This window comes from Rhodovarius lipocyclicus (assembly GCF_009900765.1).
GTDB classification, from domain to species: domain Bacteria; phylum Pseudomonadota; class Alphaproteobacteria; order Acetobacterales; family Acetobacteraceae; genus Rhodovarius; species Rhodovarius lipocyclicus.
The window spans coordinates 1-55,879 of record NZ_JAAABL010000006.1; the positions used below are offsets into that span (position 1 = coordinate 1).

The following is a 55,879-nucleotide window of genomic DNA, read 5'->3' on the forward strand; positions in this document are numbered from 1 at the left end:
TCAGGGCCACCAGCCAGGATGGAGTATGGCAGGTGTTCTTCTCGCGATTTCCTCTCGCCACACTCGACCTCAGGGACGAAACACCCCATCTCAAAACCGTCAGGGATGTCTCCGTACACCTGTCAAACATCTCTCCAGTCTGAACAGCCCCCGAACCCCCACCGAGGGGCTCTGCCCCCCCCCAAGGCGCAAAAGACCGAGGGGCTCTGCCCCTCGGCTCCCCGCCAAAGGCCGAAAGGCCCTTGGAACCCATCAGATTGGCACCTTACCTTGGCAGGCATAGCGCCATTTTCATTATAAAAATCAATAAGAAACACCTTCCAGGATCAGCACCAAACTGATCTAGGTCCAGGACCGAGCACGGTCCTGGCGGGGGTGTCGGGGGCGGAGCCCCTGACAGGCGACCTCGGGCGCGAAGCCCTTGAGTGTCCCACCCGCCCCGCGCAACTCCATTGCGCGAAACCCTCGGGCATTATAACAAATCCACAAGCGGTGGCCTTCATGGCCCAGCCGCACGCCCCCGCAGGCCAATATTCAGGAGGAAATCATGGCCCTCGCCCGGCGCACCCTGTTGGGTGCGGCTTTCGCTGCGCACACGCTTGCCACGCCGTCCATCGGCCGGGCCCAAGGCTGGGCACCCAGCCGCACCGTCACCATCCTGATCCCCTTCGCCGCTGGCGGCGCCACCGATGTGATGGGCCGGCTGATCGCCAACCCGATGAGCCAGAAGCTGGGCCAGACCGTGGTGGTCGAGAACATGGCGGGCGGCTCGGGCGGGGTTGCCGCGGCGCGGGTGCTGCGCACGGCGGCCGACGGGCACATGCTGTTCCTGGGCCATGTCGGTGTCTTCGCGCTGAACTATCACCTGTTCAACCGCCTGCCCTATGGCCAGGACGATTTCGCCGCGATCGGCATGGTCGCCACCAACCCGATGATCCTGCTGACCTCGCGCAATTCGGGCATCACCAACATGGCGCAGCTGCGCCAGGCGGCGGCCACGCGGCGGCTGTCGATCGGCAGTTCGGGCCTGGGTACCACGCTGCATATGGGCGGCGTGATGGCCAACCAGGCGCTGGGCGGCGGCGGCGACCTGATCCCGTATCGCGGCGGCGGGCCGGCCCTGAACGACCTGTATGCCGGGGTGCTGGACGTGGTGGTGGACCAGGCGCTGACAGCCCTGCCCGCGCTGGACAACGGCGCCAAGGCCATCGCGGTGACCGGCCCCTCGCGCCTGCCGCAGATCCCGGACGTGCCGACCACGACGGAAGCCGGGCTGCCGGGCCTGAGCCTGGAAGTCTGGAACATCCTGACCGCGCACAAGAACACGCCCGCGCCGATCATCGCGGCCTGCAACGAGGCGCTGAACGCCGCGCTGGACGACGCCCATGTGAAAACGCGCTTCGCCGCTGCCTCCGCCCGGGTTCCCAACGGGGCCGAACGCAGCCCAGAATACGCCGCGAACTTCATGCGGTCCGAGGCTGCATCCTGGGGCCGCTTCATCCGCGAGGCGAGGATCGAACGAGAATAATGAAGCCGGGAAAACCTCTGGAGGGGCTGCTGGTCGTCTCCATGGAGCAGGCGGTGGCTGCCCCCGTCTGCTCCGGCAAGCTGGCCGATGCCGGTGCGCGCGTCCTCAAGATCGAGCGCGCGGAAGGCGATTTCGCCCGCGGCTATGACGCCGCCTGCAACGGGCAATCCACCTATTTCGTCTGGCTGAACCGCGGCAAGGAATCCGTGGTGCTGGACATCAAGAACCCCGCCGACAAGGCGGTGCTGGCGAACCTGCTGGCCAAGGCGGATGTGTTCATCCAGAATCTGGCCCCGGGTGCGATGGGCCGCGCGGGCTTCGGCTCCGCCGAACTGCGAGCGAAGCACCCCAAGCTGATCACCGTCGATATCTCGGGCTATGGCGAGGAAGGCGAATACGCCTCCATGAAGGCCTATGACCTGCTGGTGCAGGCGGAATCGGGCCTGGCCAGCGTGACCGGCCGGCCCGAGGGCCCCGGGCGCGTGGGCTTTTCCGTCTGCGACATCGCTTGCGGCACCATGGCCCATGCGGCCGTGCTGGAGGCGCTGATCGAGCGCGGCATCACCGGCCAGGGCAAGGGCATCGGCATCAGCCTGTTCGACGGCATGGCGGATTGGATGAACGTGCCGCTGCTGTATTTCGAAGGCACCGGCAAGGCGCCGGGGCGCATCGGGCTCGCCCACCCCTCCATCTGCCCCTATGGCGCCTTCGAGACGAGCGACGGCGCGCTGGTGCTGATCTCGATCCAGAACGAGCGGGAATGGGCGAATTTCTGCGCCAACTTCCTGAAGGAACCGGAACTGCCGCAGCGCGAAGGCTTCCGCAGCAATGTGGAGCGCGTGGCGGCCCGGCCGATGGTGGACGCCCATGTGGGCGCGGGCTTCAAGCGGCTGACGCGCGCGGAATGCGCGGCCCGGCTGAACGAAGCCAATATCGCCTATGGCTTCGTGAACGGGGTGGACGGGCTGTCGAAACACCCGGCCCTGCGGCGCGTGGCGGTGGAAACCGAGGCAGGCGTGGTGCAGGTGGCGGCCCCGGCGGCACGGTTCTCGGACGGGGCGCGCAGCTTCGGGCCGGTGCCGAAGCTGGGCGAGCATACGGACAAGGTGAAGGCCGAGTTCGGGTGAGGTGGACTGGGGAAGGCGCCGCCTTCCCTAGCCCTCCGCGAACAGATTCATGTCATTGATATTATTATATAATTTACCAGAAAAACCCTCCCGGACCCAGGCCCGCCCCCAAACTCCCAAAAAGTAATGGGGGGTTCTCGGGGGGAAAGTCATTTCCCCCCGAGCGGGAGCGCGAGGGCAGCGCCCTCGCTCCCCCCTTGCCCCCGCCGCCCAACGCGCCAATCCTTCTCCCTGGCCGGGCCTCAAGCCCCGGAGGGAAGAAACATGTCCAATTCCATCACACGGCGTGCCTTGACGGGCACGCTGCTCGCCACCCCTGCCCTGGCTCAGGCGCCCTGGCCGCGCCGGCCCATCAGTTTCATCGTGCCGGCCGCGCCCGGGGGTGCCACGGATCTGTTGGGGCGTGTCATGGCCCAGGCCATGGGGCCGGTGCTGGGTGGCACGGTGGTGGTGGAAAACCGCAGCGGCGCCGCCGGTGTGGTGGGCACGGAGGCCCTGGCCCAGGCCGCCCCCGATGGCTACAGCATCGGCATCGGCATGATCAGCACGCTGGCGGTGAACCCACATGTCTATCCGCGGCTGCGCTATGACCCCATGCGGGATTTCGCGCCGGTCGGGCTGATCGCCAAGGTGCCCATGGTGCTGCTGGTGCGGCCGGAGCTGGCGGCGGGCGGGCTGCGGGGCTTCATCCAGCGCGTGCGGGAGGCACCGGACACCATCACCTATGGCTCGGCCGGGGCGGGGTCCAACGTGCATATCGGCATGGTGGGCTTCCTGGACGCGGCGGGGCTGAAGATGGTGCATGTGCCCTATCGCGGCTCCGGGCCCATGGTGCTGGACCTCGTGGCGGGCAACATCCAGTCCGGCATGACGGGCACGCCCACCGCCCTGCCGGTGGTGCGGGAGGGGCGGGTGGTGGCGCTCGGCGTCACCTCGCCCCAGCGCCTGCCGCAACTGCCCGATGTGCCGGCGATCGCGGAGGCGATCCCGGGCTTCGAGGCGATGCAATGGTACGGCATCGTGGCCCCGGCCCGCACCCCGCCCGAGATCCTGGCCCGGCTGCAGCAGGCCGCCGCCCATGCCTTGCAGGAACCGGAGGTGCTGGCCCGCCTGGCCGATGAGGGCGCGATCCCGGAACCGATGACGCCGGAGGGTTTTCGAAGCTTCGTGGCGGCGGAGCTGGCGCGCTGGGGCGAGGTGGTGCGGCGGACCGGCATGCGGCCCGAAAATTGACGTTTCGCCAGGCCGCGGGCAAAAAAAATGGCGGGCACAAGGCCCGCCAAGTTTAGGGAGGAAACGTCCAAGAAAGGCAAGCGAGGGATAACCCTCGGTTGCTGAAGACGGATATACGGCAGAGATCGTTCGTGTGCAAGCGAGTTTTCGCATTGCAGCAATTAAAAACCTGCAAGGCACCTCTCTAAAAACCATCCCGCGCCTCCTGGCACGGGGCTTGCGTGGGTGGGGGCATGCGGAACCTTTCCCCTATCCTGCTGGCTTTGCTGGGTTTTCTCTGGGCTGGGCCCGGCCGGGCCAATCCGATGGCGCAATGCCGCGCCGCGATCTCCGCCGCCGAGCGGGAGATCAACATCCCCGCCGGGCTGCTCCACGCCATCTCCCGCGTCGAATCCGGCAGGCGAGACCCGGAAACGGGGGAGGTCGGCCCCTGGCCCTGGGTCATCAATGCCGAGGGGCAGGGCAGATTCTTCCCGGACAAGCCGGCAGCGATTGCCGCCGTGCGGGAATTGCAGGCGCGCGGGGTGCGGATCATCGATGTGGGCTGCATGCAGGTGAATTTGTTCCACCACGCCACCGCCTTCGCCAACCTGGAGGACGCCTTCGACCCCGCGGCCAATGCCCGCTACGCCGCGCGCTTCCTGAACCGGCTGTATGAGCAGAGCGGCAATTGGGAGACAGCGGCGGGCCACTACCATTCCCAGACCCCCGACCGCGCGGAGGGCTATCGCGCCCGGGTGCTGGCGGCCTGGACCGGGGAGCAGACGCGCCTGGCCAACAGCCCCCCTGCCCCGGCCGCCCCCAGCATGCTGGCCAACCGCACGGAGCAGGCACAGGTGATCCCGTTGGCCACGCCCGGGCGCGGGCGGGGGCTGGATGCCTATCGGGCGGCGCCGGTCTATGCGATCCGGGCGACGCCGCCGGCGATGGCCATGGCGGTGGCCGCCGCCCAGCCGCGCCCCAGCGGGCCCATCTTCACCACCAACCGCTCGGCGGGGCCGCTGATCGCGGCGCCGATGGGCGCGCGCGGGGGGCTGTTCACCCGATAGCCCGCTGCGCGGGCGGGTCACACGGTGAGCAGCTTCTGGACCGCCGCGTCGTCCAACTCGCTGGCGACGCCGCCCAGGGCCACCTCGCCGCGCACCATCACGGCGATGCGGTCGGCCAGGCTTTTCGCGAACTCGTAGTATTGCTCGACCAGCACCACGGCCATGCCGCGATCCTTGGCCAGGTGGCGGATGACCTTGGCGATGTCCTTGATGACGTTGGGCTGAATGCCCTCGGTGGGTTCATCCAGGATCAGCAGGCGCGGGCGCGCGGTCAGGGCGCGGGCGATGGCCAGCTGCTGCTGCTGCCCGCCGGAAAGATCCCCGCCCCGGCGCCGCAGGAAGTCCCGCAGGATGGGGAACAGGTCGAACACGTCATTGGGCACGCCCGATCCGCGCGGGGCGGCGGCCAGCGCGGTCTCCAGGTTCTCCTTCACCGTCAGGAAGGGGAAGATCTCGCGCCCCTGCGGCACATAGCCGATGCCGGCGCGGGCGCGCTCGGCGGGGCCCATGGGGGCCACGTCGCGGCCCTCCCACATGATCTTGCCGGCCTGCACCCGCTCCAGCCCGATGATGGAGCGCATGAGCGAGGATTTGCCCACCCCGTTGCGGCCCAGCACGCAGGTGATGCTGCCCGGCTCCGCCAGCAGCGAGACGCCGGTCAGGCAGCGGCTGGCGCCGTAATACAGGTCGATGTTTTCGACGGAGAGGGTCATCGGCCGAGATACACCTCGATCACGCGGGCATCGTTCTGCACATGGTCGATGCTGCCCTCGGACAGCACGCTGCCCTCGCACATCACCGTCACCTTGCAGTTCAGGGCGCGCACGAATTCCAGGTCATGCTCCACCACCACCACGCTGCGTTGGCCCGCGATGCGGGCCAGCAGGGCGGCGGTGTGCTCGGTTTCCTGGTCGGTCATGCCGGCAACGGGTTCGTCCACCAGCAGCAGCTCGGGTTCCTGCATCAGCAGCATGCCGATCTCCAGCCATTGCCGCTGGCCGTGGCTGAGCAGCCCGGCCAGATCCTGCCCGCGCTCGGAAAGCCCGATCTCACGCAGCACGGCCTCGATCCGGTCGCGCTGCTCGGCGGCCAGCTTCCATTTCCAGCAGGCGATCGGGCCGCGCACGGCCTTCAAGGCCAGCTCCAGATTCTCGAACACCGTCAGCGCATCGAAGACCGTGGGTTTCTGGAACTTGCGGCCGATGCCCAGCGTGGCGATGCGGGGTTCGTCGAGGCGCGTCAGGTCCACATCGCCGAACTTCACGATGCCGGCGGTGGGCTTCGTCTTGCCGGTGATGACATCCATCATCGTCGTCTTGCCGGCGCCGTTGGGGCCGATCACGGCCCGCAACTCCCCGGGTTCGATGATGAAGGACAGGTTGTTCAGCGCCCGAAACCCGTCGAAGACGACCGAGACGCCATCCACATACAGCGCGCGCCCGCTCATCGGCGTTTCTCCAGCAGGCCGATCAAGCCGCGCGGCAGCAGCAGCGTGACGGCCACGAACACCGCGCCCAGCACGAACAGCCAAACATCGGGTGCCACCGAGGTCAGCCAGGTCTTCAGCGCATTCACCGTGAAGGCGCCCAACACCGCGCCCACCAGCGTGCCGCGCCCGCCGAAGGCCACCCACACCACCGCCTCCAGGCTGTTGCCCGGGCTGAATTCGCTGGGGTTGATGATGCCCACCTGCGGCACGTACAGCGCGCCCGCGATGCCCGCCATCATGGCCGACAGCACGAAGACGAACAGTTTATGCTGTAAGGTGTCGTAGCCGAGGAAGCGCAGCCGTGCCTCCCCATCGCGCACGCCCACCAGCACGCGGCCCAGCTTGCTGCGCGCGATGGAGGTGCCGAGCCAAAGGCATCCGCAGAGCGCCGCGAGGCTCGCCCAGAACAGCAGCGCGCGGGCCAGCGGCGTGTTCAGCGGCAGGCCCAGCAGCTCCTTGAAATCGGTGAAGCCGTTGTTGCCGCCGAGGCCCATGTCGTTGCGGAAGAAGGCCAGCATCAGCGCATAGGTCAGCGCCTGGGTCAGGATGGACAGGTAGACGCCGGTGATGCGGCTGCGGAAGGCGAGGTAGCCCACCAGGAAGGCCAGCGCGCCCGGGATCAGCAGCGCCATCAGCATGGCGAAGGGGAAGGACTGGAAGCCCCACCAGAACCAGGGCAGCTCCTGATAGCCTAGGAACACCATGAAATCCGGCAGCACCGGGTGGCCATAGGACCCGCGCGGCCCGATCAGCCGCATCAGATGCATGCCCATGGCGTAGCCGCCCAGCGCGAAGAACGCGCCATGGCCGAGCGAGAGAATGCCCGCATAGCCCCAGGCCAGGTCGATCGACAGGGCGAGAATGGCGTAGCACAGCCACTTGCCCACCACCGTCACCACGAAATCCGAGATACCGAGCCCCGTCAGGTTCAGGGCGGGCAGCAGCGCCAGCAGCAGCGCGATGCCCAGGATGATCAGGCGCCTCATTCCGCGGCACGCCCCTTCAGCGCGAACAGCCCCTTGGGCCGCCGCTGGATGAACAGCATGATGCCGACCAGCACCGCCACCTTGGCCAGCACCGCCCCGGCATAGGGTTCCAGCAGCTTGTTCACCAGGCCGAGCGTGAGCGCGCCCACCAGCGTGCCGACCAGACTGCCCACGCCACCGAACACCACCACCATGAAGCTGTCGATGATGTAGCCGGTGCCGAGATTGGGCGACACATTGTCGATCTGGCTGAGCGCCACCCCCGCCAGCCCCGCGAGGCCCGACCCGAAGGCGAAGGTCGCGGCATCCACCCAGCCGGTGCGGATGCCCATGGTGGCGGCGATGCGCCGGTTCTGCACCACGGCCCGCATTTCGAGGCCAAAGCGCGTGAAGCGGATGGCCAGCATGGTCACCGCCAGCACCGCCAGGCCAAAGACGATGATCCACAGCCGGTTGGCCGTGACCGGCAGCCCGCCCGGCAGCAGCAGCGTGCCCTGCATCCAGGCGGGGCTCAGCACCTCCCGATTCTGGGCGCCGAAGATGAGGCGCACGGCCTGCTGCAGCATCATGCCGATGCCGAAGGTCAGCAGCAGGGTCTCCAGCGGGCGGCCATACAAATGGCGGATCAGGCAGCGTTCCAGCACCACGCCCACCAGCGCGGTCACGATGAAGGCGGCGGGTACCGAGAGCGGCAGCGACCAGCCAGCCCAGGCGGTGTGGCGCAGCGCCTCCTGCACCATGAAGGTGGTGTAGGCGCCGATCATCACCATCTCGCCATGGGCCATGTTGATCACGCCCATCACCCCGAAGGTGATGGCCAGGCCCAGGGCCGCCAGCAGCAGCACGGAACCCAGCGACAGGCCCTGGAACACCGTCTCGAAGGCGCGGCGGATCGCCAGGCGCCGGTCGATGGTGGCCACCGCCGCGTCGATATCCGGGGCCAGTTCGGGCTTGGCGGCCCGAGCCTCCAGCAGCAGGGCGCGGGCCTCTGGCGTGCCGGCGCCGCCGAGCACGATGATGCCGGCGCGCTGCACCGTGACATCATCCACCAGCAGGCGGGACGCCCCCAGGGCCAGTTCCATCAGCGCCCGGATCTCGGGGATGCTTTCGTTCGAGAGCGCGTCCTCCAACAGCGGCACATTCTCGGCGCTGCGGGTGCGGAAGACGGCGTCGGCCGCGGCGCGGCGCTCGGCGGCATTGGGCGAGGACAGCGCGAGCCGCCCGATCGCGCCGCGCAGCACCACGCGCAGGCGGTTGTTCAGATTGATGCGGGAGGCACCCTCGGCGGGAATCGCCTCGCCGGTCGCGGCGTCGCGCCCGTCCAGGATCACCCGCCCCTCGGCATTGCGCAGCAGGCGCCCGTCGGACAGCGCGCGTAAGATTGGCAGCGCGCGGGGATCGCCCTGCGCCCCCAATGCCTGGACCGCCTCGGCGGCCGGGCCGAAACCCGCGCCGAGGCGGGGCACCAGTTCCTCGAAGCGCGTCTGCGCGCGGGCGGAGGCCGCCAGCGCGCAGAACAGCAGAACGGCGAGAAGACGCGCGATCAACGGCGGCGGTTCGCGTTCTCGGGGATGTAGCGGGACCAGTTTTCCGCGGGCACCGGGGCCGGGGTGCGCCACACGATGTTGAACTGCCCGTTCTCCTGGATCTCGCCGATCATCACCGGCTTGGTCAGGTGGTGGTTGGGCAGCATCTCCAGCGTGAAGCCGCAGGGGGCCGCGACCTTCTGGCCGATCACGGCGGTGCGCACCGCGTCCACCGCGGTGGTGCCGGCCTGCGCCACGGCCTGGGCCCACATCTTGAAGCCCACCAGCGTGGCCTCCATCGGGTCATTGGTCACGCGGCGCGGGTTGCGGATGAAGGTGTGCCAGTCGGAGATGAACTCGCGGTTCGCGGGCGCATCCACGCTCATGAAGTAGTTCCAGGCGGCGAGATGCCCCACCAGCGGCTTGGTGTCGATGCCCGCCAGTTCCTCCTCACCGACCGAGAAGGCGACGCAGGGGATGTCCTCGGCCTTGATGCCCTGGTTGCCGAGCTCCCGATAGAACGGAACGTTCGCGTCGCCATTGATGGTGGAGACGATGGCGGTCTTCTTGCCCTGACTCGCAAAAGTCTTCACGCGGCTGACGATGCCCTGCCAGTCGCTGTGACCGAAGGGGGTGTATTCCTCCATGATGTCGGCATCGGTGATGCCCTTGGAGTTCAGGAAGCCGCGCAGGATGCGGTTGGTGGTGCGGGGATACACATAGTCGGTGCCCAGCAGCACGATGCGCTTGGCCTCGCCGCCATCGGCGCCCATCAGGTATTCCACGGCCGGGATGGCCTGCTGGTTGGGGGCGGCGCCGGTGTAGAAGATGTTCCGGCTCTCTTCCTCGCCCTCATACTGCACGGGATAGAACAGCAGGCCGTTCAGCTCCTCGAACACCGGCAGCACCGATTTGCGGGAGACGGAGGTCCAGCAGCCGAAGGTGACATCCACCTTGTGCACGGCCAGCAGCTCACGCGCCTTCTCGGCGAACAGCGGCCAGTTGGAGGCGGGATCGACCACCACGGCTTCCACCCGACGGCCGGCGATGCCGCCCGCGCTGTTGGCCTTCTCCACCATCATCAGCACGGTGTCGCGCAGCGCGGTCTCGCTGATCGCCATGGTGCCGGTCAGGCTGTGCAGCACGCCGACCTTGATGGGCGCGCCTTGCGCGGATGCGGAATGAATGGCGGGCAGGGACAGGCTGCCGGCGAGGCCAGCCAGCGCCGTGCGGCGGGTGATGCGGGGGAGTGTCATGTCTCGCCTTCCTTGTGTCTCGGGGTCGGTCCTTCCCGGTGCTGCCAGTCTGTGCGGCAGCATCGCCCACAACAACGGCGACTGCTTGCATGCGGAGCGCAACGAACAACAGAATTGCGCGGCGTCAGCGCAAACAAGCACCTGACAGCACAATAAAAGCGCAGAAGTCGCGCATCCGCTTTATGGCGCTGAAACCGCCCTTCAGCGTCGCTGCACGATCCAGATGCCCGCGCTGACCAGCGCCAGCGCGGCCAGGAACAGCGGGCCCAACCGGTCGCCCAGCAGCACCCCGCCCGCCAGCGCGCCGAACAGGGGCGTGATGAAGGTGAAGGCCGACAGCCGCGCCGCCGAATGGTTCCGCACCAGCCAGAACCAGGCGGCGTAGCTGGCGAAGGCCACCACCACGGTCTGATAGGCCAGGCTCCACCACACCAGGGCAGTGGGGGATGTCACCCCGCCCTCCCCCAACAGCCAGGAGAAGGCGAGCAGCACCGGCACGCTGACCACCAGCTGGTACATCATCGTCTGGTCCGGCGGCGCCAGGGACAGGCGGCTCGCCTTCACCAGCACCGTGGTGCAGCCCCAGCCGAAGCCGCCCAGCAGGCACAGCGCATCGCCCAGCAGCGCCTGCGGCCCGGCGGGCTGCGCCAACCCATCCGCCATCGACAGCAACAATCCCAGAAAGGCCACGCCCAGCCCCAGCAGCACCCGCGGGCCCAGCACATCGCCGGGCAGGAACCAGCGCGACAGCAGCAGCACGAAGAACGGCGCCGTATAGACCATCAGCACCGCGCGGGAGGCGCTGGTGCGCGCGACGCCCAGGTAGAAGCAGCCGAACTCCACCCCGAAGATCACCCCCGCGGCGACGCCCGGCAGCAGCGTGCCGTCATGCAGGATGCGCGACAGCCTGACACCCCGCGCCCGGCACCACAGCAGCCCCAGCACCGCGGCCCCCGCCGAGCGCATCGCCCCCTGCAGCAGCGGCGGGATGCCCGCCGTGCCCAGCTTCATCGCCACCATGTTCAGCCCCCAGCACGCGCACAGCAGCAGCATGATGAGGCAGGCATGGGCGGGCAGCATGCGTGAGGAAGGCATGGGCCGCAGACTGGCACGCTTGCCGCCCCCCGCAAGCCGCCCCTAACCTGCCCGTAATGGGCACGTCGCCCGACGGGAGAGCTGATCGATGCGAGAAAAGACCGGAACCTTGTCCATGGGCCGCCGCGCCGCGCTGGCCGGCGGTGCGGCCCTGCCCCTGCTGGGCGGCCAGGCCGAGGCACAGCAGGCGCGCGACACGCTGCGCATCGTCTTCCGCGACGGGGTGCCCAATGTGGACCCGTACTTCAACAGCCAGCGCACCGGGCTGATCCTGGCGCATCAGGGCTGGGATTGCCTGGTGCACCGCGACCCCAGCGATTTCTCCATCAAGCCGCTGCTGGCCACCGCCTGGAACTGGCTGGATTCCAAGACCATCGACTTCACGCTGCGCCAGGGCGTGACCTTCCACAACGGTGACCCGTTCACCGCCGATGACGTGGTCTATACCTTCAACACCGTCTCGAACCCCGAGACCCGCACCGCGACCCCCAGCAACTATTCCTGGATCGACCGGGCGGAGAAGACCGGCGAACACGCCGTGCGCATCCACCTCAAGCGCCCCACCCCGGCGGCGCTGGACTATTTCGCCCTCGTCTATCCGATCTGGCCGAAGGCGTACCGGGAGCGCGTGGGCGCCGATGGCTATGCCCGTGCGCCCGTGGCCGCCGGCCCCTACAAGATCACGGCGAACAACCCCGGCGCCTCCATCGAGTACGAGCGCTATGACGGCTATTACGAGGGCAGCCCCAAGGGCAAACCCGCCATCCGCCGCCTGTCCATCCGCTTCGTGCCCGATGCGGCGACGGAGCTGACGGAGCTGCTCTCAGGCCGCACCGACTGGATCTGGAACATCAACCCCGACCAGTTGCCGAACCTGGAGCGCATCCCGAACTTCCGCGTGGCGCGGCAGGAAAGCATGCGCGTGGGCTACATGACGATGGACAGCGCGGGCCGCACCGGGGCGGGCAACCCGCTGACCAAGCTGCCGGTGCGCAAGGCGATCCTGCACGCCATCGACCGCCAGACCATCGCGACGCGCCTGGTGCAGGGCGGCAGCCGCGTGCCGCCCGCCCCTTGCTATCCCAGCCAGTTCGGCTGCGATGCGGAGGCCGCGGTGCAGTACGAATACGACCCCGCCAAGGCCCGCGCCCTGCTGGCCGAGGCCGGCTACCCCAACGGCTTCGATACCGAAATCGTCAGCTACATCCTGCCGCAATGGGGCTCAGCCGTGCAGAACTACCTGCAGGCGGTGGGCATCCGCGCGCGGCTGACGCAGTTGCAGGTGGCCGCCGCCATCCAGCGCAGCCAGGAAGGGCGCGCGCCGATGTATCTGGGCAGCTGGGGCAGCTATTCGATCAACGACGTCTCCTCCTTCATGCCGACCTGGTTCGGCGGAGGCGGCGACGATTACTTCCGCGACGCCGAGACCCAGCGCCTGCTGGAGGAAGGCGGCAGCACCAATGACGAGGCGGCGCGCCGCCGCGCCTATTCGGCCGCCATCCGCCGCGTGACGGAGCAGGCGGCCTTCGTGCCCGTCCACACCTACGTCAACGCCTATGGCTATGTGCGGAACCTGGAATTCCAGACCTGGGCCGACGAGCTGCCGCGCTTCTTCTGGGCGAAGTGGCGCTGATGGCCCTGAAAGGCGCGATCATCCCCGTCACCGCGTTCGAGCAGAACTGCGCGCTGCTGTGGGATGACCAGACGATGGAAGGCGTGGTGGTGGACCCGGGCGGCGATGTCCCCCGGATCCTCGCCGCGATCGAGGGCCAGGGGATCAAGGTGCAACGCATCCTGATCACCCACGGCCATATCGACCACGCGGGCGGCGCGGATGAGCTGCGCGCGGCGCTCGGCGTGCCGGTCGAGGGGCCGCAGCTGGCCGACAAGATGCTGCTGGACAATCTGGAGAAGCAGGGCGCGGCCTATGGCCTGGACGGCGCCCGCAACCTGGTGCCGGACCGCTGGCTGGAGGAAGGCGAAACGGTGCGCATCGGCGCGCTGGATTTCGCGGTGCTGCACTGCCCGGGCCACGCGCCCGGCCATGTGGTGTTCGTGAATACGGACGAGCGCTTCGCCATCGTGGGGGATGTGCTGTTCCGAGGCTCGATCGGGCGGACCGATTTCCCCTATGGCGACCACGCGGCGCTGCTGGCGGCCATCCATGGCAAGCTGCTGCCGCTGGGCGACGACATCCAGTTCATCTGCGGCCATGGGCCGGGCAGCAGCTTCGGGCATGAGCGCAAGCGCAACCCCTTCCTGGTGGAAGGGATGGGCTGAACCCCGGCCGGGCAAGCCCTAGCGTGGCCCATCCGCTTCCCGCAGCAGGGGCCAGGAAGATGTCCAGGCCTTGGCGCGCAGCCGCTCCTGGTAGAGAGAGCGCCTGTCGTGCACGAACAGTGGGGTCGGCCGGAGGATCAGGCCCATCAGATCCTCCAGGCCGAAAGGGGCCGCGATCTCGCACTCATCCCGGTCGTTCCGCCTGACGGCGACGGCTGTCGCCGTCTCGGGCCAATGCCGCATGGCATCGACGGCCGATCCATAAGGGGCGTCGCCGTTGCGCAGATGCATGCGGGCCTGGTTCTTCACCGACCACCGGATGGCGGGCTCCATGCGGCGGAGCCGGGCTTCCTGGGCCTTGTCCGCAGCGGGATCGGCCTGGCCGGGATCGAACCAGATCACGTCCACATCACCGGCCGGGGCCGAGGGGGGGCGATGATGGAAATGGTCCCAGACGGCGTTCCTGACGAAACCGGCACCGACCCAGCAATCCGGCAAGTCCAGGGCGCGCACCACGCCGAGAAGCGGCCAGCGGCGCGCGTCCGATCGGAGGAGAGTCCGCAAGCGGGCAGTGGCCTTCATGCCGGAACCCTCCGGAACGCAAAAGGGCCAGGGAGGCATGCCCCCTGGCCCGTGTCATTCAACCGGCAACGGCGCTTAGCTGCGCGGCGCGCTGGCGTTGGCGGCGCGGGCCGGCTGCTGCTGGCTGGCGGCACGCTGCGGCCGGGCCTGCTGGGCCGGGCGGGTGCTTGAGGCGGAACGCGTCGCGGGCGTGCCGCAGGCGGTCGGGCTGTAGACCTGCTGGATCTGGCGCTCCTGCGACAGGTGGGCCAGCTGGTCGCGGTTGTTGGTGGCCAGGGCGGCGGGGAACAGGCCGGCCTGGTTCTGGCAGAACAGGCTGCCCTGGCTGATACCGACCTGGCTGTGGCCGTTGGCGGTATTGGTGATGTATTCGTCCAGGCGACGCTGGCCGGCACCGCCGTACACGCGGCGGAAATGGCGCTGCACCTGGCCATAGACGCTGCCGAGCACGCCGCGATGCTGCGTGACGAAGCGGTTGTACTGTTCTTCCTGCTGGCACGTCAGGGCGACGACCATCAGCTGGCTCTGAAGAGCGCGGATATCGAGCGCGGAACGCTCCTCCGGCGTGGCGCAGGACTGTCCGGAAGCCAGGGCCGGGGTGGCGAGGCTGGCGGCCAGCAGGCCGGTCATCACGGTACGAATGGGCGACATGGGCGCCATTTCTCCGGTGTTGGAAGGTGTATTGAGCCGTTCTTTTAGACTCGAAAACGCCGCGCGCGAAGCCCCTATATAATTGTTACAATTCAAGCCCTTCGCGCATTCGGTGACGATATTGCTGTAAGTTCACGCGGCCACACGCCGTTTTTGCAACCGCGCCACACCCGCCAGCCGTCGGTCCAGGAAGGCCAGAACCGCCGGCATTCCCCCCGCTGGCGCCCCCAGCCAGTAGGCGAAAGTGGCGCCATACACCGCCGCCAGCGTGGCGCGCCGCGTGTGGCGGGACAGGTCGCTGGAGGTATCGCCGGCCGCGATCCACATGGCGTCCACCGTCTCCGCCAGCAGGCGGGCGGCCAGCGGCGCGTTCCAGGGCACGGCCAGCAGGGCCGCGGCCTGGCGCAGTGCCTCCCGGTGGCGTTCGGCCCGGGTCAGGCGCAGTTCGATCAGGCGGCGGATGCGGGCCGGGGTGCGCAAGGCGGACAGGTCGCCCGCTTCCTCCGCCATCAGGCGGTCGGCGCGGCGGCTGCAGGCGGCGATGGCATCGCGCGGGCCGCCCGGAAAGGCATTGCGGGCCAGCGCCGCATCCCCGGCCGCCGCCGTCAGCGCCGCCCGGGTCCAGCCCAGCCGGGGCACCAGGGGCAGCAGCGCGTCGAGCAGGGCGTCACTCACGGGGCTGGGCCCGGGCGAGTTCCTCGGTGAAACCCAGCTTCGTCAGGTCTGTCATGCGGCTGAGGTAGAGGATGCCGTCCAGATGGTCCGTCTCATGCTGCATCACCCGGGCGGCGAGGCCCTCGGCGGTGCCCTCGATGGGCTCCCCATGCAGGTCCAGACCACGGAAGCGGATGCGCGACGGGCGCGTCACCTCCCCCCGCAATCCGGGGATGGACAGGCAGCCTTCATAGGCGGCTTCCGCCGGGCCTTCCAGCGGCGTAAGTTCCGGATTGAAAAGGGCTTCCACCCCCTCCGGCCCGCGCCAGACGAACAGGCGCAGCGGCACGTGCACCTGGGGGGCCGCCAGGCCCAGCCCGCTGGCATCGACCATGGTCTCGGCCATATCCGCCACCAGGCGCCGGATCTCGGGGTGGGCGGGGTCGGGCACGGCTTCCGCCTGCTGGAACAGCACGGGGTGGCCCATGCGCGCGATCTTCAGAATGGCCATATCCGCAATCTGGCCCTGCATTTGGGCAGAGAAAAGGCCTTTTCCCTCGCAACGTGAGGGCGTATAGGGCAAGGCAATAGCGGCGCTGCCGGATTCCCCGGTTTGGCGGCGCTCGTTTGCATTTCTAACCCCAGATTCGAACCAGGAGTGTCTGCCGCGTGCAAGTCGTCGTTCGGGACAACAATGTCGATCAAGCGCTGAAGGCGCTCAAGAAGAAGCTGCAGCGTGAAGGCGTGTTCCGTGAGATGAAGCTGCGCCGCCACTTCGAGAAGCCCTCCGAGCGCCGCGCGCGTGAGGCCGCCGAGGCCGTCCGCCGCGCCCGCAAGGTGGAGCGCAAGCGCCTGGAGCGCGAGGGCTTCTGAAGCCCGCACGGCTGCGCTTCGCGGCCGTTCTGCGAATTGGGGGCGGTGGCCTGTGGGCTGCCGCCCTTTTCGTATGCGCCCTCCAACCCGGCGCTGCCCAGGCACAGGGCTGGTCCCGCGCCGAGCCCTTCCTGGTCCAGTCCCTCTGCGCCCAAGCGGCCACCCTGCCCTTCGAGCCCGGCTGCACCGCCCCCCGCCCGGCCCAGGCCGCCCCCACCCTGCCCTGGCGCAAATTCGACTGGGCGGGCGAGCAGGCGAGCGACGCCCTGCTGCTGGCCCCGGGCCACGCCACCCACAGCTTCGATTTCGGGGACGCCCCCCGCCGCTTCGGCCTGCGCGATGCCGGGCGCGGCGATGGCGGCAACCTGATCACGGCGCGCGGCGCCGACATCCTGGTCGCGATGACCGAGGATGGCGGCGCCGGCATCCAGTGGTTCCATGGCCCCGAATGCGGTGGCAGCCAGGAGGCGGCGCCGGGCGGCTGGCTGCTGTTCCGCCTGCCCGCCGGCGCCGAATGGGCCGAAACCACCACCCGCCTGCAACGCACCACCGCCCCCGACCGCTGCCCGGCCCGCTATATCCCCAGCTTCACCCGCTGGCGCCGCCTGGCCGTGGCCTATCCCTGGCAGGAGGACGGCACCCGCCACCCGCCCTTCACCGCCGAGTCCCTGCTGTCGGAACATTACGGCGGGCGGGACATCGCCTCGGCCGGGCATCTGGAACGCTTCTGGTTCGCGCGCGGCCTGGGCATGGTCCGGTGGGAACGCTGGGAAGCGCCGGACACCGCCAACCCCGCCCCCAGCCGCCCCGGCGCCGCCGAGCAATGCCCGGCCGTGACAGGCAGCGAACCGCCCGCGCCTGGCTGGACCCTGACGGATTGCCGGATGTGGACGCGGTTCCGGCGGGGGGAACAGCAGGCAATGGCGTGGCCTTGAGAGGCGCGGAGGGCGCCGCCCCTGACATGCGCCCTCTCACCCCCGCCGCCGGAACAGCCCCACCACCCCCATCTGCCAGCCGCCTTCGGGCAGCACCTCCAGCGTGGCGCGCACGGCCTGCATGGGGGCTTTGGTCTCATCCAGCCGGGCCAGGCGCTGGGCCAGATCGGCCAGCGGGCGGCGGGTGCACAGCGCCACCACATGGTCGGCCCCCAGCGGCGGCTTCACCTCCAGGTCATCCAGGCTCAGCCGCCCGCCCGGGGGCGCCACCGGGGCCTCGCGCTCCATGGGGTACAGCATCTGCACCGTGCCATCGCCGGCGATGTTGAACATCACCAGGTTGGGGAAGCGCAGCTGCTCCAGCACCAGCTTCAGCCGGGTGCCGAGCGGGTGGTCGGCATTGGCGGCGCGGCGCTGCTCGGCGGGGGTGCCGGGGGGCGGGTTCATCAGCTCCAGCCGCAATTCCAGCGGCTGGCGGGCCACCGCCTCCTGCGCCAGCCACAGGGCGCGCTGGCGCTCGACCGCCATGGGCAGCTCGGCCGGCCCGATATTGGCTGAAACCATGTCGCCCAGCGGCGAGATCAGCAGCCGCTCGGAAGCCCGCCAGATCAGGTCCGCGGGGTCCAGCGGGCCCGCGCGGCGCGCGCCCTCGGGCAGGGCGCCGCCGAGCGCGCCCTCCATGCGGATGCGCACCTCGCGCGCCTGGGTCTCGGCCTGCGGGCGGGGGCTGACCAGGCCACGCAGCAGGCGGGGCCCCTCGGTGCCCAGCGCCACCTGCGGGTTCTGCCGGGCATCGACCAGGGCGCGCACGGTCTGCACCGCCTCGGTGGCCAGGGCCGGCAGGGCCACCACCGCCTCCTGCGGGCCCACCGCGCCGCGCGCGAAGCCGGCGGCGATGGCGATGCTCAGCGCCCCGTGCTGGCTGCCCTGGAAGGTGATCTCGGGCACCGGCTCCGTCTCCAGGCTGGCGGCGAAGAAATGCACCTGGGTCAGCCGGTCGGCGGGCGGGCTGGGGGGAGGCGGCGGCACCAGGCCGCGCATCTGCGAGGGCGGGAAAGCGCCGCTGAGGGTGCGGTAGCGCACCTCCCGCAGCGCCGCGGGTTCCACGCTGCGGGTCAGCGTGCCGGAATGGCAGCAATCGGCCACGAACATCACGGAAACCCGGCGCTGGCCCTGCTCGGCCAGCAGGGTCTCGATCTCGTCATCCACCAGCACCTCGGTGGGGGCCTGCTGGGGGTGGAAGGGGGCGAAGGCGATCAGGTCGTCCATGCCATCCGCCTCCGAGCCCGGCACGATCTCCGGGATGCGGAAGCCATGGCCGGAGAAGGAGAGGAAGATCATGTCCCCCGCCCCGCAGCGCCCGGCCACCTGCCGCCAGGCGGCGAGGAAATTGGCGCGGCTGGCCTGTTCGTCCAGCAGCGTGGTCACGCTGGCGGCGAAGGGGCGCACGGCGGCCGCCAGCAGCTGCGCGTCGTTCACGCAGCCGCGCAGGGGCTGGATGCGATAGGCGTTGATGCCCACCACCAGCGCATGCACCGCGCGGGCCTGCTGGCTGGCCTGCACCAGCCCACGCTCCGCGCTGCTTTGCGCCCAGGCCGGGGCGGCCGCCCCGGCCATCCCCGCCAGGGCCAACCGGCGGGAGAGCTTCCTCATGGCCGGGCCTCCGTCAGCGGGAAGGGTTCGGGGATCTCGCCGGCGCTCATGCGGAAGGCCACGCGCTGCTCCACCCCCACCTCCCGCGCCAGCACGGGGGTGCGGTTGCGCACATGCAGGCCCAGTTGCAGCTGGTCCGTCACGCCGCGCGCCGCGATGTCGCGCGTGGCACCCGTCAAAGCCTCCTGGATGGCGACGCTGAAGGGGGAGTTGCGGCGCCCGGCGGCGGTATCGGCCGCCGATTGCTGCGCGCTGGCGGCGGCCAGCACGAAGCGCCCTGTCTCATTCTGCAGCGTGCCCGCGAAATCCAGGTTGAAGGCGCCGGCATGGCAGGTGTCGAGCAGCAGGATGCTGTTGCGCGCCGGAAGCCCGGCCCACAGCGCCACCAGCCGCCGGTCATCCAGCGATTGCTGGCGCACGGCGTCCAGGCTGGCCGCCTGTTGCAGATAGGGCACGAACAGATAGCGCTGCCCATCGGTCATGCCATGCCCGGCCATGAAGATGACGACCGTGTCCTCCTCCCGCACTTCGGCGCGCAGGCGTTCGAAGGCGGCCTCGATGCGGGGCAGGCTGGCCTCCGTATCGCGCAGCACCAGGCTGTTCACCCGGGAATAGGCCCGCGCCGGGCGGCCGGTGATGGAATTCACCAGCGTCTCGGCATCCCCCGTCGCGTTGGACAGGCTGCGCAGCCCCTCCTGCGCGGTGGCGGTGTAGTCGTCCACGCCGATCGACAGCAGATGCAGCACCGACAGGCGCGGCGCCTCCGCGGTGCGGGAGCGGACCGGGGCGCGCAGCTCCACCAGCTCGCTCTGGCCGAAGGCGGCGTTGCCGGCGTCGAAGGCGCGCAGTTGCAGGGTGTTGGCGCCGGGCTCCAGCCGGATGCGGCGTTCCAGCGGCTGCGCCCCGGGGGGCAGCGGCGGCAGGTTCGCCGAGGGAGCGGGCGCGGGGGCCGGAGTGGAGGCGGGATCGCGCCGCAGGCCCCGGGTTTCCGCCCGGCCCTGGTTACGCCCGTTCACGAACACATCCACCTGGCCGATGCCGCCGCCCCGGTCGAACATGGCGGCGCGCAGCACCACCTCGGTCACGCCCTCGGGCAGTTCCAGCCCGGTGGCGGGCGCGGGGCTGGGGGTGGGGCTGCCCAGATTGGTGGCCGCCGCCTGCCCGCCCGAATCCCGCACCCGGCCCAGGCCGCGCGTGGCCCCGGTGGGAGAGACGGGGCGGCATTCCTCGCCCTGCCCCGGCAGCGTGTAGCACAGGGCCGACAGCGTGACGCGCGGCGGGCTGGCGCCCGTCAGCAGGCGGCGCACATCGCCGATCTGGGCCAGGCGCTCCCGCAGCGGGGCTTCATCCCCGAAGGCGAGGCGCGCCCGCACCAGATCGCCCGCGTAGAACACGCGGTGCAGCTGGTTGAAGGCGATCCATTCGGCCGATTCGGTGGCGGCCCGGTTCAGATGGAAGCCCGCCAGGTTCTGCCCGCCCTCATCGGCGTGGTCGAAGAAGCCCTCCGGCGTCCACAACAGCCAGCGCCGGGCATCGCCATGCACGAACAGGGCCGCGCGCGGCGCCAGCGCGTTGGTCGGGTTCAGGTCGTACCAGCGCAGCGTGCCGTCGCCGAGCGCCGCCACCAGTTGCCGCCCATCGGCGGTGGGCTGCACGCCCCAGACGGCGGCGGGCGTCACGGCGCTGGCCACCAGATTGCCGTTCAGGTCGAACCAGCGCAGCGCGAAATCGGTGCCGAGCAGAAAGCCGTTGCGCCCCGGCAGCAGGGCGGCGCTGCGGGCGCGCTCGCCTTCGTCCAGTTGCAGCAGCTTGTCGGCATAGCGGGGGGTCTGCCCGTTCAGCCATTCGCGCAGCGGCAGCACGCCCGGCACCGGGCCCGGCAGGGCGCTGGGACCGGCCAGCCGGGTCAGGCTGCGCTCCGCCACATCGAAGCGCAGCACATCCTGCCCGCCCTGGCGCAGGCCGAACTCCACGCTCATGCCATCGGGCGAGACCCGGAAGCTGCCCGCCCCCTGGCGGGTCAGGCCGAATTCGGTGCGGTCCACCCCCGGAGCCGAGAGCCCCTGGGCCACGCCGCGGAAATCCGCGCGGGAGGGTGCGACGCGCAAGCCCGATTTCGCATCCAGCGCCAGCACGCCCCAGGCGGGGTCGGCGGCGGCGAACAGCAGCCGCCCATCCGGCATGGCCGAGAGCTGCAGCACCGCATCCGTGCCCCCCAGCGCCAGCACCGCCGCGGGCGGCGCGGTCAGGTTGGACCAGCGCAGCGCCACCGACTGCCCCTGCGGGTTCAGCACATAGCCGGCGGCGACCAGCGCCGCCCCCCCGGGCTGCGGCACCCAGGTGACGGAGCGCAAATCCTGCCGCTCCTGCCCCAGCCCATTGCCGATGGGCGGGTTACGCTGGGGGCGCAGGCTGGCGGCGTCCAGCAGCCGCACCTGCGGCATGTTGGCCATGCCCACCGCCAGCAGCTTGCCGTCAGGCGCGAAGGCGATGTCGCCGGGCTGCCCGCCCTCGGTCAGCCGGTGCTGGGCGATGGGGCGGAAATCGGGCGCGAACAGCCGCACCATGCCATCCCCCGAAGCGACCGCAAGCTGCCCCGCCCGGTTGAACGCCACGGAGCGCACGCCGTTGGCGATGCCCAGATCCGGCCGGTGCAAAATCTCCCGCCGCTGGAAGTCGATGATGGCGATGCCGCCATTGCGGGCGAAGCCCACGGCCAGGCGCTGGCCATCCGGGGCCGCGGCCAGCGCCGTCACGCTGGCGGGCACGCCGGTGTTGATGCGGCGCATCGCGCCGTCCTCGATGCCGAAGGCATAGATCACGGCCTGCCGGCCCCAGGCCGCGCCCGTCTGCCCCGCCACCCAGGCGGTGGCGCCATCGGCGGAGACGGCGGCGGCCTGCAGCCCGCCCTCATCCCCCTCGCCGATCGGCGGGCGGAAGCTGCGCAGCAGCACGCCATCGGCCGCCCACAGCCGCGCGGTCTTGTCGAGCGAGACGGTCAGCAGCCGCTGGCCATCGGGCAGCGGCACCACCCGCGTGACCGGGGCGGCATGCATGCCCAGCTCGATCCGCAGGAAGGGCGTGCCGGGCGGTTGCGCCCCGCCCTCCCCTTGGGCCAGCGCCGGCCCCGAGGCCAGCGCGAGAGCCAGAACCAGGGAAACGCGGCGCGCCAGGGCGGCGAGGCTGTTCATGTCAGGGACTACCCATCCAGGCTGAGGCGCCGCGCCTCGCTGGCCAGGCCCGTGGCCCCCTGCGAGAAGGCGTCGCGGGCCGCCACGGCGGTGGCGGCGGATTGCACGACCTCGCGGCCGGAATTGTCCACCTGCGCGGGGCGCAGCGCGGTGGCGCGCACGAAGGATTTGCTCGGCCCCTGGTCCAGCACCAGCCAGCCCGGCATGGTGCCCACCACGCGGTATTGGCTGCCATTGGCCACGCGGCCCAGCTCCGCCGCGTCATCCGTGGCGGCGGCGCGGATGGACTGCTCGGACCCGCCCACATAGTTGCGGCTGTTGGTCACGCGCGCGGTGTAGGAGGCCCGGACGAAGCCCGTGCGGTTGCGCCCGAGCGAGACCTGCAGCCAGGGGCCCTGCTGGCCCGTCACCTGCACCGTCTGGCCCACGGCCAGCTGGCCGGCCGTGCCCGAGCCCTCATCCGGGCCGTTGAAGGCGGAACCGCCGCGCGCCAGGATCGCGGAATAGGGGCGGAAGGCGCGCTCCTGCTCATAGGCGCCGGCATCGACGTAGCGGGTCGATTCCTCCAGCTGGCGGGTGTCATTGGCCAGGCGCTGGTCGAAGGCGCCGACCAGCATGGTGTCGCCCTCATACCAGCTGCGCACCTCATCGAGACGGGCCTGGGCGGCGGGGCGGGGCGTGATGCCGGCACGCAGATCGCCGCGGATCTTGGCCACCTGGTCCCGGCGGCAATTCGACAGGCGTTCCAGCGATTGGGTGGCGCCGGTCACGCGCTCACCATACTTGTCCACGGCGATTGTCTGCTGCAGCAGCGCCTGGCGGCGGTTCTCGGCATCCAGCTGGCGGAAATTGGCCTGCACCAGCGTGGCGGTGATGCCCACCGCCGCCACGGACAGGCCGGTGACGAGGCCCGCGCGGGTGTTGCCGGTCAGCGCGCCGACCAGCAGGCCCGCCGCGACACCGCCGGCGGCCGACAGCGCCACGCCCTGCGCCACCTCGTTGAAGGAGGATTCGGTCTGGCGGAAGATGGCGCGGTGCACCGCGCAATTGTCATTGGGTGCATCCAGCACCACCGGCCCCTGGGGCTGGCAGGCGGAGAGCAGCGGCATGCTGACCGCGACGGCGAGCAGCGGCAGGGCCTTCTTCATGGGCACGAGCATGGAAACCTCTCCTCCTCATAGGCTTATGCGCGTGATGATACGCCAGAGGGGCGCCGGAGCCCGCAAGACGTTTCAAACCCGATAGCATCAGCCTGGGATAACACCATGTCCATATTGCGGCAGGTAACAGCGCTTGCAATCGCCTAAACGGCTGATCCGCGTGGCATTATCGCGTCACAGCGGCCGCGCCTGCGCCGCCAGATAGCCGCGGTTGCGCGTGGGCGTGATCAGCACCTCGTTGATGCACACATGCGGCGGCTGGGCGGCGATATAGCGGATCAGGCTGGCGCAATCCTCGGGCTGCACCATTTCGGCCCTTTGTTCCGCGGTCAATTTGTTGGGCCGCTTGTCCAGGATGGGGGTGTTCACCTCGCCCGGGCACACCGCCGTGCTGCGGATGCCGTTGCCGCATTCCTCCATGTTCAGGGAATGGCTCATCGCCACCACCGCATGCTTGGTGGCGGTATAGCCCGGCCCGGACATGGGGCTGACGAAGCGCCCGGCCATGGAGGCGGTATGGATCAACTGCCCGCCGCCCTGCGCCCGCATCATCGGCAGCACCGCCCGCGCCACCAGGAAGGCACTGACGAGATTGCCGGAAATCAGCGTCTCGATCCCCTCGGGGGAGATCCGCTTCCAGTCGCGCTCCACGATGTTCAGCCCGGCATTGTTCACCAGCAGATCGAGGCGCCCGAACTCCTTCTGGATGAAATCCACCACCCGCTGCACATCGCCGGCCTTGCCCAGATCGGCGGGCTGCACATGCGCCTGGCCGCCATCGGCGCGGATGCGGGCGGCAACTTCCTCCAGCGGTTCACGCCGGCGGCCGGTGAGGATGATGGTGTAGCCATCCTGCGCGAGGCCAAGGGCCGTCGCCTCGCCAATGCCGGTGCCGGCACCGGTGACCCATGCGATCCTGGACATGCACTCTAACTCCCTCGTTTGGCGGGAGAGTGGACCGCGGGGAGGCCAGGGCGCAATGGGGGCTTCGCCCACCACCACCACCACCAAGGGCGCTGCCCTTGGAACCCGCCAGGAGCCGAAAGGCCCCTGGACCCCAGGAGTTTGGCGCGGATCCCAGGAAGGTGTTTCTTGTTGAATTTTATAATGAAAATGGCGCCGGACCCGCCAAGGCCAGGCGCCAGACGGATGGGGTGCAGGGGCCTTTCGGCTCCTGCCGGGGTCGCCAGGGGCGGCGCCCCTGGCTGGGGGCCCGGGGGCAAAGCCCCCGTCGGCCTCACCACCGCAGCAGTGTCGCCCCCCAGGTCAGCCCGCCGCCGATCGCTTCCAGCAGCAGCAGGTCCCCGGGCTTGAAGCGCCCTTCCCCCACCGCCTCGGCCAGCGCCAGCGGGATGGAGGCGGCGGAGGTGTTCGCGTGCCTGTCCACGGTCACCACCACGCGTTCGCGCGGCAGGTGCAGCTTCCGGCCCATAGCGTCGATGATGCGGATGTTCGCCTGGTGCGGCACCAGCCAGGTCACGTCCTCACGCGCCAGGCTGTTGGCTGCCAGCGCCTCATCCACGGCGGAGGCCAGCTTGGTGACCGCGTGCTTGAACACCTCGCGCCCGGCCATGCGCAGCAGGCCGGTGCCCCCGGTGCTGCCCGGCCCGCCCTCGACATGCAGGATGCCGCCATGGCGGCCATCGGCATGGATATGGCTGGACAGGATGCCCGATTCGCCTTCCTCGGCGCGCAGCACCACGGCGCCGGCGCCATCGCCGAACAGCACGCAGGTGGTGCGGTCGGTCCAGTCCAGGATGCGGGAATAGGTCTCGGCGCCGATCACCAGCGCGGTGCGGCACTGGCCGGTGCGGATCATAGCGTCGGCCACGCTCAGCGCGTAGATGAAGCCCGTGCAGGCCGCCAGCAGGTCGAAGGCGAAGCCGCGCGTGATGCCGAGCCCAGCCTGGATGCGCACCGCGGTGGCGGGGAAGCTGCTGTCCGGCGTCGCGGTCGCCACGATCACGGCGTCCACCTCGCTGGCATCCACCCCCGCGCGCTCCAGCGCCTGGGCGGCGGCCTTGATGCCCATGGAGGACGCGCTCTCACCCGGGGCGGCCAGGTGGCGCTGGCGGATGCCCGTGCGCTCCTGGATCCAGGCGTCGGAGGTATCGAGCCCGTAGCGGCGGGCCAGTTCGTCGTTGCTGACGACATCGGCCGGCAGATAGCCGCCGGCCGACAGCATGCGGGTGCGGATCACGGTGCGTCCCCAGCCAGTTCCCGGGCGTTGATGCTGGCCAGGCCCTCGCGGATCCGGGCCGTGAAACCGTGCGTCACCATATCCATCGCCACATCCACCGCGTGGGCGAAGCCCATCGCATCCGTTCCGCCATGGGATTTCACCACGACACCGTTCAACCCCAGCAGGATGGCGCCATTATAGCGCCGGGGGTCCATCCATTCCCGCAGCCGGTCCAGCGCGGGGCGCGCCAGCAGATAGCCGATGCGCGCCAGGAGGGAGGAGGTGAAGACCTGCTTCAGCAGGTCGCGCATCAGCTTCAGCGCGCCCTCGCCGGTCTTCAGGGCGATATTGCCCGTGAAGCCGTCGGTCACCACCACATCCACCGTGCCACGGGTGATGTCGTGGCCCTCGACGAAGCCCTGGAAATTCAGACCCGGATGGCCGCGCAGCACATCGGCGGCCTGGCGCACCCGGTCATCGCCCTTCAGCTCCTCGGACCCCACATTCAGCAGGCCGAGGCTGGGGCTGGGCAGGCCCAGCACCGCGCGGGCGAAGGCATCGCCCATGATGGCGAATTCCACCAGGTTGCGGCTGTCGCACTGCACATTCGCGCCCAGGTCCAGCATCACGACATCGCCGCGCGCGGAGGGCGCCACGGCCGCCAGCGCCGGGCGGTCGATCTCGGGCAGGGTCTTCAGCACGATCTTGGCGAGCGCCATCAGCGCGCCGGTATTGCCGGCGGAAACCACACCCGCCACCTCACCGGCCGCCACCGCGTCGATCGCCATGCGCATGGAAGCACCACGCATACGCAGCGCCAGCGTGGGCTTCATCTCGCCGGGGATGGATTCCGTGGTGTGCCGCAGGATGCAGGCCGCCCGCGCGCGCGGGTGGCGCTCCAGCAAGGGACGCAGCTTCTCGGTATCGCCGATCAGCAGGAACTTGGCCCCGGGGTGGCGCTCGGCGGCCAATTCCAGGCCGGCCAGCACCATATCGGGCGCGTCATCGCCGCCCATGGCGTCGATCGCCAGGGCGGCAACGCTGCCGCTTTCACCACGCATCACGCCATCAGACACCCGGATTCACCCTGGCTCTCCCCCGCTGGGCTACACCGTTCGAGCACGGCTGGGCAGGGGGAGTGCCCCGCTTGACCGCCGGGCCCGCCACAATCAGGCGCGGATGGCGGATTTCAGCTTCTCGGCCGGCACGACTTCACGGCCGTCATAGTGACCGCAGTGGGAGCAGACATTGTGCGGACGCACCAGCTCACCACAGTTGGAGCACTCGATATGGGCCTCGGCCGTCAGGGCGTGGTGCGACCGGCGCATGCCACGGCGGGACGGGGAGGTTTTCTTCTTAGGGACGGCCATGGTGGCGGGCCTTTCACAAGCGGATGGAAGCTCCGGACCATCACTGACCGGATAGAGGGGGGGCACCTAGCAGAAGGCAGCCCCGGGTGTCCAGTGGCGCGGGCCGCGAAGGCCCGTTTCCGCCCGGTTATTCGCGCCCCTTGCGCAGATGCAGCAGCGCGCCGAAGGGCGAATCCGAGGGGTCCGTGGCCTCGGGCGGCAGTTCCGCCCCTTCCCGCCGGGGATAGGGGTCGAGCGCGAGGGAGAGCAGCTGGGCCAGCACCTCCCCCAGCTCGGCATAGCCGCCGACCGTCTCCACCTCATCCTCGGCATCGGGCGATTCGGAGGGCTCCTGCCCTTCGGGAATGATGTGGAAGGCGATCTCCTCGCGCACGCTCTGGCGCACGGGCTCCATGGTCACGACGCAGGCCTGCTCCACCTCGGCCATCAGGCCGCCGGTGGCGCGCGCGCCGCCCATGCCGTCGGGCTCCAGCGCCAGGTCGGCCGAGAAGGCATGCAGCGCCAGCAGGCCGAGCCGCTGGGCCAGCGCCTGACATTCCGCGGGCGAGGCCGCCAGCGCCAGCCGGTGCCCCGCGCGCGGCACGCCCGACACGCGCAGGGGACGGGAAAATTCGAGGGTCTCGGTCATGATCACTGCTCCATGGGCGGCCATACCACCCGCCCGGCCTTCAGGCCGGAAAATTCCTGCGCGGCCAGCACGGCCGACAGCTGAAAGGCCCGCGCGGCCAGGCGCCGCGGGGCATCGGGGGGGTCCATCTCATGCCCGCCCCACAGGTTGCGCAGCAGCGCCTCGGCCAGGGCGGCCTCGTCGCCCGCCTCCAGCGCGGCCTCATAGGCGACGGCGCGGCCGTGGAAAGCCTCCCACATGCGCTTCACCCGCTTGCCAATGCCCATGTCGCCCACGCCCATCTCGCGCAGGTTCAGGTCCATGTCGCTGAACATGGCATCGAACACCGCCTGGGCCAGCTCCTTGCCGGCCGGGTCGGAGTCCAGCCGCAGGCGCCGGATCAGCAGCCCCACATGCAGGCAGACCAGGTCGAAGCGGCCCTCCAGCGTGTCCGGCGCGCCGAGCGCCATATAAAGGGCAGGGTCGCGCGCGGCGCCCACGGCGGCGGTGTAGAGTTCGTGCCCCTCCCGCAGGAAGGGTTTGCGGCGGAACAGCCGGGCCAGGACCATGGTAGGGGGCGCATCCTCGTCAAATCGATCGGTGCAAGGTTGACCCGGAAAGGCCAAACTGGCACGTCCCAGCACATGGACACGAAGCCGTTGGCGGTCAATCTGGGGCGTAAGACAGGGGCACTCCTGGCACTCGCCCTCACGGGGTTCGCGTTGGGCGGATGCCAGTATCTGCCACCCGCGCCGGAACGCCCGCGCGATGTGTTCAACGCGCCCGTGATCGCGCGCGGGCACCTCGTCACGGCCGAGCAGCTGCAGCAGATCACCCCGGGCGTCACCCGGCGTGAGGACGTGCAGGCGGCCCTGGGCAGCCCCAGCCAGACCAGCACCTTCGGCGACAATGCCTGGTATTACATCAGCAGCGTCACGCGGCAGCGGCCGGGCCGGGCGCTTTCCGTCTCCGACAGCCGGGTGGTGGCGGTGAACTTCAACCCGGACGGCACGGTGAAGGATGTGACCGAGCTGGGCCAGCAGGACCAGCGCAACATCGCCTTCGTGGCGCGCGAGACGCCGACCCCGGGCAATGACCGCACCCTGTTGCAGGCGCTGTTCGGCAATATCGGCCGCTTCAACCCGGCGGGCGTGTCCGCCCAGCAATCGCCGGGCGCCACGACCGGCTCGGGCCGCTAGCCGCCATGAGCCAGCCGCCGCCCGCCGCCCGCGCCCTGCTGGCCCGGCTGCGGGGCCTGGTGGAGGCCGAGCAGCGCGACACGCTCGCCGCGCTGGACTGGATCGAGAACCGCCCGGCGGAAACCGCGGGCGACGAGGCCGCGACCATCGCCGCGCTGCGCGCCGAAAACGCCGCCCTGCGCGCCAAGCTTTCGGGCCTGTACCAGCACGCGGAATACGAGACCTGGTTCGAGCAGGCCTTCGGCATCAAGTTCCCCACCCCCAACACCTGGCCCTTCACCACCTTCCAGCAGGGCACGCCCTGGTGCGACAAGGTGGTCTACGGCATGCAGGATGGCGAATTCCTCTACGCCCAGCACCTGATCGCGGAGCTGGACGCCCAGGGCGTCGCGGGCGACATCGTGGAATTCGGCACCTATGGCGGCACCTGGATGGAAGTGCTGGCCCAGGCCGTCGAAAAAGGGGGTGGCGGACGCACCCTGTGGGGCTTCGACAGCTTCGAGGGCCTGCCCGAGCCAGACGCCGCCAAGGACGGCAACATCTGGCACAAGGGCCAGTACGCCGCGACGCTGGAGGAAGTCTCCACCCGGCTGCGCGCCACGGAGCGCCCCTTCCTGAAGCTGGTGAAGGGCTGGTTCTGCGACACGCTGCCGGTGGAACCCGCCGCCGCCGTCGAGAAGATCGCCTATGCCCGCATCGACGGGGACCTCTATTCCTCCTGCGTCGATTGCCTGGCCTATCTGACGGACCGGCTGGTGGATGGCGCCATCCTGGTCTTCGACGACTGGCAGTTCACCATCAACCATGGCGAGACGCTGGCCTTCCGCGAATGGGCGGCGGCCAACCCGCAATTCCGGTTCGAGTTCCTGGGCATGAACATGTGGGCGCACCTGTATCTGCGCGTCCATCGCCGGCCATGAGCGCCCCCGAGATCTTCGACCGCGCCCTGGTCGCCCGCCGGCGCGGCCGGGCGGCGGCGCATGTGGCCGGCGTCGCCCCCATCCTGGAAGCCGCGGCCGACATGCTGCTGGACCGGTTGGACGACACCACCCACCGCTTCACCCGCGCGCTCGACATCGGCGGCCGCGGCGTGGTGGCGCCCATGCTGCGGGCGCGCGGCATTCCCTTCGTGGTCAGCATGGATCTGTCGCCCCGCATGGCGGCGCTGAATGGCGGCCTCGCGGTCGCGGGGGATGAGGAATGGCTGCCCTTCGCGCCGGGCAGCTTCGACCTAGTGGTGGCCAGCCTCTCCCTGCACAGCGTGAACGACCTGCCCGGTGCCCTGGTGCAGATCCGCCGCGCCCTGGCCCCCGACGGGCTGTTCCTGGCCTCGCTGCCGGGCCTCGGGACGCTCCAGGGCTTGCGCGAAGCGCTGATCGCCGCCGAGGCCGAGATCTCCGGCGGCGCCTCCCCCCGCGTGGCCCCCTTCCCGGAGCTGCGGGACATGGCGGCGCTGCTGCAACGCGCGGGGCTGGCCCTGCCGGTCGCCGACATGCAGGAACTGCCGCTGGCCTATCGCTCCGCCCTGGGGCTGGTGGCGGACCTGCGCGCGGCCGGCGAGCAGAACGCCATCCGCGCCCGCAACCCGCGCATCCCCCCGCGCATGCTGTTCGCCAGCGCCTTCGCGCGGCTGCAGGCCGAAACGCCCATCCCCACCCCCCTGCCCCTGCTGATGCTGACCGGCTGGGCCCCGCACGAAAGCCAGTCCCGCCCCGCCCGCCCCGGCAGCGCCGATATCCGGCTGGCGGATGCGCTGGGCGTGCCGGAACAGAGCACGGGCGAAAAGGCCGGGCGGTGAGCCCGCCCCCCTTTACCGCGCTGCCGGATGGCGCGCGCCTGGCCGTGCGCCTCACGCCCCGCGCGCATCATGACAAGGTGGAGGGCATCCAGCCCGACCCGCAGGGCCGCCCCACCCTGGTGCTTCGCCTGACCGCCCCGCCGGTGGAAGGTGCCGCCAACACCGCGCTGATCGCCTTCGTGGCGAAATCCCTGCGCCTGCCGAAATCGGCCATCGCCATCGCCAGCGGGGAAACCAGCCGGACGAAAAGCCTGCGGATCTCGGCGCCCGACGCGGAAACCCGGCTGCGCGGCTGGCTGGCGGAGTTTCTGGACTAGGCTGCTCATGCCTGCCCCGGGAATACGCCACTCCCCAGCCGCCCGGGCTTGCGATACAAGCGGGCCCGAATGCGAAGGGGTGTGTGATGGCTGCCTATCAGTATGTGTACGTGATGAAGGATCTCACCAAGTCCTATCCGGGCGGGCGAGAGGTCTTCAAGGGCATCACCCTGTCCTTCCTGCCCACGGCCAAGATCGGCGTGCTGGGCCCGAACGGCGCCGGCAAGTCCACCCTGATGCGCATCATGGCCGGCCAGGACAAGGAATTCGGCGGCGAGGCCTGGGCGGCCGAGGGTGCCAAGGTCGGCTACCTGCCGCAGGAACCGCATCTGGACCCCACCAAAACGGTCGGCGAGAACGTGCGCGACGCCTTCGGCTCGCTGATGGCCGATCTGGAACGCTTCAACGAGATCTCCATGAAGTTCATGGAGGAGATGAGCGACGACGAGATGAACGCCCTGCTGGCCGAACAGGCCGAGCTGCAGGAGCGCATCGACGCCGCGAATGGCTGGGAGCTGGACCGCACGGTGGAAATCGCGCTGGACGCCCTGCGCTGCCCGCCGCCGGACAGCCCGGTGACCACCCTGTCGGGCGGTGAGCGCCGCCGCGTCGCGCTGTGCAAGCTGCTGCTCGAAAAGCCCGACATGCTGCTGCTCGACGAACCGACCAACCACCTGGATGCCGAGAGCGTGTCCTGGCTGGAAAAGACGCTGCGCGACTATCAGGGCGCGGTGCTGATCGTCACCCACGACCGCTACTTCCTGGACAACGTCACCAACTGGATCCTGGAGGTCGATCGCGGCCGCGGCATCCCGTATGAGGGCAACTACTCCGCCTATCTGAACGCCAAGCGCAAGCGCCTGGCGCAGGAGGAGAAGGAGGAGAGCACCCGCCAGCGCCAGCTGGCCGAGGAGCAGGAATGGATCGGGCGCAGCCCCTCGGCCCGCCAGGCCAAGAGCAAGGCGCGCATCCAGGCCTATGAGGAATTGCTGATCAAGAGCCAGGACAAGGCGCCGGACCCGACCGAGATCCAGATCCCGCCCGCCCCCCGGCTGGGCAACATCGTCATCGTGGCGGACGGCATCACCAAGGGCTTCGGCGACCGGCTGCTGATCGACAACCTGTCCTTCAAGCTGCCGCCGGGCGGCATCGTGGGCGTCATCGGGCCGAACGGCGCGGGCAAGTCCACCCTGTTCAAGATGATCACGGGCGTGGAGACGCCCGACGCCGGCAGCATGACCATCGGCGAGAGCGTCAAGCTCGGCTATGTGGACCAGAGCCGCGACAGCCTGGATGACAAGAAGACCGTCTGGCAGGAAATCTCGGACGGGCAGGACATGATCCTGATGGGCAAGCGCAACGTGCCCAGCCGCGCCTATTGCGCCGCCTTCAACTTCAAGGGCGGCGACCAGCAGAAGACGGTGGGCGTGCTCTCGGGCGGTGAGCGCAACCGCGTCCACCTCGCGAAGATGCTGAAGAACCCGCACAACGTCCTTCTGCTCGACGAACCGACCAACGACCTGGACGTGGACACGCTGCGCGCGCTGGAGGAAGCCCTGCAGGATTTCGCGGGTTGCGCCGTGATCATCTCGCATGATCGCTGGTTCCTCGACCGCCTGGCCACCCACATCCTGGCCTTCGAGGGCGACAGCCATGTCGAATGGTTCGAGGGCAACTTCCAGGCCTATGAGGCCGACAAGCGACGCCGCCTGGGCGCGGCGGCCGACCAGCCGCACCGGATCAAGTACCGCCCGCTGACCAGGTGAGCGCGGCCATGCAACGCGCCCTGTTCAGCGCGCCGCGGGTGATCACCACCGCGCGGCTTTCCATGGTGCCGCCCAGTGCCGAACACCTGCCGGACCTGATCCGCCTGAAGGGGGATGAGGCGGTGTTCGGCTTCATGCTGCACGGCGTGCGCACCCCCCAGCGCGCGCGGGAGGAGCTGGAGGACGACACCGATTTCTGGCAGGTGCGCGGCTATGGCATCTGGTCCGTCTTCCTGCGGGAGACGGGGCAGTTCCTGGGCATCTGCGGCCTGATGGAACGCCCGGACGGGCGAGGCGTCGCCCTGCGCTACGCGCTGTGGCCGGAAACCCGCGGCTTCGGCTATGCGCGGGAGGCAGCGCGCGCCGCGCTGGATTTCGGCCATGCCGCCGGGGTGCGCCGTATCATCGCCGTGGCGCGGGAGAGCAACACCGCCTCCCAGGCCGTGATGCGCGACATCGGTATGCGGGAGGCCGGGGGCTTCGTGAACCACGGCCACCGGATGGTCGTGTTCGAAAGCGTGGCCGATCAAGAATAATTGCCGGCCGCCCCCTTCATCTTGGGGATGCCAATTCCGGACGCCGCCGCTAAAGTGTTGCCGCGCCGTAAGAGTTTGGTCATGATTTTCCGACCGGATACGGCGCTTCAACACGAGCGGCCCGGCCGCGTGATCCGGAGGGAGGCGGAGAATCATGGCTGAAGCCCGGCTTCGTCTGATTGCCTCCTCTCCCATCCATCAGATGCAGGCGGCGATGGACGGCCTCTCCGGCCTGCTGGAAACGCCCACTGGCCTGATCCAGGCCTGGACCCGCCTGCCGGAACTGCTGGCCCAGTCGGGGCTGGAAACCGCGGAACGCCGTACCGGCTTCCGCGCACACCGCCTGGCTGACCTGGCCATGCAGGACCCGCTGACCGAATGCTGCTGGAGCCACGGGCCAGACCCCGGCCTGCTGCTGCCGCTGCTGCTGGCGGACAGCAAGGGCGCCGGCGGCGCCGCCCAGGCCCAGCTGCGCCAGGCGAGCTCCATCGGGCGGATGATCTTCAGCGTCACCTCGCATTTCCCCTTCGCCGAGGGCCTGCGCGAGCGCAGCCGCTTCGCCGCCCAGCTGCTGGATGTGGTGACGGAAGCGGCCCAGGCGCCCGCCGTGCTCAGCCTGGGCGCGGGTTCCCTGCCCGAGGCCATGCTGGCGCGCCGTGCCCGGGATGTCGCCCGCTGGATGGTGGTGGAAAAATCCCTGATGGCGCTGGATTCGCTGCTGGCCGCCCATGGCACGCTGCCGGGGCTGGAGCCCAGCATGGCGGACCCGCTGCGCACCCTGCTGGGCCCCACCCCGCCCCAGGGCTTCGACCTGGTGCTGCTGGGCCCGCTGCTGGATGGGCTGGACGAAGCCACGGCCATCCGGGCGCTGCGGGCGGCCTTCGGCGCGCTGCGCCCCGGCGGCCGGCTGTTCCTGGGCAGCTTCGCCGAGGATCTGCCCGACGCCGCCTATCTGGACGCGGTGATGGATTGGCGGCCGATCCGCCGCTCGGAGGATGACCTGCACCGGCTGGCGGCCGCGCTGCCCGCGGCCGAGGTGACGGACCCGGCGGTGTTCCGTGGCCCGAGCCGGGCCATGGTGTTCCTGCAGGCGACGCGCCGAGGGGGCTGAGCCCCCTCCCCTCTCACTCCGGCTCGATGCCCGCCGCGCGGATGGCGTTGGTCCACTTCACCGTTTCCCGCCGCACGAAATCCCGCGCTGCCTCGGGCGTGCCGGTCATCAGGGCCATGCCCAGTGTCTGGGTCATGCGCGCCTGCAGATCAGGGTTCGCCGCCGCCTGGCGCACGGCGGCGTTCAGCCGCTGCACTGCCACGGCGGGCGTGCCGGCGGGGGCGGCCAGCACGAACCAAGCGAAGATCTCGTAATCCGGCAGGTTCCCGGCCTCCGCCACGCTGGGCACATCCGGCAGCTGGGCGCTGCGGGTCTTGGTGGTGATGGCCAGGGCGCGCAGCTGCCCGCTCTGCACCCCGGGCAGGATCACGGCCTGGTCGGCCACGAACATGTCCACCCGCCCCGCCATCAGGTCCTGCACCGCGGCGGGCGAGGAACGGTAGGGCACATGCAGCATGCGCACGCCGGCCATGGAGGTCAGCATCTCCGACGCGACGCGCTGGGAGGAGGAGGCGGAGGCGAAGCTCAGCGCCTCCGCCCGGGCGCGGGCGGCGGTCAGCAGATCGGCCAGGGTGCGGTGGGGGCTGTTGACGGGCACCGCCACCAGCAGCGGCACGGAGGCGATCATGGAAACGGGCACCAGATCCCGCTCCATGTCGAAGGGCACGCGGCGGAACAGGGCGTTGGCGGCGGCGTTGGTGGAGTTGGTGCCGATCAGCACCGTGGTGCCGTCCGGGGTGGAGCGCGCCACGGCCTCGGCGCCGATCAGACCATTGGCGCCCGCGCGGTTTTCCACCACCACCGGCTGGCCCAGCGCCTCACGCATGCGCTCGCCGAACAGGCGGGCGACGGTGTCGGTCGCGCTGCCGGCGGCGAAGGGGACGATGGCGCGGATCGGGCTGGTCGGCCATTCCTGCGCCTGGGCGTGCGCCAGGGCGGGCGTGACGGTGGCGGCGAACAAGGCGCGGCGCTTCATTGGCGTTTCTCCCGGTGGACTCAGCCGCGCGGGATACGCCGGGCTGGGCCGCTCGGCAAGCGTGCGGCCCGGTGTGCCGTCAAATTAGCGGGTTCAGCGCCCCAGCTGGCGCTTCAGCGCCGTGATCAGCGAGGACACCTGCCCGCCGCCGCGCTGGATGACGGAGGAATATTCGCTGCGGGTGGTCAGCCGCAGGGAGGTGCCCTCGGCGATGAGGTCCACGATGCGGGGGGCGCCGTTCACATCCGACACGCGCCAGTCGAGGTTGAAGGCGGCGGTGCCCGGCCGGGTGACGATGGTGGAGACCAGCGCGTCGTCATCCGTGCGGGACTGGCTGCGGCCCATCTCGAAGCGCACGCCCTGGTATTCGCCGAAGCGGCCGGCCAGGTTGCGCACCAGGCTTTCCTCGAACAGGGTCAGGAATTCCTGCTGTTCCTGCGCGGAGGCCTGGCGCCAGAAGCGGCCGATGACGAAGCGGGCCACGCCCTCGATATCGACGCTGCGGCGCAGGATGTCCGCGACCTTCTGCCGTCGCTGGTCCGCCGGGATGCCGGGGTTGTTGATCACGCCCACCAGCTCCGTGCCGCTGGCCTGGATGAAGGCGCTGGCGCGGTTGGTGTCGATCTGCGCCCAGGCCGGCGGGATCGCGGGCAGGACCGCCGCCGCGGGGGCGAGCAGCACCAGGCCGCCGAGAATGCGGCGGGAAACGCGGATCATGGGTAGCTCCTCAGCGACTGCCGGCCGGGCGCAGCGCGGCGCGGGCGGCGGCGTCATTGTTCTGGATCGCGGCGGCCCGGCTCTGCCGGCTGGCGCTGCGGATGGTGGCGTAGGGGTCGAGCGAGGTGCGGGTGACCTCATCCAGCGTGTCCAGGTAGGATTCGCGCAGATCGACGACCGTCAGCCCCGCGACGCTGCCGGCGATGATGTCCACCGCCAGGCCCTGGCCGAACCAGGTCAGCGGCTGGGTGGCGACATCCACGCCGAAGCCGGTCAGGTCGCGCGCGTTGCTGGGGCCCAGCACGGGGATGAACAGGTACGGGCCGCTGCCCACGCCCCAGCTGGCCAGGGTCTGGCCGAAATCCTCATTGTGGTAGGGCACGCCGAAATGGTCGTTGGCCACGTCGAACAGCCCACCCAGCCCGATGGTGGTGTTCAGCACGAAGCGGCCCAGCGTGTCGCCCGCGCGGCGGGGCTGGCCCTGCAGCATATCGTTCACCAGCACGATGGGGGTGCGGATGTTCTGCAGCATGTTGCGCACGCCGGTGCGCACCGGCTGCGGCAGCACGGCGCGATAGCCCTGCGCCACGGGGCGCAGCGCCACCGTGTCGATCACGGTGTGGGTGGCGTACATGGCCCGGTTGAAGGGCTCCAGCGGGTCGTTCGTGGCGCGGAACTCCGCCAGCGCCTCGGCGTCCGAGGCGGGCGGAGGCGTCGCGCACCCGGCCAAAAGCGCCAGCGCCGCCAAGGGAAGGAGCTTCGGGGCCAGGAAACTGGCCAGCTTGACGATCCGCATCCTGCTTCGCTCAATCCTTTGATGTGCCGCCGGGCCTTCCCACCAGGGCAGCCCCTGCGCGGGTATTCCCCGCATGGGCCGCCCCTGCCGGCATGACGTCACGGTAAATGGTCTTGGTTTACAATAGCGCAACGCGCGGTGATCGGAAACAGTTGCGCGGGTAACGAAGTGCACCACGCCACCCGGGTTTTTGTCCTGCCCGCCCTTCGCCCGGCGGCGGAACTGCTTGCGCGCCGCAACGGCCTGGGCCATGTGCGAGCCATGGACCAGATGGAAACGCCCTTGCCGACCGGAACCTTGGCCCGCTGGCTGTCGGGCCCGCGGATCGCGGCCCTGCCCAACCCGCAGGACATGCCCGCCCCCAAGCTCAGCTTCGAGTTCTTCCCGCCGAAATCGGAGAGCATGGAGAAGCAGCTGTGGGAATGCATCCGGCGGCTGGAGCCGCTGGGCCCCCGCTTCGTCTCCGTCACCTATGGCGCGGGCGGCACCACGCGCTCACGCACCCATTCCACCGTGGCGCGCATCGTGAGCGAGACCTCCCTGACGCCCGCCGCCCACCTGACCACGGTGGGCGCGACGAAGGAGGAGGTGCTGGAAGTCGCGCGCGAGTACTGGCAGGCGGGCGTGCGCCACATCGTGGCCTTGCGCGGCGACCCGCCAGCGGGGGTGGGCAAGTATGAGCCCCACCCGGGCGGCTATGCCCAGGCCGAGGACCTGGTGCGGGGCCTGCGCGAGATCGGCGATTTCGAGATCAGCGTCGGCGCCTATCCCGAAACCCACCCCGAGGCGCTGTCGCCCGAGGCGGACCTGGATTTCCTGAAGCGCAAGATCGATGCCGGCGCCACCCGCGCCATCACCCAGTATTTCTTCGATGCCGAGGTGTATCTGCGCTTCATCGAGCGCTGCGCGAAGGCCGGCATCACCGTGCCGATCGTTCCCGGCATCCTGCCCGTGACCAACTATCAGCAGGTGGTGAAGTTCTCGGCCATGTGCGGCGCCTCGGTGCCCGGCTGGATGGGCCATCTGTTCGAGGGAATCGACGACGACCTGGACACCCGGCGTATGGTCGCGGCCGTGGCCGCGGCCGAGCAGGTGCGCCTGCTGCAGGCCAATGGCGTGGACGAGTTCCACATCTACACCCTGAACCGCGCCGACTTGGCCTATGCCATCGCGCATATCCTGGGCGCGCGCCCGAAGGGTGCCGCGGGGGCGTGACGCGACAAGGTTGGGGGCAAGCGCGATTTCGTGCCGCCCCCTCTCTTGCCCTCCCGGCGGCGGGCGCGTAAGAACCCGCCCGGTCACGGAGTGTAGCTCAGCCTGGTAGAGCACTGTGTTCGGGACGCAGGGGCCGGAGGTTCGAATCCTCTCACTCCGACCATTTTCCCGCCAGCGATTTTCCCGCCAGCGATCGGGCCCTGTTCCGCCCTGGCGGATGGCGCTTCGCCCATTTCCCGCATCCACCGCCGCCATCGGCGATTTGCCCCCTCTACAATCCGCGCGCCTGGCCCCATCTTGCCGGTGACGATGCGAGGGAGCGGGATTGCGCGATGAACATGGAATTCGGGCGTTTCGGCAGCGGCAAGGCCGTGAAGCGGATGGAAGACGCGGCCCTGCTGGCCGGTGAGGGCCAGTTCACCGGGGATTTCGCGCCCGAGGGCCAGGCCCATCTGTATTTCCTGCGCTCGCCCCACGCCCATGCGCGCATCCTCTCGATCGACACGGCGGCCGCGCGCGCCCTGCCGGGCGTGCTGGCGGTCATCACCGGCGCGGATCTGGTCGCGGCCGGGGCGAAGCCCATGACGGCCGCCCTGCCCTTCAAGCGCCCCGACGGCGCCCCCCTGCAGGCGGAGCCGCAGACGCTTCTGGCCACCGGCGCCGTGCGCTTCGTGGGTGAGCCGGTGGCGGCGGTGGTGGCCGAGACCCTGGCCGCAGCGCGCGACGCGGCCGAGGCCATCGAGGTGGATTACGACGAACAGCCCGCCGTCACGGTCATGGCCAGCGCCGTGCAGGACCCGGCCCGCGTCGTGGCCCAGACCCGCTACGGCGACGCGGCGGCGGCCGACGCCGCCTTCGCCGCCGCCGCCCATGTGGTGCGGGTGCAGATCGCGAACCAGCGCCTGGCCCCCGCGCCGATGGAACCCCGCGTGGTGCTGGCCGCACCGGAGGGCGAGCGGCTGATCGTGCGGCTCAGCAGCCAGATGCCCTCCACCGCGCGCGACCAGCTGGTGGACCTGCTGAACCTGGCCCCGGGCAGCGTGCGCGTGCTGATCGGCGATGTCGGCGGCGGCTTCGGCATGAAGACCAACCTGTACCCGGAGGACGCGGTGGTGGCCTTCGCCGCGCGCGCCACCGCCCGCCCGGTGAAATGGGCCGCGACCCGCATCGAGGATTTCCTGTCGGCCGTGCATGGGCGCGATGTGGAAAGCGAGGCCGAGATGGCGCTGGACGCGGAAGGCCGCGTGCTGGCGCTGCGGGTGAAGGGGCTGGCCAATGTCGGCGCCTATCCGCGCAATTCGGGCATCGCCATCCAGCTGCTGATCGGGCCCTGGGTGTCCACCAGCATCTACGACATCCAGACCATCGACTTCAGCTTCACCGCGCTGATGACCAACACCGCCCCCACCGGGGCCTATCGCGGCGCCGGCCGGCCGGAGGCGATCTATATCATCGAGCGCCTGATGGATGTCGCGGCCCGGCGCATGGGCCTGGACCCGGCCGAACTGCGCCGGCGCAACATGATCGCGCCCGGCCAGATGCCGTACAAGAACGCCATGGGCCAGGTCTATGACAGCGGCGCCTTCGAGCAGATGCTGGACCAGGGGCTGAAGCTGGCCGACTGGGGCGGGTATGAGGCCCGCGCCGCCGCCGCCGCCGCGCGCGGCAAGCTGCGCGGGCGCGGCATCGCCACCTTCCTGGAATGGACCGGCGGCAATGCGCTGGAGGAACGGGTGACAGTGGCCGTGAAGGGCGATGGCGGGATCGAGGTCTATGCCACCACCCAGCAGATGGGCCAGGGCATCGGCACCTCCTACGCGCAGCTCGCGGTCGATATCTTCGACGTGCCGATCGAGAAGATCACGGTGATCTTCGGCGACAGCGACCGGGGCACGGGCTTCGGCAGCGCGGGTTCGCGGTCGCTGTTCACCGCGGGCTCCGCCGTCAGCGTGGCGTCCGGCAAGGCGGTGGACCAGGGCCGCGAACTGGCGGCCGAGGCGCTGGAGGTGGCGGTGGCCGATCTGGAATACCAGGGCGGCACCTTCCGCGTCGCGGGCACGGACCGCGAGATCGGCATTTTCGAGGTCGCGGCGAAGCAGCCGGAAGGTCGGATCTTCATCGATTCGACCACCAAGGTGAACGGCCCCACCTGGCCCAATGGCTGCCATATCTGCGAGGTCGAGATCGACCGGGAGACGGGGGAGATCGAGGTCGCCTCCTATGTCTCGGTCAATGATGCCGGGCGGGTGGTGAACCCGATGATCGTGGAGGGCCAGATCGCCGGCGGCGCGCTGCAGGGTCTGGGCCAGGCGATCTATGAGCAGATGGTCTATGACCCCGAGACGGGCCAGCCGCTGAGCGCCAGCTTCCAGGACTACGCGATGCCGCGCGCCGATGTGCTGCTGCCCGGCTATGTCACCGCGCTGGACCAGTCCGTGCCGTGCCGGACCAACCCGCTGGGCGTGAAGGGCGTGGGGGAGTTGGGTACCATCGGCGCCACCCCCGCGCTGGTGAACGCGGTGGCCGATGCGCTGGCACGCCAGGGCAAGGCCGGGCTGGCGGACACGCTGCAGATGCCGCTGACGCCCGCCCGGATGTGGGCCCTGCTGGAGGGGTGAGCGGAATATTTTTTCCTACCGCTTCTTGATCCGGATCAAGGCCAGGTAACGGAAACGTGTCGGAAACGCCATGTAATTCTTCCTGGCATTTCCGGAGCGTATCCATGCCCGCTACACCATTCCCGGCATCATCAAGCGCGAAGCGCGAATTGGCGGCCCTCATACGGCTGCTTCGCCTGGCGGAGCATCAGCTTGCGGCCGCCGGCCTGCGCGGCCCCGCGATGGAACTGCATGAACTGACCGATGCCCTGGCCGCCCCGATGCCGGAAAGCGCCGCGGCATGAATGCCTGCGTCTCACCCGCCCGCCCGCTGCCTGACCTGCGCGGTATCGGCCGGATGCTGCTCTATGTGATCGAGAGCCTGCGCGATCTGGGGCTGGAGGCGGAGGCACGGCGCCTGGCCACGGTGCTGCGGCATGTCGAGGAGACGAGCTGAACGCGCCGCCCGTTATCGCCGGGTGCGCCGCGCCCCCCGCTTCGGCGGCGCCACCCCGGCCCCCCAATACATCAGCCGCGTCACCGGCCACACCCAGGCCACCCCCGCCACGGCGAAGAACGGGATCTGCGCCAGCCAATGCCAGGCCAGCACCCAGTCGGCCAGCCACATCACCAGCGCCACATAAAGCAGGAAGCCGAAGACACCGATCAGGGTGGCGAGCGCGGGGCGGGACATGCCCAGGCCAATGCGCGAATGCGGCGCCGGATGCAAGCGGGCGCATCTTCATCGGCCGGGGTGTTTGCAGCGTGGTCGGGCGATGCTTTAACGGATCACCCATCGGCGGATTTCCGCCCCATCGGCACCCCAGCCGGTCCCGCCCTCCAGGAGCCCGATCATCACGATGCCTGCCGACCCCAGCATGGACCTCAAGGCGCATATCCGGGGCATCCCCGATTTCCCGAAGCCCGGCATCCTGTTCTACGACATCTCGACCCTGCTGCGGCATGGCCCGGCCTGGAACGAGGCGGTGCGCCGCATGGCGGACATGGTGGCGGAAAAGAAACCGGATGTGCTGGCGGGCATCGAATCGCGCGGCTTCCTGCTGGCGGCCCCGATCGCGCATGCGCTGGGCATCGGCTTCATCATGCTGCGCAAGCCGCGCAAGCTGCCGGGCGCCGTGCTCGGCCTGTCCTACGCGCTGGAATACGGCGAGGACCGGATCGAGATGCAGGCCGATGCCGTGGAGAAGGGCAGCCGCGTCGTGATCCTGGATGACCTGCTGGCCACCGGCGGCACGCTCGGCGCCGGCATCAACCTGCTGCAGCAGGCCGGTGCCGATGTGGTGGGCGCGGTCACGCTGATCGAACTCACCTTCCTTGGCGGCCGGAATCGCATCCATGCGCCCTTCGAATCCCTCCTCGCCTACGACGACTGACACGACCGCATCCGTGGTGCGCGATGCCGGCGGCAACGCCTGGCTCGCCTCCGCGATGGACGCTGTCGCGCGGGCCGGTTTCGACGGCCCGCTGGCGGCTGCCGTGGCGGCGGCGCCCACCGGCGTGGTCATCACCGACCCCCACCAGCGCGACAACCCCATCATCTTCTGCAACCCGGGCTTCACCCGCATCACGGGTTACGCACCGGAGGACATACTCGGCCGCAACTGCCGCTTCCTGCAGGGCAAGAGCACGGAGGCGGCGGCGATGATGGCCATTCGCCGCGCGGTGGCCGCCGCCACGCCGCTGACCGTGACCATCACCAACTACCGCAAGGACGGCCGGCGCTTCAGCAACGAGCTGCGCCTGGCCCCGGTCTTCGATGCCGGGGGCGGGCTGCGCGCCTTCGTCGGCGTGCAGCATGACGTGACCCCCACCATCCGCGCCGCCGCCGCCACCGAGCGCGCCCGCCGCGCCGCCGACCGCGCCAACCAGGAAAAGACCGATTTCCTGGCCTTCGTCAGCCATGAGATCCGCACGCCGCTGGCCGGGCTGATGGGCTCGCTCTCCCTCATCCTCGACACGCCGCTGAACGCGGAACAGCGCGCCTATGCCGAAACCGCGCTCAGCGCCGGGCATTCGCTGATGTCCACGGTGAATGAGCTGCTGGACATTTCCCTGATCGAGGCCGGGCGGCTGTCGCTCGCGACCGCGCCCTTCGCCCTGGCCGACGTGCTGCGCCAGGTGCTGGACCTGACCGGCCCGGCCGCCGCCGAGAAGGGGCTGGCCCTGTCCGTCACGCTGGACCAGCACCTGCCCGCGCGGGTGGTGGGCGATGCCAGGCGCCTCAGCCAAGTGCTGCTGAACCTGGCCGAGAATGCGGTGAAATACACCGTGCGCGGTTCCGTGCGCATCCATCTCTCGGCCCTGCCCGATGGGCGGATCGGCGTGGCCGTGGCCGATACCGGCCAGGGCATCCCGCCCGAACGGCGGGTGGCGCTGCTGGCCGGCCGTGGCCCGGTGCCGCGCGCGGGCGGCAATGGGGTGGGGATCGGCCTGTCGATCTGCCAGCGGCTGGTGGGGTTGATGGGCGGGCGCATCGCGCTGGACAGCGCGCCGGGCAAGGGCAGCACCTTCTTCTTCGACATCCCGCTGGTGCCGGTGCCCGATTCGGGCACGCCGCCCGCGCGGATCGAACCGCGCACGGAACGCGGCGCGCCGGAAGGCGCCGTGCGCGGCCGCATCCTGCTGGCCGAGGACGGCGCGGTGAACCAGCTGGTCGCCGCCGCCATCCTGCGCCGCGCAGGCTATGCGGTGGAAACCGCGCGCGACGGCGCCGACGCGCTGGCCGCCGCCCGCTCCGGGGAATTCGACCTGGTGCTGGCCGACCTCGGCCTGCCGGTGCTGGATGGGCTGGCGCTGGCCCGGCGCATCCGTGCCCTGCCCGGCCGCCACGGCCGCGTGCCCATCCTGGCGCTGACCGCCTTTGCCATGCCCGGCGACGTGGCCGCGGCGCTGGAGGCCGGGATGGACGGCCACCTGGCCAAGCCGCTGGACCGCACCGCATTGCTGGAGGCCGTGCACGCCGTGCTGCACAGCCCGCCGCTGCGCGCCCCCGCGCGCGGGCCGGTGCCCGAACCCGGCGCGGCCTCCGTGTTGCTGGACCGCGCCACCCTGGCGGAATTGCGGGACGCGATCGGCCCCGGCCGCCTACCCCGCCTGGTGCAACTGTTCGCCGAGGAAGCGCGCGGCCGCGTCCGGCGCCTGGACAGCGAGGCCCCCGAACGGCTGAAGCGGGAGGCCCGGGCCCTGCGCGATGCCGCCGCCACCTTCGGCACCGTGGCCCTGCGCGACGCCGCCGAGGCGCTGCTGGCCGCCCAGGCGATGGGCGACGAGGCCGCCGTGGCGCTGATCCTGGCCGAACTGCCCGCGCTGGCGGAACGCAGCATCGCCGCCCTGCCCAGCCCGCCGGTCCGCACGCTGTAACTGGCGCGGAACCGCTCTGGTCGGGACACCCGAGGGGCTCGCCCCTCGGCTCCCTGCCAGGGGCGCTGCCCCTGGACCCCGCCAAAGGCCGAAAGGCCCTTGGAACCCATAAGATTGGCGCTTTATCCCGACAGGTTGGGTGCCAATTACATTATCAATATCAATAAGACATGCCTTGGCACTGTATGGCGCCAAACTGATGGGGTGCAGGGGCCTTTCGGCTCCTGCCGGGGGTCCAGGGGGCGGCGCCCCCTGGGCTTCCCTTACGCTACAGCAGGTCGATCCCGGTCGCGGCCATCAGCTGGTCCCGGCCATTCGCTTCCGGGCTGCTGAGCAGCGAGAACGCGACCGACGCCGCCGCGGCATCGCCCGCCCCCACCGCCGCGTCGTAGCTCGCATGCCCCGACGCATCGGCGGAGCGGCCGAACACGCTCTGGTACAGCTTCTCCAGATAGGCCTCGCTGGACAGCCCGTCGAAGCGGTTCCCGTATTCCTGGGATTCCACGAAGACCCTGGTCAGCTGCTGCTGGCTCATCCCCGCTTCCATCTGGTTGTCCCAGTGGCGCAGCTCGCCGATGCTGGCCTCGCGGCCCAGCAGGGCGCGGAAGTTCCAGCCCACCCAGGCCATCTCCACGTCCACCGTGGCGATGCCCTTGGCGGCATAGCCCAGCGGGTCGCCGCTGGCCTCGGCGGAGCGCACGACGCCATCGGCCACGGCGGCGCGCCCGGCGGTGCCGCCGATCGCGTTCGCCACACCCGACCAGTAGCTCTGCGCCCCCGCATCCGCCCCCCGGCCCAGCACCTGCTGGTACAGGTTGTCGATGTAGCTGGAGAGGGTGCTGACCGCGCCGCTGGCATGGCCCTCGGGCGAGTCGAGCAGGCCGCGCGCCAGGTCCTTGATGGCCAGCCCCGCTTCCACCTGCTCCGTCCAGTAGGACAGGCCCTTGATGTCGGCCTCGCGGCCCAGGATGCCGCGATACAACGCCTCGACCTGGGCGGGGGCGGAGGAACCCGCGAAATCCACCCGGCCATCGACGAATTGCAGGCGCTCCACCTCGGTCACATGGGTGCTGCCCTGGCGGCCGCCGATGGCGAAGTCGAAGCCCTTGATGCCGCCATCCGTGCCGACGATGAAGCCGCCATCGCCGCGCGCCAGCGTGTCGAAGCGCACCACGTCGAAACCCGCGCCGCCATGGATGGTGTCGCGGCCCAGCGTGGCCGTGAACACGTCATTGCCGGCGGTGCCGGTAATCGCGTCGCTGCCCGCCGTGCCCTGCGCGCGGGCGGTCTGGAACACCACGTCGTCGCGCTGGGAGAGGTTGACGATGCGCAGATCGCCCGAGGCCGCCGTGTCCGGCGCGCCGAAGGCATGCACACCGCCGTCATAGGTGGCGGCCATGTATTCGGCCAGCGCGTCCTGCTCCGTGCCCTTGGCGGCAAAGCTGGCCGCGCCGTCGGACAGCGCGGCATTGCCGGACAGGTCGATGCGGCTGCCGGCGATGGTCACCGCCGGGAAGGGGTAGCTGTCGCCGCCATCGGCCAGGAAGTTCAGCGTCACCATCTTGATGGCGCGGGCGGGGTCGCCCACCACCACGCCGTCGCGCACCAGCTCCTGCAGCACGCTGCCGTCATCGGCCAGGATGGCGGCGCTGCGGATGCGGGTGCCGGCGGTGGCCACGGTGGCCGAGGCGCCGGAGCCGCTGATCACCTGCGCCGTGCCGGTCGGGTCCCAGCTGAAGGCGATACCGCCCCACTGGCCGAACTGGCCCGGGGTGGCGCTGCCGTTGGAGGCCGCGACCGAATGTTCCAGCAGCACCTTCAGGTTCGCCGCCGTGACCGCCACGATCGAGAGCGCGTTGTTGAAGCGCAGGGAGTTCTCGATATCCAGCTGGCTGACGCCGCCCTGCGGCTTGCCGGCCGAGAGGTTGGCCAGCGGCGCGAGCTCCGCCGCCACCGCCCCGGTGGAGTAGGAGCCGATCTCGGCGCGGATGCCGCCGCCATTCTTGTGGCTGACCAGCACATCGGAGGCGAGCTGGCGGGCCACGAACAGGTTGGCGTCGGCCGAGAGGTTGCCGAGGTTCGTCTCCTCCGTCCGCACCTCGCCGCGCCGGCCTTCCAGGAAGGTCTTGGTGGCGCCGAACAGGCTGCCGTCCTTGGTGTTGATGACGGCACCCACCGCGTTGGTGATGGCGCGCACGTCGCCGCCGCGGGTGCCGGCGGCATAGGGGTCGGCCGCGCCCCACAGCGCCTGCACCGTGGCGTCGGTCGTCACATAGGCGCCGCTCACGGCGCCATCCACGCCGCCCACGCCCAGCGGGCCGGCACCGTCCGGGTCCGCGATCAGCACGCCATCGGCGTCGAAGGTCGCGACCAGGCGGCCGACATAGCTGTATTCATTGCCGGTGGAGGTGATCAGCACCGGCTTGCCGTCGGCGCCATGCAGCACCACCGGGTCGGTCTCCAGCGCGCGGTCGCCGCTGCGCAGCACGTCGTTGCCGTCGGCGAAGATGGCGTGGCTGCCGGCGGAGATGATGATGTCCACCCCCTTCAGCAGCGGGGCCAGGGCCAGCTCGTTCTGATATTGCTGCAGGTGCGACAGCAGGACGATCTTGTTGATCCCCTGGGCCGCCATCGCGTCCAGATAGGGCTGCAGGATGGCGGCCAGCTCCGCCATGTTGTCCCGCCCGCCATCGGCCGCCGGGTCCAGCACCGTGGTCAGGCCGGTGGAGGAGATGGAGGCCAGCAGCTGCGTGGTCACGGCCAGCACGCCGATGGTCTGCCCGCCCTCGACGATGGTGGTCCAGGGCGCGATCTGCACATCGGCGGCCTCGGCGGCCACCGCGGTGTTGTCGGCGATGGCAGCGGCGGTGGTGGCGTAGGTCGAGGCCTCCCGCAGGGTGGCGGTGAACAGCGCGCGGATGTTGCTATCGGCCGCGAAGTTCAGGTTGGCCGAGAGGTAGGGGAACTGCGCGCCGATATTGGTCAGCCGGGCGGCGGCCGTGGCGGCGGTGGTGTTGGCCGTCACGTCGATGACCGAGGCGAGCGGGTTGGTGCCCAGGTCGAACTCATGGTTGCCCAGCGCCGAAGCCTGCACGCCGATGGCGTTCAGCATGGCGATATCGGCCGAGAAGAAGGCGGGCGAGGTGCCGAACAGGTTGGAGAGCTGGGAGGCGGAAACGCCCAGCACCTTGGCGTAATACTCGCGCAGCACCGGGATCAGCGTGGGGTCGGTGCCCGCGGCGCCGAAGGGGCCCGGCAGGAAATTGTCGCCGCCCGACAGGGTGATGGAGTTGGCGAACTGGTCTTCCAGCTTGTCCACGATGGCGGCGAAGCGGTCGGCGCGCTGGGTGGCCAGCAGACCGGCCTCGAAATCGCTGCCGTGCAGGATCTGCAGCGTGTAATTGCCGGTGGAAGCGGTCGAGAGGCTGTAGGCGGTGGTGGTGCCGCTCACCTCATTGGCCGTGACCAGCTTGGCGGGCTGGCCGCCGCTGGCGGGGATGAAGGTGGAGACCTCGGGGCCCGTGTCGCCGCCCTTGGCCACGAAGCCCTGGTAGGAGATGGCGCTGGGCCCGTCCACGCGGAACACCATGTTGCCGTTGTACCGCTCCAGCCCCACGAAGGCGTAGAGCTGCCCGTCGATGGTGCCCAGCGCGATGCCCTCGGGCTCGGCGCCCTTGTTGTCGCTGCGGCCGTCGTCGTAGTTGGCCGGGAACTGGCTGGCCACGATCTGGTCGATCAGCTGGCCGCTGTCGAACACCTGCGTCAGCGTGGTGGCGGCACCCGCGCCGTTCACTTCCCACACCGAGAAGCTGTGGCCGCCGAAGGTGACCAGCTTGTCCAGGTCGCCATCGCCATCCGTGTCGCCCGCCCAGCGGGAAACCTCGAGCCGGCCCAGATCGGCATCGCCCCGGCGGGACTGGATGGCCGAGAGCAGGCTGGCATCCAGCGCCGGCATGCCGGCCGGCGGGGTGGAGCCGGAGGAAGGCACCAGCGCCGAGATGCGCACCGCCTCGACATAGGAGCCCCATTCGCGCGCGTCGCCTTCATTGGCGGTGACCAGATAGGTCTTGCCGCCGGAGGTGAAGCTGGCGATCGCGTCGGGGTTGTACATGCCCGAGACCGGCACCTGGCGGATGATCGCCCCGCCGTCGCGGTCGGAGGTGTCGATGCCGTTGCCAGCCAGGCTGAAATCCTTCAGCCCCAGCGGGATGATGGTCTGCCAGCCGAGCGGGCCCGAAGCCGCATCCAGGTTGAACACGCCGATGGCGTTGTTCTCCTGCAGGGTGACATAGGCGGTTTTGCCGTCGGCGGAGACGGTGATGTATTCCGGCTCCAGGTCCAGCGAGGGCAGGACGGTGTTGTAGCCGGCGCTGCCGGGGATGGCGTTGTTCAGCTTCACGCCCGCGGCCCGCAGGGCGGCGGCCTGGCTGTCGAAGGCACCGAAACCGTAGGAGGTGGCGGTCCAGCTGGCCACGTCGAGCACGACCACGGCGCCCGCCGGGTCGGCGGCGTAGTTGGCGGTGGGCTCGCCCTCGATCGCGACCAGCGCGCGGGTGCCGTCGGGGGTGAAGGTCACCATGTCCGGCACGGCGCCGACCTGGGCGGTGGCGCGCCAGGTGGCGGCGGTGCCGGCGCCGTCCACGGTGAACACCGCGACATAGCCGTCGCTGCCGGCCGTGGGGCCGTCGAAGGTGATGGCCAGGTTGTCGCCCTTGATGGCGACCGAATTGCCGGTGCCCAGGCTGACGGCCCCGCCGCCCGGCGCCTGCACGGCGGCCTTGCCGATGGAAAAGGCCAGCGCGCCGGTGGTGGCGTTCAGCGCATCCACCCCATTCGCACCCAGCACATAGACCAGGTTGCGCGCGGCGTCATAGGCCGAGACCTCCGCCCCGGTGGCGGCGCCGCCGGCAAGGGAAGTGTTGCTGACGGTAAAGATCGGTGTGGCGGTGACAGACATGACAACCCCGGCAATGTTTGGTCCATGCATGCTGTCTGGCGGCGCGCGCGTCTTGGGCGGGATGGTTAACGCGGAGTTAATGTTACATGACACGGATGTGGCAGAAACGCGGGGCTTGCCCCGCCGCGCGCATGCGGCCATGAGGCGCTTGTGAACCAGCCTGACGAAAACCGGATCGGCCCCTTCTGGTGGGCGGCGCTCGCGGCGCTGCCCGTCATCGTCTTCCTGCTGCGGGCCATCGGCTTCCCGCCCAGCGTGATGGACTGGGATGAGAGCCTGTACCTGCTGCAGGCGCGCGAATGGCTGCATGGCGGCTGGCCGCTGGTGGCGGTGTGGGACATGCACCCGATCGGCGCGCCCGGCCTGTTCACCCTGGCCATGGGCATCATGGGCGAGAGCCTGTTCGCCATCCGCATGCTGGGGGTGGTCGCGGTCACGGCCACGGGCTGGGGGCTGTTCGCGGCGGTGCGCGCCGCGGGCGGGGCGCCGGCGCTGGGTTTCGCCGCCGCCCTGATCTATGCCGGGCAATCCCTGGTGCTGGGCGGGCTGTCCGTGAACACGGAGATCCTGTTCGCCCCCTTCACCACCGCCGCCCTGGCCCTGGCGCTGCGCGGGCACAAGGCGCCGGGCTGGCCTTCGCTGATCGCGATGGGGCTGCTGGTGGGCTTCGCGCTGCTGATCAAGCCGGTGGCCGCCGCCGAGGGCTGCCTCGCCTTCCTGGTGCTGGTGGTGCCGGCCCTGTGGCGGCGCGCCCTGCCCTGGCGGCGGCTGGCGGGGTTCGCGGGCGCCTATGCCGGGCTGTGCGCCCTGCCGACGCTGGCCTTCGGCGTGCTGTACTGGGCCGCCGGGCATCTGGATGCCTATCTGGATGGCAGCTTCTACGCGCCCTTCCGCTATTCCGGCAGCGGCGCCTCGCTGGACGACGCGCTGTGGCACAGCCTGGGCGCGATGGTCACGCTGCTGTGGCCCTTCGCCTTCGCGGCACTCGCGCTGGTGTTTTCCCGCCGCTGGTCGCTGGTGCTGCTGGGCCTGGCCTGGTTCGCCGCCGCCACGCTGGCCGTGGCGGGCCCCAAGCATTTCTTCCACCATTATTTCCTTCTGTGGCTGCCGCCGCTGTCGCTGCTGGCGGCCGCGGGCGCGCTGGCGCTGGCCCAGCGCATCGCCGTGGGCCGGGAGAAATTCGCCCTGGCGCTGATGGTGGGGTTCATCACCCTGTCGCCCTGGCGGATGGAGGCGGCGCCCCGGCTGTGGAACGGCGCCCGCCTGTTCCAGCCCGACACCGCCGCCCGCATCGCCGCCCTGATCGCCGAGGAACTGCCGCCGGGCGAGGCCATCTTCGTGCCCAACTATCAGCCCGTGGTCTATTTCCTGGCCCATGCCGGGATTCCCACGCGCTTCCCCTTCCCCGTGCACCTGACGGGCAATTTCGCGCGCCTCGCGGACAGCTCCACCGACAATGAGGTGCAGCGCATCCTGGACACGCATCCGCGCTTCATCGTGGTGGATCGCGGCTATTGGGACACGATGCGCCCGGGGGCGGCGCAGGCGATCGCGGCGGCGCTCGATGCGCGGTATGAGCTGGCCTATGTGTTCGACGACGACCGCAACCGCATCGAGCTGTGGCGGCTGAAGCCGCCGGTACCGGAAGCGGAGTAGGCACCGTGATCCGGCCACAAAGCCCTGGCAGGATCGCCCCATGCTGAACGACCTCCTGTTCTTCGTCTCCAAGGCCTTCTGGGCGGTGGCGCGGCCGAACACGCTGGCGCTGGCGCTGGCCGTGCTGGGCCTGGCGCTGCTGTGGCGCGGCCGGCGCTGCGGCCGCTGGCCCGCCCTGCTGGGCCTGGGCTGGTATGTCGCCATCGCCGCCACGCCGCTGGCCACCTGGCTGACCTGGCCGCTGGAGGACCGCTTCCAGCGCCCCGCCACCCTGCCCGCCCATGTCGACGGCGTGGTGGTGCTGGGGGGCGCGGTGGATGTGGAGCTGACCGCGGCCCGCGGCCTGCCCGCCCTGAACGGCGCCGCCGAGCGCATGACGGAGGCCGTGGCGCTCGCCCGCCGCTATCCGCAGGCGCGCATCCTGTTCACCGGCGGCGCGCCCAACCCGCTGGGCGGGGAGCTGACGGAATCGGGCGCGGCCCGGCTGATCTTCGAGAGCCTGGGCCTGACCGGCCCGCGCGTGCTGTACGAGACCACCGCCCGCAACACGCATGAGAACGCGGTGGCGAGCCTGGCGCTGGCCCGCCCGCAACCCGGCGAGACCTGGCTGCTGATCACCTCCGCCAGCCACATGCCGCGCTCCATGGGCGTGTTCCGGCAGGCGGGCTGGCGGGAGATCGTGGCCTGGCCGGTGAACTACAGCACCGGCACGACCAGCATCTCGGCCTTCGACACGCCGCTGGGGCAGCGGCTGTCCCAGGCGGAATGGGCGTTGCGGGAATATACCGGGCTGGTGGCCTATCGGCTGCTGGGGCGGACCGGGGCGCTGTTCCCGGCGCCTTGAGGGCGCCGCCCGCGCGGCGCCTCCCGGTCTTTTCCGTCCTGCCCGGCCGGCCATTCATGGACGAGGATTCAGCATCCGGACTCTTGCAATACAGACAAAACGGTTCAGGTTGGGTTCAGCTAGCATTCAGTTGCCGTTCAGCTTCCACCTTGCCGCTGGATCCACCGTCCCATGCTCCGCCATCTCGTCGCCTTCTCGCTCGCCAAGCGCGCCCTGCTGCTGTTGCTGTTCCTGGGCTTTCTCGGCGCCGGGGCCTGGGGCTTCAACCAGCTGAACATCGAGGCCTATCCGGACCCGGTGCCCCCCACCGTGGTCATCATCACCCAGAATGCCGGGCAGAGCGCCGAGGAGATCGAGCGCTACATCACCATCCCGATCGAGGTCGGGCTGTCCGGCATGCCCAACCTGAACCGGGTGCGCAGCCAGTCGCTGTTCGGCCTGTCGGTGGTGCAGGCGCAGTTCAGCTACGCCTACAACTATGAGCAGGCCCTGCAGCAGGTGCTGAACCGGCTGGGCCAGCTCTCGGGCCTGCCGCAGGGGGTGCAGCCCTCCATCAGCCCCTGGTCGCCGATCGGCGAGATCATGCGCTATCGCGTGGAGGGCCCGCCGGGCTTCTCCCCCACCGACCTGCGCGTGATCCAGGACTGGGTGCTGCAGCGCCGCTTCCGCCGGGTGCCGGGCGTGGTGGACGTGACGGCCTTCGGCGGCCCGTCCAAGGCCTACAATGTCATCCTCGACCTGCCGCGCCTGACGGCCTTCGGGCTGGACGTGCCCGATGTGGTGAACGCCATCGGCCAGGGCGGCGCCACCGTGGGCGCCGGCGTGCTGAACATCGGCCCCCAGGCCGCCGTGGTGCAGGGCGTGGGCCTGATCCGCAGCGTGGAGGAGGTGGAGCAGGTGGTGCTCGGCAGCCATGGCGGCGTGCCGGTGCTGCTGCGCGATGTCGGCCGGGTCGAGACCGCCTATCTGCCACGCCTGGGCATCGGCGGGCATGAGGCCTCGGACGATGTGGTGATGGGCGTGGTGCTGATGCGCCGCGGCGAGCAGACCCTGCCCACCATCCGCGCGGTGGAGGCCGAGGTGCAGGCCATCAATTCCGACCACTCCCTGCCGCCGGGCGTGCACATCCATGTGCTGTACGACCGCAAGGAGCTGGTGGAGCTGACCACCCACCATGTGGTGCACAACATCATCCTGGGCGTGTCGCTGGTGGTGCTGATCCAGTGGCTGTTCCTGGGCGACCTGCGCGGCGCGCTGGTGGTGGGCGCCACCATCCCCTTCGCCTTCTTCTTCGCCGTGCTGGTCATGCTGGCGCGCGGCGAGAGCGCCAACCTGCTCTCCCTCGGCAGCCTGGATTTCGGCCTGCTGGTGGATGCGACCGTCATCATGGTCGAGAACATCTACCGCCACCTGCATATGTCCAGCCACGGCCATCCCCCGGCCCACAAGATCGGGCCCTTCAGCCGGTTGCAGCAGACCATCCTGGGCGCGAGCACGGAGGTGGGCGGCGCCATCTTCTTCTCCGCGCTGATCATCGTGGCGGCCTTCCTGCCGCTGTTCACCATGGGCGGCATCGAGGGCCGCATCTTCGGCCCCATGGCCAAGACCTATGCCTATGCCATCGCGGGCGCGATGATCGCCACCTTCACCGTGGCCCCGGCGCTGGCCGCCCTGCTGTTCCGGGAGAACGCGCAGGAGAAGATCATGCCGCTGGTGCGCTGGCTGGGCCGGGCGCATCTGTGGCTGCACTACTGGGGCATGGCGCGGCGCGGGGCGGTGGTCGCCATTTCCTGCGCGCTGCTGGCCGGCGGCGTGTTCGGCTTCACCCGCCTGGGCGGCGAGTTCCTGCCGACGCTGGAGGAAGGCTCGATCTGGCTGCGCGCCACCATGCCCGCCACCATCAGCCTGGAGGAAGGCAACGCCACCGTGAACCGCATGCGGCGCGTGGTGATGGAATTCCCCGAGGTGGTCACCGTCACCTCCCAGCAGGGCCGCCCGGATGACGGCACGGACACGGCGGGCTTCAACAACGCCGAGTTCTTCGTGCCCCTGCGCCCGATGGAGGAATGGACCACCGCCCGCACCAAGGACGCGCTGGTGGCCGCCATGCAGGCGCGGCTGGAGCGCGAGTTCCTGGGCGTGGACTTCAACTTCAGCCAGGCCATCAGCGACAACGTGCAGGAGGCGGCCTCGGGCGTGAAGGGCGCCAACGCCCTGCGCGTGATCGGCCCCGACCTGCCCACCCTGGCGCGGCTGGCCGAACAGCTGCGCGCCGTGATGGCCGAGGTGCCCGGCATCGCGGACCTGACGGCCTTCCGCACCCTGGGCCAGCCGACGCTGTCCATCCGCATCGACCGGGTGCGGGCCGCGCGCTACGGCCTGTCGGTGAACGACATCAACACCGTGATCCAGAGCGCGGTCGGTGGGCAGGAGGCCGGGCGGCTGTATGAGGAAGGCGGCGACCGCAACTTCCCCGTCATGGTGCGCCTGGAACCCTCTCAGCGCGCCGACCCCGCGGCGATCGCGCGCATTCCCATCAGCTCCACCTCCGGCGCCACGCTGGGCGATGTGGCCGATATCCGCCTGACCACCGGCGCCAGCACCATCTTCCGCGAGAACAGCGCGCGCTTCGTGCCCGTGAAGTTCAGCGTGCGCGGGCGTGATCCGCAGAGCGCGGTGACCGAGGCCGAGGCCCGGGTGCGCGAGCGCGTGCAGATCCCCCCCGGCTACAGCCTGGAATGGGTGGGCGAGTTCCGGAACCTGCAGGAAGCCATCGCGCGGCTGAAGGTGGTGGTGCCGATGGCGCTGCTGCTGATCGCCATGCTGCTCTACATCCAGTTCAACAGCGTGCGGGACGCGGCGCTGATCATGATGGTGCTGCCCTTCTCCTGCATCGGGGGGGTGCTGGCGCTGACGCTGTCGGGGCTGAACTTCTCGGTGCCGGCGGCCATCGGCTTCCTGGCGCTGTTCGGCATCACGGTGATGGAGGGCATCATCATGCTCTCCCACTTCAAGCACCTGCTGAACCATGACGGGCTGCCCTGGCGCCAGGCGCTGGACCAGGCGGGCGAGGACCGGATGCGCCCGGTGATGATGACCTGCATGGCCGCCATGGTGGGGCTGCTGCCGATGGCGCTGGCCACCGGCATCGGCAGCGACCTGCAACGGCCGCTGGCGGTGGTGGTGGTGGGTGGCACCATCCTGCTGCCCTTCATCGTGCTGCTGCTGCTGCCGGTGATGGTGGACCTGCTGAGCCCGGCCCGGGCCGCGCGCAAGGCCGAGGTGGCGCATGCGGGGGGCGATGACTGAGGGGGGCGAAGCCCCTCCCTTTCACCGCCGCGCCGCCACGGCCAACGCCCCGCCGCCCAGCGCCGCCAGCCCCAGCAGATAGGCGCAGGCGGCCGGCACCAGCCCGACATGGCCCGCCGCCACGCCCCCCGCCATGGCCGGGATGCAGAAGGCCAGGTAGCTGATGACATACAGGGCCGAGAGCAGCCCCGCCCTGCCCTCCGCCCCGCCCAGCGGCAGCACCCAGCGGGTGACGCCCAGGAAGCCGCCGCCGAAGCCCAGCCCGGCGACGGCGCTGCCCAGTACGATCACGGGCAGCGAGGCCCAGAACACCCCCGCCAGCACCACCAGCGGCCCCAGCCCCAGGCACAGCGCGCCCAGCCGCAGCACCTGCCCCGTGCCCAGATGCCGCGCCACCAGCGTGCCGCCCAGGCCGGACAGGGTGAGCATGGTAACGGCCCCGGCCCCGGTCAGGGACGACGCGCTGCCCGTCGCCGCCCGCAGCAGGGACGGCATGAGCGACAGGTACAGCCCGCCCGTGGCCCAGACCGCCACGACCAGTGGGGCCGAGAGCAGCAGCGGCAGGCGCGCCGCCTCCGGCACCGCGATGCGCGGCAGCAGCGCCCTCAAAGGCGGGCGGCGGGGGTGGCGCACCGTCTCCGGCACGCGGGGCAGCAGCAGAAGCAGGCCCAGGCAGGCCAGCAGCAGCACCAGGAACACCAGCCGCATCGGCCAGGGCGCGAATTGCACCAGCAGCCCCGCCAGCAGCACGCCCAGCGTCAGCCCCAGCAGGGGCGCCACGGTGTTGATCGTGGGGCCGCGCGCGGGGCTGCTGTCCATCAGCGCCGCGCCGAAGCTGCTGCCGGCGATGCCGGTCGCCATCCCCTGCACCGCCCGCGCGGCCAGCAGCCCGCCCACGCCCTCCGCGCACAGGAACAGGGAGAGGCTGACGACCTGCAACCCCAGCGCCAGGGCGATGGCCGGGCGCCGGCCGATATGGTCTCCGATGCCCCCCAGCGTCAGCAGCGCCCCCAGCAGCGCCAGCGCATAGATGCCGAACACCAGCGTGAGGGTGAGGGGCGAGAAGCCCCAGGCCTCCTGGTACAGGCGGTAGACGGGCGTGGGGGCGGCCCCCAGCGAGAAGAAGACGATCAGCCCGGCCGTGTGATAGGCCGCCGCGGCGGAGGGGGCGAACTGTCGCATGGGCACCTAAACGCAAAGGATTTGCGTTTAACTGGGGACGCCGCGGAAAACTTAAAGCAAAGAATTTGATTTTACGCGCGGCCATGCCATCTCCC

At 70.2% G+C, this 55,879-nt stretch carries 49 protein-coding genes and 1 tRNA gene; 25 read left to right on the plus strand and 25 right to left on the minus strand.

Going from position 1 to position 55,879, the window contains the following annotated elements; translation table 11 throughout:
* The first annotated feature begins 547 nt into the window (after nt 1-547).
* The 4 genes from GT007_RS07845 to GT007_RS07860 all read left to right on the plus strand — a co-directional run bounded on the left by GT007_RS07845 (nt 548) and on the right by GT007_RS07860 (nt 4,937).
* Entirely contained in the window at nt 548-1,528 is a 981-nt protein-coding gene (locus GT007_RS07845) for a Bug family tripartite tricarboxylate transporter substrate binding protein (protein ID WP_160121050.1), read from the plus strand.
* On the plus strand, nt 1,528-2,655 hold the full coding sequence (locus GT007_RS07850) for a CaiB/BaiF CoA transferase family protein (protein WP_160121051.1): 1,128 nt from the start codon (nt 1,528-1,530) through the stop codon (nt 2,653-2,655). Before GT007_RS07845 ends, GT007_RS07850 begins: the two co-directional genes overlap by 1 nt.
* Before the next feature lie 264 nt (nt 2,656-2,919).
* The gene (locus GT007_RS07855) at nt 2,920-3,888 is read left to right on the plus strand and encodes a Bug family tripartite tricarboxylate transporter substrate binding protein (protein WP_160121052.1); all 969 of its coding nucleotides are present in this window, start codon (nt 2,920-2,922) and stop codon (nt 3,886-3,888) included.
* Nucleotides 3,889-4,121: 233 nt separating this feature from the next.
* Nucleotides 4,122-4,937, plus strand: a complete 816-nt coding sequence (locus GT007_RS07860) for a lytic transglycosylase domain-containing protein (RefSeq protein ID WP_160121053.1) — start codon at nt 4,122-4,124, stop codon at nt 4,935-4,937.
* 17 nt (nt 4,938-4,954) lie between these two features.
* Here the strand turns inward: GT007_RS07860 and urtE are convergent, their stop codons facing one another.
* From urtE to GT007_RS07890, 6 genes are all read right to left on the minus strand, one after another.
* Nucleotides 4,955-5,650, minus strand: coding sequence for an urea ABC transporter ATP-binding subunit UrtE (urtE, locus tag GT007_RS07865; protein ID WP_160121054.1), 696 nt, complete (start codon nt 5,648-5,650; stop codon nt 4,955-4,957).
* Nucleotides 5,647-6,384 (minus strand): urea ABC transporter ATP-binding protein UrtD, encoded by a 738-nt coding sequence (gene urtD / locus GT007_RS07870; protein ID WP_160121055.1) that lies wholly within the window; start codon nt 6,382-6,384, stop codon nt 5,647-5,649. Before urtD ends, urtE begins: the two co-directional genes overlap by 4 nt.
* Complete coding sequence (urtC, locus tag GT007_RS07875; protein WP_160121056.1) at nt 6,381-7,412, minus strand: urea ABC transporter permease subunit UrtC; 1,032 nt, start codon at nt 7,410-7,412, stop codon at nt 6,381-6,383. Before urtC ends, urtD begins: the two co-directional genes overlap by 4 nt.
* The gene (gene urtB / locus GT007_RS07880) at nt 7,409-8,959 is read right to left on the minus strand and encodes an urea ABC transporter permease subunit UrtB (protein WP_201451831.1); all 1,551 of its coding nucleotides are present in this window, start codon (nt 8,957-8,959) and stop codon (nt 7,409-7,411) included. Before urtB ends, urtC begins: the two co-directional genes overlap by 4 nt.
* Nucleotides 8,956-10,194: an urea ABC transporter substrate-binding protein gene (gene urtA, locus GT007_RS07885; RefSeq protein WP_160121057.1), complete on the minus strand. Its 1,239-nt coding sequence runs from the start codon at nt 10,192-10,194 to the stop codon at nt 8,956-8,958. The genes urtB and urtA overlap by 4 nt, the downstream gene beginning before the upstream one ends.
* Nucleotides 10,195-10,395: 201 nt before the next feature.
* A complete protein-coding gene (locus tag GT007_RS07890; RefSeq protein ID WP_160121058.1) occupies nt 10,396-11,289 on the minus strand; it encodes a DMT family transporter in 894 nt (297 codons plus the stop codon).
* A 115-nt stretch (nt 11,290-11,404) separates the two neighbouring features.
* On the opposite strand from GT007_RS07890, the gene GT007_RS07895 reads away from it, so the two are divergent.
* The gene (locus GT007_RS07895) at nt 11,405-12,922 is read left to right on the plus strand and encodes an ABC transporter substrate-binding protein (RefSeq protein ID WP_160121059.1); all 1,518 of its coding nucleotides are present in this window, start codon (nt 11,405-11,407) and stop codon (nt 12,920-12,922) included.
* A complete protein-coding gene (locus GT007_RS07900; RefSeq protein WP_160121060.1) occupies nt 12,922-13,569 on the plus strand; it encodes an MBL fold metallo-hydrolase in 648 nt (215 codons plus the stop codon). The genes GT007_RS07895 and GT007_RS07900 overlap by 1 nt, the downstream gene beginning before the upstream one ends.
* Before the next feature lie 18 nt (nt 13,570-13,587).
* On the opposite strand, the gene GT007_RS07905 is transcribed toward GT007_RS07900, so the two are convergent.
* The 4 genes from GT007_RS07905 to def all read right to left on the minus strand — a co-directional run bounded on the left by GT007_RS07905 (nt 13,588) and on the right by def (nt 15,967).
* On the minus strand, nt 13,588-14,151 hold the full coding sequence (locus GT007_RS07905; protein WP_160121061.1) for a nucleotidyltransferase family protein: 564 nt from the start codon (nt 14,149-14,151) through the stop codon (nt 13,588-13,590).
* A 75-nt stretch (nt 14,152-14,226) separates the two neighbouring features.
* Nucleotides 14,227-14,802, minus strand: a complete 576-nt coding sequence (locus GT007_RS07910; RefSeq protein ID WP_160121062.1) for a hypothetical protein — start codon at nt 14,800-14,802, stop codon at nt 14,227-14,229.
* Between the two features lie 132 nt (nt 14,803-14,934).
* Nucleotides 14,935-15,477 (minus strand): COQ9 family protein, encoded by a 543-nt coding sequence (locus GT007_RS07915; RefSeq protein ID WP_160121063.1) that lies wholly within the window; start codon nt 15,475-15,477, stop codon nt 14,935-14,937.
* Complete coding sequence (gene def, locus GT007_RS07920; RefSeq protein WP_160121064.1) at nt 15,470-15,967, minus strand: peptide deformylase; 498 nt, start codon at nt 15,965-15,967, stop codon at nt 15,470-15,472. Before def ends, GT007_RS07915 begins: the two co-directional genes overlap by 8 nt.
* 158 nt (nt 15,968-16,125) lie before the next feature.
* On the opposite strand from def, the gene rpsU reads away from it, so the two are divergent.
* Together rpsU and GT007_RS07930 are read left to right on the plus strand one after the other, a co-directional pair.
* Nucleotides 16,126-16,329, plus strand: coding sequence for a 30S ribosomal protein S21 (gene rpsU / locus GT007_RS07925; protein ID WP_160121065.1), 204 nt, complete (start codon nt 16,126-16,128; stop codon nt 16,327-16,329).
* Nucleotides 16,330-16,730: 401 nt separating this feature from the next.
* Nucleotides 16,731-17,264 carry a hypothetical protein gene (locus tag GT007_RS07930; protein ID WP_160121066.1) on the plus strand — a complete coding sequence of 178 codons (534 nt, stop codon included), beginning with the start codon at nt 16,731-16,733 and terminating at the stop codon, nt 17,262-17,264.
* A 36-nt stretch (nt 17,265-17,300) separates the two neighbouring features.
* On the opposite strand, the gene GT007_RS07935 is transcribed toward GT007_RS07930, so the two are convergent.
* From GT007_RS07935 to GT007_RS07975, 9 genes are all read right to left on the minus strand, one after another.
* A complete protein-coding gene (locus tag GT007_RS07935; RefSeq protein WP_160121067.1) occupies nt 17,301-18,917 on the minus strand; it encodes a caspase family protein in 1,617 nt (538 codons plus the stop codon).
* On the minus strand, nt 18,914-22,108 hold the full coding sequence (locus GT007_RS07940) for a WD40 repeat domain-containing protein (RefSeq protein WP_160121068.1): 3,195 nt from the start codon (nt 22,106-22,108) through the stop codon (nt 18,914-18,916). The genes GT007_RS07935 and GT007_RS07940 overlap by 4 nt, the downstream gene beginning before the upstream one ends.
* 8 nt (nt 22,109-22,116) lie before the next feature.
* Entirely contained in the window at nt 22,117-23,268 is a 1,152-nt protein-coding gene (locus GT007_RS07945) for an SH3 domain-containing protein (protein ID WP_160121069.1), read from the minus strand.
* Nucleotides 23,269-23,442: 174 nt separating this feature from the next.
* Nucleotides 23,443-24,192, minus strand: coding sequence for an SDR family oxidoreductase (locus tag GT007_RS07950; RefSeq protein WP_160121070.1), 750 nt, complete (start codon nt 24,190-24,192; stop codon nt 23,443-23,445).
* Between the two features lie 313 nt (nt 24,193-24,505).
* Nucleotides 24,506-25,453 carry a beta-ketoacyl-ACP synthase III gene (locus GT007_RS07955; RefSeq protein ID WP_160121167.1) on the minus strand — a complete coding sequence of 316 codons (948 nt, stop codon included), beginning with the start codon at nt 25,451-25,453 and terminating at the stop codon, nt 24,506-24,508.
* A gap of 11 nt (nt 25,454-25,464) precedes the next feature.
* Nucleotides 25,465-26,511, minus strand: a complete 1,047-nt coding sequence (plsX, locus tag GT007_RS07960) for a phosphate acyltransferase PlsX (protein ID WP_160121071.1) — start codon at nt 26,509-26,511, stop codon at nt 25,465-25,467.
* A 108-nt stretch (nt 26,512-26,619) separates the two neighbouring features.
* The gene (gene rpmF, locus GT007_RS07965; protein WP_160121072.1) at nt 26,620-26,820 is read right to left on the minus strand and encodes a 50S ribosomal protein L32; all 201 of its coding nucleotides are present in this window, start codon (nt 26,818-26,820) and stop codon (nt 26,620-26,622) included.
* A gap of 127 nt (nt 26,821-26,947) precedes the next feature.
* Nucleotides 26,948-27,448 carry a YceD family protein gene (locus GT007_RS07970; protein WP_160121073.1) on the minus strand — a complete coding sequence of 167 codons (501 nt, stop codon included), beginning with the start codon at nt 27,446-27,448 and terminating at the stop codon, nt 26,948-26,950.
* Between the two features lie 2 nt (nt 27,449-27,450).
* Complete coding sequence (locus GT007_RS07975; protein WP_160121074.1) at nt 27,451-27,996, minus strand: ubiquinol-cytochrome C chaperone family protein; 546 nt, start codon at nt 27,994-27,996, stop codon at nt 27,451-27,453.
* Nucleotides 27,997-28,071: 75 nt separating this feature from the next.
* Here GT007_RS07975 and GT007_RS07980 point away from each other — a divergent pair, with 75 nt between their 5' ends.
* From GT007_RS07980 to GT007_RS08010, 7 genes are all read left to right on the plus strand, one after another.
* Nucleotides 28,072-28,626, plus strand: coding sequence for an outer membrane protein assembly factor BamE (locus tag GT007_RS07980; RefSeq protein ID WP_160121075.1), 555 nt, complete (start codon nt 28,072-28,074; stop codon nt 28,624-28,626).
* 5 nt (nt 28,627-28,631) lie between these two features.
* The gene (locus GT007_RS07985; protein ID WP_160121076.1) at nt 28,632-29,546 is read left to right on the plus strand and encodes a TylF/MycF/NovP-related O-methyltransferase; all 915 of its coding nucleotides are present in this window, start codon (nt 28,632-28,634) and stop codon (nt 29,544-29,546) included.
* Nucleotides 29,543-30,424, plus strand: coding sequence for a class I SAM-dependent methyltransferase (locus tag GT007_RS07990; RefSeq protein ID WP_160121077.1), 882 nt, complete (start codon nt 29,543-29,545; stop codon nt 30,422-30,424). The genes GT007_RS07985 and GT007_RS07990 overlap by 4 nt, the downstream gene beginning before the upstream one ends.
* Nucleotides 30,421-30,741, plus strand: coding sequence for a DUF167 domain-containing protein (locus GT007_RS07995; RefSeq protein ID WP_160121078.1), 321 nt, complete (start codon nt 30,421-30,423; stop codon nt 30,739-30,741). The genes GT007_RS07990 and GT007_RS07995 overlap by 4 nt, the downstream gene beginning before the upstream one ends.
* A gap of 86 nt (nt 30,742-30,827) precedes the next feature.
* Nucleotides 30,828-32,507, plus strand: a complete 1,680-nt coding sequence (gene ettA / locus GT007_RS08000; RefSeq protein WP_160121079.1) for an energy-dependent translational throttle protein EttA — start codon at nt 30,828-30,830, stop codon at nt 32,505-32,507.
* 8 nt (nt 32,508-32,515) lie between these two features.
* Nucleotides 32,516-33,043, plus strand: a complete 528-nt coding sequence (locus GT007_RS08005; protein ID WP_160121080.1) for a GNAT family N-acetyltransferase — start codon at nt 32,516-32,518, stop codon at nt 33,041-33,043.
* Nucleotides 33,044-33,197: 154 nt separating this feature from the next.
* Entirely contained in the window at nt 33,198-34,154 is a 957-nt protein-coding gene (locus GT007_RS08010; RefSeq protein WP_160121081.1) for a hypothetical protein, read from the plus strand.
* A 13-nt stretch (nt 34,155-34,167) separates the two neighbouring features.
* Here the strand turns inward: GT007_RS08010 and GT007_RS08015 are convergent, their stop codons facing one another.
* From GT007_RS08015 to GT007_RS08025, 3 genes are all read right to left on the minus strand, one after another.
* Nucleotides 34,168-35,130 (minus strand): Bug family tripartite tricarboxylate transporter substrate binding protein, encoded by a 963-nt coding sequence (locus GT007_RS08015; protein WP_160121082.1) that lies wholly within the window; start codon nt 35,128-35,130, stop codon nt 34,168-34,170.
* Between the two features lie 93 nt (nt 35,131-35,223).
* On the minus strand, nt 35,224-35,847 hold the full coding sequence (locus GT007_RS08020) for an MlaC/ttg2D family ABC transporter substrate-binding protein (protein WP_160121083.1): 624 nt from the start codon (nt 35,845-35,847) through the stop codon (nt 35,224-35,226).
* A 10-nt stretch (nt 35,848-35,857) separates the two neighbouring features.
* Nucleotides 35,858-36,643 (minus strand): MlaA family lipoprotein, encoded by a 786-nt coding sequence (locus GT007_RS08025; protein WP_160121084.1) that lies wholly within the window; start codon nt 36,641-36,643, stop codon nt 35,858-35,860.
* Between the two features lie 261 nt (nt 36,644-36,904).
* On the opposite strand from GT007_RS08025, the gene metF reads away from it, so the two are divergent.
* From metF to GT007_RS08050, 5 genes are all read left to right on the plus strand, one after another.
* Nucleotides 36,905-37,858, plus strand: a complete 954-nt coding sequence (gene metF, locus GT007_RS08030; RefSeq protein WP_236571555.1) for a methylenetetrahydrofolate reductase [NAD(P)H] — start codon at nt 36,905-36,907, stop codon at nt 37,856-37,858.
* An 86-nt stretch (nt 37,859-37,944) separates the two neighbouring features.
* Nucleotides 37,945-38,021 (plus strand) — tRNA-Pro (locus tag GT007_RS08035).
* Between the two features lie 169 nt (nt 38,022-38,190).
* On the plus strand, nt 38,191-40,476 hold the full coding sequence (locus GT007_RS08040; RefSeq protein WP_160121085.1) for a xanthine dehydrogenase family protein molybdopterin-binding subunit: 2,286 nt from the start codon (nt 38,191-38,193) through the stop codon (nt 40,474-40,476).
* Nucleotides 40,477-40,580: 104 nt separating this feature from the next.
* Entirely contained in the window at nt 40,581-40,760 is a 180-nt protein-coding gene (locus GT007_RS08045; RefSeq protein WP_160121086.1) for a hypothetical protein, read from the plus strand.
* Nucleotides 40,757-40,912 (plus strand): hypothetical protein, encoded by a 156-nt coding sequence (locus tag GT007_RS08050; RefSeq protein WP_160121087.1) that lies wholly within the window; start codon nt 40,757-40,759, stop codon nt 40,910-40,912. The genes GT007_RS08045 and GT007_RS08050 overlap by 4 nt, the downstream gene beginning before the upstream one ends.
* Before the next feature lie 12 nt (nt 40,913-40,924).
* On the opposite strand, the gene GT007_RS08055 is transcribed toward GT007_RS08050, so the two are convergent.
* Nucleotides 40,925-41,149 carry a DUF2842 domain-containing protein gene (locus GT007_RS08055; protein ID WP_160121088.1) on the minus strand — a complete coding sequence of 75 codons (225 nt, stop codon included), beginning with the start codon at nt 41,147-41,149 and terminating at the stop codon, nt 40,925-40,927.
* Between the two features lie 184 nt (nt 41,150-41,333).
* On the opposite strand from GT007_RS08055, the gene GT007_RS08060 reads away from it, so the two are divergent.
* Nucleotides 41,334-41,849: an adenine phosphoribosyltransferase gene (locus GT007_RS08060; RefSeq protein ID WP_160121169.1), complete on the plus strand. Its 516-nt coding sequence runs from the start codon at nt 41,334-41,336 to the stop codon at nt 41,847-41,849.
* Nucleotides 41,812-43,836 (plus strand): ATP-binding protein, encoded by a 2,025-nt coding sequence (locus GT007_RS08065; RefSeq protein WP_160121089.1) that lies wholly within the window; start codon nt 41,812-41,814, stop codon nt 43,834-43,836. Before GT007_RS08060 ends, GT007_RS08065 begins: the two co-directional genes overlap by 38 nt.
* Nucleotides 43,837-44,104: 268 nt before the next feature.
* Here GT007_RS08065 and GT007_RS08070 read toward each other — a convergent pair whose 3' ends face one another.
* On the minus strand, nt 44,105-48,793 hold the full coding sequence (locus tag GT007_RS08070; protein WP_160121090.1) for a choice-of-anchor I family protein: 4,689 nt from the start codon (nt 48,791-48,793) through the stop codon (nt 44,105-44,107).
* 150 nt (nt 48,794-48,943) lie between these two features.
* Between GT007_RS08070 and GT007_RS08075 the strand changes: the two genes are divergently transcribed.
* From GT007_RS08075 to GT007_RS08085, 3 genes are all read left to right on the plus strand, one after another.
* Nucleotides 48,944-50,449 carry an ArnT family glycosyltransferase gene (locus GT007_RS08075; RefSeq protein WP_160121091.1) on the plus strand — a complete coding sequence of 502 codons (1,506 nt, stop codon included), beginning with the start codon at nt 48,944-48,946 and terminating at the stop codon, nt 50,447-50,449.
* A 40-nt stretch (nt 50,450-50,489) separates the two neighbouring features.
* Nucleotides 50,490-51,293 (plus strand): YdcF family protein, encoded by an 804-nt coding sequence (locus tag GT007_RS08080; RefSeq protein ID WP_236571556.1) that lies wholly within the window; start codon nt 50,490-50,492, stop codon nt 51,291-51,293.
* Between the two features lie 171 nt (nt 51,294-51,464).
* On the plus strand, nt 51,465-54,602 hold the full coding sequence (locus GT007_RS08085; RefSeq protein ID WP_160121092.1) for an efflux RND transporter permease subunit: 3,138 nt from the start codon (nt 51,465-51,467) through the stop codon (nt 54,600-54,602).
* Nucleotides 54,603-54,623: 21 nt separating this feature from the next.
* Here GT007_RS08085 and GT007_RS08090 read toward each other — a convergent pair whose 3' ends face one another.
* Entirely contained in the window at nt 54,624-55,784 is a 1,161-nt protein-coding gene (locus tag GT007_RS08090) for an MFS transporter (RefSeq protein ID WP_160121093.1), read from the minus strand.
* Nucleotides 55,785-55,879: the final 95 nt, after the last annotated feature.

What these genes read in the sequence shown, in the direction of transcription:
- GT007_RS07845 (WP_160121050.1), top strand. Translation starts at nt 548, where the DNA reads ATGGCCCTCGCCCGGCGCACCCTGTTGGGTGCGGCTTTCGCTGCGCAC.
- GT007_RS07850 (WP_160121051.1), top strand. Translation starts at nt 1,528, where the DNA reads ATGAAGCCGGGAAAACCTCTGGAGGGGCTGCTGGTCGTCTCCATGGAG.
- GT007_RS07855 (WP_160121052.1), top strand. Translation starts at nt 2,920, where the DNA reads ATGTCCAATTCCATCACACGGCGTGCCTTGACGGGCACGCTGCTCGCC.
- GT007_RS07860 (WP_160121053.1), top strand. Translation starts at nt 4,122, where the DNA reads ATGCGGAACCTTTCCCCTATCCTGCTGGCTTTGCTGGGTTTTCTCTGG.
- urtE (WP_160121054.1), bottom strand. Translation starts at nt 5,650, where the DNA reads ATGACCCTCTCCGTCGAAAACATCGACCTGTATTACGGCGCCAGCCGC.
- urtD (WP_160121055.1), bottom strand. Translation starts at nt 6,384, where the DNA reads ATGAGCGGGCGCGCGCTGTATGTGGATGGCGTCTCGGTCGTCTTCGAC.
- urtC (WP_160121056.1), bottom strand. Translation starts at nt 7,412, where the DNA reads ATGAGGCGCCTGATCATCCTGGGCATCGCGCTGCTGCTGGCGCTGCTG.
- urtA (WP_160121057.1), bottom strand. Translation starts at nt 10,194, where the DNA reads ATGACACTCCCCCGCATCACCCGCCGCACGGCGCTGGCTGGCCTCGCC.
- GT007_RS07890 (WP_160121058.1), bottom strand. Translation starts at nt 11,289, where the DNA reads ATGCCTTCCTCACGCATGCTGCCCGCCCATGCCTGCCTCATCATGCTG.
- GT007_RS07895 (WP_160121059.1), top strand. Translation starts at nt 11,405, where the DNA reads ATGGGCCGCCGCGCCGCGCTGGCCGGCGGTGCGGCCCTGCCCCTGCTG.
- GT007_RS07900 (WP_160121060.1), top strand. Translation starts at nt 12,922, where the DNA reads ATGGCCCTGAAAGGCGCGATCATCCCCGTCACCGCGTTCGAGCAGAAC.
- GT007_RS07905 (WP_160121061.1), bottom strand. Translation starts at nt 14,151, where the DNA reads ATGAAGGCCACTGCCCGCTTGCGGACTCTCCTCCGATCGGACGCGCGC.
- GT007_RS07910 (WP_160121062.1), bottom strand. Translation starts at nt 14,802, where the DNA reads ATGTCGCCCATTCGTACCGTGATGACCGGCCTGCTGGCCGCCAGCCTC.
- def (WP_160121064.1), bottom strand. Translation starts at nt 15,967, where the DNA reads ATGGCCATTCTGAAGATCGCGCGCATGGGCCACCCCGTGCTGTTCCAG.
- GT007_RS07930 (WP_160121066.1), top strand. Translation starts at nt 16,731, where the DNA reads ATGACCGAGGATGGCGGCGCCGGCATCCAGTGGTTCCATGGCCCCGAA.
- GT007_RS07935 (WP_160121067.1), bottom strand. Translation starts at nt 18,917, where the DNA reads ATGAGGAAGCTCTCCCGCCGGTTGGCCCTGGCGGGGATGGCCGGGGCG.
- GT007_RS07940 (WP_160121068.1), bottom strand. Translation starts at nt 22,108, where the DNA reads ATGAACAGCCTCGCCGCCCTGGCGCGCCGCGTTTCCCTGGTTCTGGCT.
- GT007_RS07945 (WP_160121069.1), bottom strand. Translation starts at nt 23,268, where the DNA reads ATGCTCGTGCCCATGAAGAAGGCCCTGCCGCTGCTCGCCGTCGCGGTC.
- GT007_RS07950 (WP_160121070.1), bottom strand. Translation starts at nt 24,192, where the DNA reads ATGTCCAGGATCGCATGGGTCACCGGTGCCGGCACCGGCATTGGCGAG.
- GT007_RS07955 (WP_160121167.1), bottom strand. Translation starts at nt 25,453, where the DNA reads ATGCTGTCGGCCGGCGGCTATCTGCCGGCCGATGTCGTCAGCAACGAC.
- plsX (WP_160121071.1), bottom strand. Translation starts at nt 26,511, where the DNA reads ATGCGTGGTGAAAGCGGCAGCGTTGCCGCCCTGGCGATCGACGCCATG.
- rpmF (WP_160121072.1), bottom strand. Translation starts at nt 26,820, where the DNA reads ATGGCCGTCCCTAAGAAGAAAACCTCCCCGTCCCGCCGTGGCATGCGC.
- GT007_RS07970 (WP_160121073.1), bottom strand. Translation starts at nt 27,448, where the DNA reads ATGACCGAGACCCTCGAATTTTCCCGTCCCCTGCGCGTGTCGGGCGTG.
- GT007_RS07975 (WP_160121074.1), bottom strand. Translation starts at nt 27,996, where the DNA reads ATGGTCCTGGCCCGGCTGTTCCGCCGCAAACCCTTCCTGCGGGAGGGG.
- GT007_RS07980 (WP_160121075.1), top strand. Translation starts at nt 28,072, where the DNA reads ATGGACACGAAGCCGTTGGCGGTCAATCTGGGGCGTAAGACAGGGGCA.
- GT007_RS07985 (WP_160121076.1), top strand. Translation starts at nt 28,632, where the DNA reads ATGAGCCAGCCGCCGCCCGCCGCCCGCGCCCTGCTGGCCCGGCTGCGG.
- GT007_RS07990 (WP_160121077.1), top strand. Translation starts at nt 29,543, where the DNA reads ATGAGCGCCCCCGAGATCTTCGACCGCGCCCTGGTCGCCCGCCGGCGC.
- ettA (WP_160121079.1), top strand. Translation starts at nt 30,828, where the DNA reads ATGGCTGCCTATCAGTATGTGTACGTGATGAAGGATCTCACCAAGTCC.
- GT007_RS08005 (WP_160121080.1), top strand. Translation starts at nt 32,516, where the DNA reads ATGCAACGCGCCCTGTTCAGCGCGCCGCGGGTGATCACCACCGCGCGG.
- GT007_RS08010 (WP_160121081.1), top strand. Translation starts at nt 33,198, where the DNA reads ATGGCTGAAGCCCGGCTTCGTCTGATTGCCTCCTCTCCCATCCATCAG.
- GT007_RS08015 (WP_160121082.1), bottom strand. Translation starts at nt 35,130, where the DNA reads ATGAAGCGCCGCGCCTTGTTCGCCGCCACCGTCACGCCCGCCCTGGCG.
- GT007_RS08020 (WP_160121083.1), bottom strand. Translation starts at nt 35,847, where the DNA reads ATGATCCGCGTTTCCCGCCGCATTCTCGGCGGCCTGGTGCTGCTCGCC.
- GT007_RS08025 (WP_160121084.1), bottom strand. Translation starts at nt 36,643, where the DNA reads ATGCGGATCGTCAAGCTGGCCAGTTTCCTGGCCCCGAAGCTCCTTCCC.
- metF (WP_236571555.1), top strand. Translation starts at nt 36,905, where the DNA reads ATGGACCAGATGGAAACGCCCTTGCCGACCGGAACCTTGGCCCGCTGG.
- GT007_RS08040 (WP_160121085.1), top strand. Translation starts at nt 38,191, where the DNA reads ATGAACATGGAATTCGGGCGTTTCGGCAGCGGCAAGGCCGTGAAGCGG.
- GT007_RS08045 (WP_160121086.1), top strand. Translation starts at nt 40,581, where the DNA reads ATGCCCGCTACACCATTCCCGGCATCATCAAGCGCGAAGCGCGAATTG.
- GT007_RS08050 (WP_160121087.1), top strand. Translation starts at nt 40,757, where the DNA reads ATGAATGCCTGCGTCTCACCCGCCCGCCCGCTGCCTGACCTGCGCGGT.
- GT007_RS08055 (WP_160121088.1), bottom strand. Translation starts at nt 41,149, where the DNA reads ATGTCCCGCCCCGCGCTCGCCACCCTGATCGGTGTCTTCGGCTTCCTG.
- GT007_RS08060 (WP_160121169.1), top strand. Translation starts at nt 41,334, where the DNA reads ATGGACCTCAAGGCGCATATCCGGGGCATCCCCGATTTCCCGAAGCCC.
- GT007_RS08065 (WP_160121089.1), top strand. Translation starts at nt 41,812, where the DNA reads ATGCGCCCTTCGAATCCCTCCTCGCCTACGACGACTGACACGACCGCA.
- GT007_RS08070 (WP_160121090.1), bottom strand. Translation starts at nt 48,793, where the DNA reads ATGTCTGTCACCGCCACACCGATCTTTACCGTCAGCAACACTTCCCTT.
- GT007_RS08080 (WP_236571556.1), top strand. Translation starts at nt 50,490, where the DNA reads ATGCTGAACGACCTCCTGTTCTTCGTCTCCAAGGCCTTCTGGGCGGTG.
- GT007_RS08085 (WP_160121092.1), top strand. Translation starts at nt 51,465, where the DNA reads ATGCTCCGCCATCTCGTCGCCTTCTCGCTCGCCAAGCGCGCCCTGCTG.
- GT007_RS08090 (WP_160121093.1), bottom strand. Translation starts at nt 55,784, where the DNA reads ATGCGACAGTTCGCCCCCTCCGCCGCGGCGGCCTATCACACGGCCGGG.